The sequence below is a fragment of the Stenotrophomonas sp. STEN030 genome (assembly GCF_056759995.1).
On the sequence record NZ_JBRREB010000022.1, the window covers coordinates 1 to 57,671 of the forward strand.

A 57,671-nucleotide genomic window follows, 5' to 3' on the forward strand; every position below is an offset into this window, starting at 1 on the left:
CCCCCCCCGAGCATGGCTCGGCACTACATGTACGGAGTCCGGGTAAAGCCTCTGCCGAGCATGGCGCGGCACTACCGGTCCGGAGGGCTGGGAAAGCCTCAGCCGAGCATGGCTCGGCACTACATGTGAAGCTCATGCCGAGCATGGCTCGGCACTACAGTTACGGCTGATCAATAACTGCCGTCGAAGGCAAAGATCGGCTTGCGCTGCTGCCACAGGCCCTTGGTGAAGTCCGGGAACTCCAGGGTCTGGAAGCTGTTGGCAATCGACTGCTCGGACAGCGGGGTGATCGCACTCCAGGTCACCGCATCGTAGATGTCGATCGGCATCGGCGCCTTGGCCTTCAGTGCTTCCACGAACGCGTGGATCACGAACCAGTCCATGCCGCCGTGACCAGCGCTGGCAGCGGTATCAGCATGCTGCTTCCACAGCGGGTGCTCGTACTGGTCCTGGTAGGTCTTGAACTCTTCCCACTGGTGCGGTGGGCTGCGGCCTTCGATATGGATGCCGTGGTTGACGTCCATCCACAGGCCCTTGGTGCCTTGCACACGGAAGCCCATCGAGTACGGGCGCGGCAGGGAAGTGTCGTGCTGCAGCAGGATGGTCTCGCCGTTCTCGCAGGCCAGCGTGGTGGTGACGATGTCGCCGAGCTTGAACTTGACCTTGGTGCTGGGATGGGTGGTGCCACCACTCTTGGCCACGGTGTAGTCATGCAGACCGCGCGCCTTGCTGGCGAAGGCATTGATATGGGTGAAGCGATTGCCGCGATTGATGCCGGTATACATCGCGCACGGGCCGATGCCGTGGCTGGGGTACAACTCGCCATTGCGCTGCACCGAATGCTCGGTGCGCCAGCGTGCTTCCGACCAGCCCTTGGCGCCGAACTCCACGCCACTGTCGTAGGGATGCTCAGGCGTACCGTCGTTGAACTTCACCCCACGCAGGTCGTGCTGGTAACCGCCCTGCAGGTGCACCAGTTCGCCGAACAGGCCCTGGCGCACCATCTGCAGCGCAGCCATCACGTCACGGCGATAGCAGACGTTCTCCAGCAGCATGTACGGGGTGCCCGTGCTGAGCTGGGTGTTGAGCACATCCCAATGGTCCTGCAGGGTAATACCGGCGACCACTTCGCAGCCCACCGCGACCTTGGCCTGCATCGCGGCAATCGCCATTGGGGCATGCAGCTCCCACGGGGTGGCGATGATCACGCCGTCCAGACCACGCTGCTCCAGCAGGCGCTTCCAGGCGTTCTGGTCGCGGTCCGCGCCGTAGGCCTGCGGTGCCGGCTTGCCGGCCTTGGCCACCATGTCCATTGCGCGGCCGAGCATGATCGGCTCGATGTCGCATACGGCAACCACTTCCACGTCGTCGCGGCGCACCAGTTCCTTCAGCAATACCAGACCGCGCATGCCGGTGCCGATCACGCCCAGACGCACCTTGCGGCCACGTGCCCAGGCCGGCGTTTCCGGCAGCAGGCTGGTGGCGGCCAGGGCCGCGCTGGCCATGATGAATTCCCTACGCTTCATTGTGTTTCCTCTTTCATGGGTCGTGCCGGTGATGGCAGGTGTGCCACGACCGTGCTGACGGTGTCACTGTCTTCCCCCTCATGCAATGCATGAGGGGGAAGCGGTGCTGCGGTGGATCAGAACTTGTAGGTGGCGGTCACGCTGTAGATGCGACCAAAGTTGTTGGCATAGCCGGAGAAGTTCATCCAGTCGTTCGGATCGTAGAACGGCAGGCGGTTGAACAGGTTCTTGACGGTCACGCCGACGCTCAGCTTCTCGATAGGACGCCAGTTGACGCTCAGGTTGGCCGTCCACCATGCCGGTGCGCCGCCGCAATGGCCGGGGGCCAGGTCGAGGAAGCTGCCGGTGCAGGTCTGCGCATTGTTGTCCTGCGCGTCGATGCGGTCGTAGGCCCACTTGGTGCCGCCGACGTAGTTGACGTAGAAGCCGGTATCCCACTTGCCATACGTCCAGTTGGTGTTGAACGTAGCGCGCACCTTCGGGTTGTTGTAGTAGCCAACCAGGTTGCCGTAGTACCAGCCGTCACCGTTGTCGGAGTTGTACATGTTGCGGTTGGCGATGGTAGCTGCCACACCGATGTTCAGACGGCCCCATTCACCCAGGTCGAAGCGGCTGCGCAGATCCACGTCGAAGCCGTCGATCAGGGTGCGGCCACGGTTGCTGTACTGGCCGATCACGCTGGCGACGTTGCCGATGCTGTAGCCCGGCAAGGTGCCCGGACAGGTCACGCCGCTGGCTGGGTCGTTGCACATCGCAGCCAGGGCCGCGAGGTTGGACCGGTCGGACTCGGTGATCGGGAAGCGCGTCATCGAATCGATGTCTTCTTCCTTGCTGTAGTCCGGTGCAACGATTTCATCGCGGCGGTACACGAACCAGTAGTCCGCCGACACCGACAGCCAATCGGTCGGCTCCAGCACGACGCCCAGCGTGGCGATCTTCGCCTTCTCCGGCTTCAGGTCCTGGTTGGGCTGGGTCATGCGCGCCACGTTGCGGCTGCAATCGCTGTTCCACAGGCTGTTGCCCAGATCCTTGTCCACGACGCGGTTGGACTGCCGCAGCAGGCCAGCGATCGCATTGGTTTCCGCACAACGGACTTCATCACGGTAGCCGCCGATCTGCGCATACACGCCACCGCTGCCGGCCTCGGCCAGGCTGGGTGCGCGGAAGCCTTCCGAATAGGTACCACGCAGCATCAACTGCGGCAGCGCCTGATACTTCAGGCCGATCTTCGGCGCGGCGTTGGCGCTGAAGCCCGGGTACTTGTCCAGGCGCAGTGCCAGGTCCATTTCGAGCTTTTCAGTCAGCGGTACCACCGCTTCGGAGAACAGCGCGTAGGTGTTGCGCTTGCCGTCGAACCACGAGCCGCCCTGCTGGGTGATCAGGCCGTTGGCGGCATCCGGGTTGCCCGGAGTGTAGAAGGTTTCGCGGGTTGCATTGAAGCCGAATGCCGCGCGCACTTCGCCGGCCGGCATGTTGAACAGCGGGCCTTCGATCTTGCCGTCCAGGGTGTGCAGGCGGGTCCACGACTCGATGTCGAAGGTCGGGAAGGCTTCGCGGATCAGCGCCGCGTTGGCTTCACTGATCTCACCGAACTTGTAGGCCGGATGATCGGAAATGATGACGCGGCCGGTACCCGGATCGATGGTGTACGGACCGAAGGCTTTCTCGAAGCCCTTCAGGTTGACGTTGGTGGTCTGGTAGGTGACCGAGTGCGAACCTGCGGTGGCGAATGCGGTTTCCCAGTTCCAGTCGCCGGCGGCACCACGCAGACCTGCCACCACGCGGTAGCTGTCGTCGGTATTGCGCTGACCGAAGTGGCCACCGCCGACGTCCTGCAGCAGGTAACCCAAACCGACCACACCGCCATTCATCGCCTTCAACTCCGGGCTGGCGTGGTTGTATTCGTTGTTCGGGCCGAGCCACGGGGTCAGGAACTGGTTGACCGTATTGCCGGTATTGCGCGAGAACCAGCTCTGCGGATTACCAGTGGTGGTGCCGTAAGCACGCGGCGTACCGCCATTGGCGTGCAGATCGATGTCGGTATAGGTGACTTCGGCGAATGCCTCAATGCTGTCATTGAGCTGGTAATGACCATTGACGTAGGCAGTGACGCGCTTGGAATCCGCGCCGCCGTTGATCTGCCGGTTCATCCAGGTCTGCCAGATGCAGCGGGTGCCGCTGCTGACCTGCAGCACGTTGTTGCAGCCCGGTGCAGCCTCATCCTTGCGCACGCCGGTGACCGGATCGATGGCGTAGTAATAGCCGGGGTTGAACACGCCCGGCGCGCTGCCGGTGTCCAGCCGCAGATTCTTGATGTAGTCCGGGTTGTTGACGTAGAACTGGCCCGGGTGTTTGAGGTACCACTCGCTGTCCGGAATGCCGTCACGCTCATACAGATTGACGCTGGCATAGACGTTGTAGCCGTCCTCAGCCATGTCGCCGAAGCCGCCGGTAACGCTGGCCTGCTTTTCACCGAAGGAATCAAAGCGCGAGGCGGTGTCCCAGGTGCCGCTGACTTCCAGGCCCTGGTAGCTGCGCTTGGTGATGACGTTGATGACGCCGGCCACTGCATCGGTGCCGTATACGGCCGATGCGCCATCGGTCAGCACTTCCATGCGCTCGATGACGGCGGCAGGAATGGCATCGATGTTGACGAACTGGGTCTGGAAGCCAGCCGGCGCGCCGTAATACGACAGGCGGCGACCGTTCAACAGCACCAGCGTGCCCTGTGCGCCGAGGCCACGCAGGTTGGCCTGCGAAGCGCCATCGGAACCGGTGAACAGCGACTTGGAATCAACCTGGCCCGGCCGCGCTGCCGGCAGGTTGTCGAGCACCTGCAACAGCGTGCGCGCGCCCATGTTTTCGATGTCCTGCTTGCTGATCACCTGCACCGGCGATGCGGTTTCCACATCGGTGCGGCGGATGTTGGAACCGGTGACCTCGATGCGGGACAGCTCGGTGGTCTTGTCCTTTTCCTTTTCAGCCTTGTCCTGCGCGAACGCGGGTGCGGCGATGGCGAACAACACGCTGGCGACAGCCAGCGATAACGGGGCTTGCAAACAGCGTTTGGCACTGCGATTGGCTGGCAACATCGGGGTTCTCTCCTGGCAAGGGCACGCAAAAAACAGCAGATGGCGGGCAAAGCGATCCCATGCCACGGTTCTTGGACCGTAGCCGGGGTAATCCGGTGGAAGGAGCGGTGTTACGGGTGGGTCATGGGGCGAGGATGTCGGCGGAATCGCCCTCCTCGCCTATCAGTACGGCATTGGCCCAGTTGGCGCAGACCTGGGACGGTTGGTTACCCTGCGCGTCCAAGGTGCGCAGGCTCAGTTTGGACAGACCGCGGATGTCGAGCTCGGGCTTGACCACACCCGGTGCTTTCACAAAGCCGCTGTCATAGAGCAGGCGGTCATCGCCCCAGACCTGGAACTGCAGACCGCCGGCCTGACGGCATTGGTCGTCGACACCCAGATCGGCGCGCAGCGTTTTCCACTGGCCCTTCAAACTCATGTCGATGCGGCTTTGTGCACCGACGCCGAGGCCACGGCGGAACTGCAGGCCGTTCATGCGCATCGGCACTGCGGCGGCGAACGAACGGTCGGCGTGCACCTGGGCGGCCAATACGGCCGGCAGCGGCAACTGGGAGAGGTATAGCTGCCGCGCCGGCCGTTCGGCCGTTTGCTGCTCGAGGATGTGGAAGGTGGACAGTGCAATCGGGCCAACATCGCGCGGCTGCAGTGCATCCACCGCACGTGCGGTGCCGCCCTGCGCTGCGGTCACCATCGGATCGGCACCGCCAGCACCATCACCATCGGGGTTCTGCACGCTGAGCACGCGGAAGCGCAGCAGGCGACCGGCATGGGCCGGGAAGTCGATGCGCTGCAGTTCCTGCTTCAGCTGCAGGTGACCCGTAGCAATCGGCTTGCCCCACTCACCATTGCTGTCGGCCATGTAGATTTCGTAATCACGCACCTGACCATGCTTCCAGTGCTGGTCATTGCGCGGTGCCAGCTCAATGCCGTCGATCAGCTTGCGCTCGCCAAAGCCCACCACCCACTCATGGGCGCCGGTGCGGATGGCCTGGTTCCGCACGCTGCGGAACCACGTCGCCGGATCATCGTCGAAGGCATTTTCCAGCGGATGGCCGGGCTCTTCGGCCGGACGGTTGACCACCAGCAGACTGTCGGACGGCAGCGCGCGCCCCAGTTCCGGTGCGTTCGGGAAGACGTCATCAGCCAGCGCGGCGGCAACCGGGAAATCCAGCTGCAGTTTCAGCGGCGCGCGGATGTCCTGGCTGGCAGTGCGCACATGCAGCGTGCCCTTGCGTTCCTTGCCATCGAAGTACCAGCCTTCACTGGCCGCTTGCAGCGCAGCGGCATCAGCCAGCTTGGGCAGCGCGCGGCCATCCATCTGCACCGCAGTTGGCGCAGTGCGACTCAACACGCGCAGACCGTAACGACGCTGTGCCAGCTGACCTTGATACTCACCTTGCACCGGCGCAATCTCGACCTGCACCGGGCCACTGCCTTGCGCCGGTGCCTGTACGCGGATCTGTTGCGTGCTCGACTCGCCCTTCTGGTAACGGCGGGTGCTGCCATCATCTTCGTACAGCGTGTAGCTGGATGCACCCTGCGGGTACAGATCGAAGGTCACTTCATCCAGCGGTTTCTCGCCGTCGAACAGCATCTCCGGATACATCGGCAGGATGGCTCCAGCGCGCACGAATACCGGCAGCGTCGCCAGTTCAACCGGACGGTCGAGTTGCTTGCCTGCAGCACCGGCCTGCAGATGGCGGCCGTCCCAATAGTCGTACCAGCCGCCAGCCGGCAGATGGATATCGCGGCGCCAGCCACGACTTGCCGCCTGGCTGCGGTAAACCGGCGCAACCAGCAGATCGCTGCCGAGCAGGAACTGGTACTTGTAGGTTTCGTCCTGCGCGTGCGGGTCCTGCGGGTTGTCCCACATCAGCCCGCGCACCGGCGGCGCGCCGCTTTGTGCGGCGTCATGCACCAGCCCGTACATATACGGGGTCAGGCGCATTTTCAGCTTTAGGTAATCACGGTTGATCGAACGATAGGGCTCATCGAAGGCCCAGGGGTGCTTACGTGCGTTCGACGACCAGCCGGACATGCCCATCAGCACCGGAGTGAAGGTTTTCCACTGCAGGTCACGGGTGAAGGTCTCGGCGCTGCCGCCGAAGATCGCATCGACGTCGCCGCTCGCATAGGCCATGCCCGACAGACCGGAACCCACCAGGGTCGGCACGTGCCAGCGGATGTAGTCCCAACTGCTGCTCTGGTCACCGGTCCATGCAACCGCATAACGCTGGATGCCGGCCCAACCCATCACCGTCCACAGGAAGGGGCGCGAGTCGGAATTGTTGAGAATGCCGTCGAACGCCTGGCGGTTGGCATCCATCGCGAACTGATAGCCCTGCCCGGTCCAGGCCACATCCAGCTTCTGCACGCGGCTGCCGGCCTTGCCGACTTCCCAGGCAATCTTGTCGACGCCGTTCTCGGTCCACAGGCCGGTCTTGAAGCCGTACTTGGCCAAGCCCTGCACGGTTTCCGGCAGCTGCTTGTAGCCGCAGCCATAGCCGTCGTTGGGCAGGATCCAACCGCCCGGCATATCGTTCTCGCGGTACTTGGCGGCAACGCTGTTGACCACGTCGATGGTGGTGCCGGTGGGGCCATCGCTCCAGCCTTCGGGAACGCTGCCGGGCTTCTTGATGTTGTCGCCGTCGTTGTAGCAATCGGCATCGCCGTAGGACAGCGCCCAACGCGCGACCATGTTCGGTCGACCGGTCAGCTGGGTGTAGCGCTCCAACAGACGCTGCAGATCATTGCCGACGAAGTAATAGGCATCGAAGCGGTCTTCGCGGTGCAGCAGCGTGGCCTGGTCCGGCTGGCGCAGGTCATAGCTGCCGTCGCTCCAGGTGTTGCGCAACATGCCCCAGCCGCGTGAGCTGAGCAGCATCGGCGCCGGGCTCGGGCGGTCGCCCTCTTCCCAGCCGCCGGAATAGGAAACTTCAAGCTCGCGGCCCTTGAACTGGAAACGGCCGTTCTGCTGGCCGCCACCGTAGAAGGCTTCATCGGCCTGCGAGGACAGCACCTGCACGCTCTGCTCGGCGGCCAGATCCAACGGCTGCTGTTCCTGCCATAGCGACACCGGCTTGCCGCCATCCAGACGCTCCAGCCGCAGCTGCAGGGGCTGCCGCTGCACATGCAGAACGAGCGCCGGGGTACGCACGCGGATTTCCTGCGCGTCTTCTTCCAGCTGCGCCTGCACCTGCTGCACGGGCTGCGGCAACACGATGGGCGCGGCCTTGTCACCAGCGCCGGTCAGCTTGCCGTTGCGGCCGGCCTGCACATGCACGATGTCGTTGGCCAGCACCTCGATGCGCAGGGTGCTGCCGGTATCACTGCGTACGTCCCAGGCACGCACGCCGTCGCGGCCATCGCTGGCGGTGACGGAGCGCAGATTGCCGATGGGCTCGGCCTGTGCGGTCACTGCCGGCAACAACAAGGCCGAAAGCAGCGCCAGCAACAGCGGCGATTGACGAACGCAGTGTTCCACCTTGCCTCCAACCCGTTCAACGGGCGTTTCGAAACCGAGTGCGCCGACTCTAGGGCAGGAAATCGAAAGATGTCAACAAAATGAAAGCAAAAGATAAGTAGGATTTCTTGCAATCGAAAGATGGTGCGGAGCAGCAACTTTCACATCGCCCAGCTGAGCGTATTCATTGCTGCGAAAGGGTTTCCCGGGAAACCTTTCGCTTCAGACGATTCTCAAGAGATTAAAGCCTAATCAAATTATTTCTTTCGTTTTGCTTTCGCTATTTGACATTTCGAAAGAAAAGAAAGATGGTGCGCTGGCCAATCAGGAATCACACATGGATGCCACCCTGCTTCACGATCTGACCGCCTGGCAGCGCCTGGGCGGAGCCGATACCGCTACCGAAATCGCCCAGCAGCCCGCGCTCTGGGAAACCCTTGCCCTGGACCTGCAACAGGCCAGCACGCGCCTGCGGGCTTTCCTCGGCCAACGCCTGTCCGATCCGCGCCAACGGGTGATCTTCACCGGCGCCGGCAGCTCCGGCTTCATCGCCGAGATGGTGGCCGACACCATCAACGCGCAGTGGCCGGCCGAAGTACGCGCCGTGCACACCACCAGTCTGCTCACCCACCCAGCGCTGTACCTGCAGCGCGACCGCCCGACCCTGCTGGTGTCGTTCGGCCGCAGCGGTTCCAGCCCGGAAAGCGTGGCTGCCGTCGACCGCGTCCGCGCCGACGTCGACGATGCCCGCTTCCTCGACATCACCTGCAATGCCGAAGGCGAACTGGCCCGCCGTGGCGCCGGCCGCGACGACACCTGCATGTTGCTGATGCCGGCCGCCAGCTGCGATCGCGCCTTCGCCATGACCAGCAGCCTGAGCTGCATGCTGCTGACCGCGCTGACCGTGTTCGACAGTGCACCGTGGGCCGAACGCGTACAGCGCCTGCAGCAGGTTGCCGCACTCGCACGCCAGGGCTTGGGCAACTGGGATGCCGCGGTCGCCGCGCTCGCTGCGCAGCCGTACAACCGCGTTATCTATCTGGCCAGTGGTCCGCTGGAAGCACTGGCCCGCGAGGCAGCGCTGAAGGTATTGGAACTCACTGCCGGCCGCGTGCTGGCCCTGGCCAATACCCCGCTGGGTTTCCGCCACGGCCCCAAGTCCACGCTCAATGATGAAACGCTGGTGGTGGTACTGCGCAGCGCCGAGCCGCTGGCGCGTCGCTACGAACAGGACCTGCTGGAAGAACTGCGCGGTGATGGCGTAGCCGGCAAGGTACTGTCGATCGGCCCGCATTCGGACCTGGGAATCCACGACGACTACACCTTGTCCGTGCCTGCCCTGCCCGACAGCTGGTTGGCGCCGGTGTGGCTGCCGTTCGCGCAGCTGTACGCCCTGCAGCGCTCAGCCGCACTCGGACTGACGCCCGACAATCCGTTCCCGGACGGCACCGTCAACCGCGTGGTCAAGGGCGTCACCATCCACCATGGCTGATACCCGCGCCCCGGCCTGCTACGGCATCGACATTGGCGGTACCAAGATCGAACTGGTGGCCTGCGATGCTGCCCTGCAGGTCGCGTGGCGCAAACGCATCGCCACCCCGCAGGGCGACTACAACGGTTTTCTGCAGGCAGTGGAAACACTGGTTGCCGATGCCGATGCCGAACTCGGCCAACGCGCCGAGGCCATCGGCATCGCCCTGCCCGGCGTGCGCGAGCGGCGCAGTGGCCGCCAGCTCAGTGCCAACGTACCGGCACTGACCGGCCAATGCGTAAGTGCCGATCTGCGGGCACGCCTGCAGCGGCCGTTGCATTTCGGCAACGACCTGCAGTGCTTTGCCTTGTCCGAAGCACACGGCGGCGCGGCGGATGGTTACCCCAGCATGTTCGGCGCCATCCTCGGCACTGGCGCCGGCGGCGGTTACTGCCTGCACGGCAAGCTGGTCAGCGGCTTCAACGGCCTGGCCGGCGAATGGGGCCACTGGAGCGTGCCGGCCGATCTGCTGCAACGGCATGGTTTGCCGCTGTTGGATTGTGGCTGCGGCCTGCGCGGCTGCGTGGAGCGCTATGTCTCCGGCAGCGGCGTGGCGATGATCGAACAGCATCTTGGCGGCAACGCTGCCAACGCCAGCGAGGTCATCGCCCAGGCCGAGGCCGGTGACATTCGCGCCATGCAGGCGCTGGATATCCACCGCGACCTGCTCGGCCACAGTTTCGCCGCGCTGATTCTTGCGCTGGACCCGCACGTCATCGTGCTCGGTGGCGGCCTGTCGCAGTATGCGCCGCTCTACCAGCAGCTGCCCGCGGCCATCGCCGCACATCTGTTCACCGGCGTGGAAGTACCGCCAATCGTGCCACCGCGTTTCGGCGATGCCGGCGGTGCCCGTGGTGCCGCCCTGCTCGCCTGCCAACCCGCTTACCTGATTCCCGGAGCTTGACCATGTCACCGCTGCAATCCCTGCTTGCCTCTCATCGCCAAGGCCACAACGTCGGCCTGTACAGCGTCTGCTGCAGCAACGAACAGGTGTTGCGCGCTGCAATGCATGTGGCCGCGCAGTACGACACCGTGCTGCTGATCGAAGCCACCTCCAACCAGGTCGACCAGTTCGGTGGTTACACCGGCATGACCCCGCCGCAGTACCGCGCCTATGTGGAAGCGCTGGCCGATGAAGAAGGCTTCCCGCGCTGGCAGCTGATCCTCGGCGGCGACCATCTCGGTCCCAACGCCTGGCAGAAGCAGCCGGCCGCAGAAGCGATGGCCAATGCGCGCGTGCTGATCGAGGCCTATGTCGCCGCCGGTTTCCACAAGATTCATCTCGACTGCAGCATGTCCTGCGCCGACGACCCGACCCCGCTGCCGGACGCCACCGTCGCCGCGCGCTCAGCCGAGCTGGCAGTGATTGCCGAAGCCACCGCCAAGGCCAATGGCCTGCCGCCACCGGTCTACGTGATTGGTACAGAAGTGCCGATTCCCGGTGGCGAAGCTTCGCTGGCGGGCGGCCTTGCGGTCACCACGCCGGCCGCTGCCGCGCAGACCCTGGCCATCCATCAGCAGGCCTTCGACACACCGGAACTGCGCGATGCATGGCAGCGCGTGATTGCAATGGTGGTGCAGCCGGGCGTGGACTTCGACCACAGCAGCGTGCACGAATACGACGCCGCCGCTGCCAGCGAGCTGGCGGATTTCCTCGAACAGCAACCGCGCATCGTGTTTGAAGCGCACTCGACTGACTACCAGCGCGAGTCCGGCCTGCATGCGCTGGTGCGCGATCACTTCGCCATCCTCAAGGTCGGCCCGGCGGCGACCTTCGCCTACCGCGAAGCGCTGTTCGCGCTCGCCGCGATCGAAGCCGAACTGCTGCCCGCCGCGCAGTGCTCGAAGCTGCCACAGGTGCTGGAACAGGTGATGCTGGCCAAGCCGAAGAACTGGCAGGCGCATTACCACGGCGATGAAGCCACGCTGCGCCTGCTGCGCTCCTACGCCTTCAGTGACCGCTGCCGCTACTACTGGGGCGAGCCGGAACTGCTGCAGGCTGTGCAGACCTTGTTCTCCAACCTCGAAAAGCACACCCCGCCGCTGGTGCTGCTCAGCCAATACCTGCCTGGCCAGTACGTGGCGGTGCGCGAGGGCCAGTTGGCCGCCACGCCAGCCGCCCTGGTGCAGCATCGCGTCGGCCAGTGCCTGGGCGAATACGCGCGCGCCTGCAGCGCCAATCAGGCAGGCACGCGCAAGCAAAGCGAAAGTTTGCGCACCCAAAACCTTGCGAACGGTTAATCTCCGCTTTCAAACGCACACGAGAGCCGACCATGCGCAATACCCGTCCCCGCCGACAGCAGATCCTGCAACGCCTGATCGACCAAGGCTCAGTGCAGGTTGCCGAACTGGTTGACCAGTTCGGCGTGTCGGCGGTGACCATCCGTACCGACCTCGGCCACTTCGAGGCGCAAGGTTTGGCCACGCGCACCCATGGCGGCGCAACGCTGGTACGGATGCCGCCGCAGGAACAGGACATCCACGAGAAAGATGCGCTGAACCTGTCGCTGAAGGAATCCATCGGCATGCGCGCCGCGCAGCTGGTGCAACCCGGCGACAACATCATCATCGACTCCGGCTCCACCACCATGACCCTGGCCCGCCATCTGCGCGATCACCGCGATGTCACGGTGATGACCAATGGCTTGAACATCGCCTGGGAGCTGGCCAACGCACCGGCGGTCAACGTGCTGCTGACCGGCGGCCTGCTGCGCAAGCAGTCGCTGTCGCTGCAGGGCAGCCAGGCCGAAGCCAGCCTCACCTCCTACAGCTTCGACACCTTGTTCCTCGGCGTGGATGGTCTGGACCTGCAGTTCGGCCTGACCACCCATGACGAAGCCGAAGCCCGCCTCAATCACCGCATGGTCGAGCGCGCACGCCGCATCGTGGTGCTGACCGACGCCTCCAAATTTGGCCGGGTCAGCCTGCACCGCATCGCCCGCCTCGACCAGATCCACGCCATCATCACCGATACCGGCATCGACGAGGCAACCCGCGAAGGCTTGCAACGTCAGGGCATCGAAGTAATCACCGCCGAGCCACCGCTATGACCGATACCCGCAGCCTGTACGGCCGCATCCTCACCCCGTTGGGCTGGCGCCGCGGCCACGTCCACTTCGACCAGCAACTGCGCACGTTGGAGGTGGAAGACCATGCGGGTGATGGCGGCGATCTGCCGATCATCCTGCCCGGCTTCATCGACCTGCATGTGCATGGCGCAGCGGGCGTGGACCTGATGCAGGGCGGCGATGTCGCCCGCCGCATTGCCCACACCCATGCCCGCTACGGCACCACCACCCTGCTCGGCACCACCATGACCGCCGAGTACGCCGAGATCGAGAACGCCCTGCGCGGTGTAGCGCAGGTGATGGCGACGCCGGATGCGGATGCCGCGCAGATCATCGGCGTGCATCTGGAAGGCCCCTTCATCAGCCCGCAGCGTTTGGGCGCGCAGCCGCCGCGCACGCTGGAAGCAACACTGGAATCGGTGCAGCACCTGCATGCATTGGCACCGATCAAGGTGCTGACCATTGCCCCGGAAATCGGCCAACACACCGCCTTGATTCCAGCGTTGGCAGCGCTTGGCATCCGCGTGCAGATCGGCCATAGCGCCGGCACGTACGACGATGCGGTCGCTGCTTTGCAGGCAGGCGCGGTTGGCTTCACCCATCTGTTCAACGGCATGACCGGCGTTGATCACTACAAGCCCGGTATCGCTGCTGCCGCCTTGGCGCATGCCGAATACGCCGAACTGATTCCCGACCTGCAGCATGTGCATCGCGGCGCGATCCGCATGGCGGTGCGCGCGATCCCGCGCCTGTACGCGGTCACCGATGCGACCGCCGCCACCGGCATGCCTGATGGCGAGTACGCCTTGGGCGAACAACGCGTGCACAAGTGCATGGGCTGCGTGCGGCTCTCCACCGGCTCGCTGGCTGGCAGCGCACTGACCATGGATCAGGCGCTGCGCAATCTGGTCGATGTCGGCCTGGAACTGGCCGATGCCTCGCAACGTGTCTCCACCATCCAAGCCGATTACCTCGGCCTGGAAGACCGCGGCCGCATCGCCCCGGGCCTGCGTGCCGACATGGTAGTGCTGGACCCGCAATTGAAGTTGCAGCAGGTATGGATAGCCGGCAATCCGGTCGACCCAAACTGACCCGCTGCATGTAGTGCCGAGCCATGCTCGGCAGCCTTCCGTTCCGGTAGCCATATCACCGGAACACGCCACGCACCCGCACGGCAAACCGGGCAGGGCCCGGCACCATAAAAACCAGTCCCAGGAACGCGCCGATGACCGACACCACTTTTGCCGTGCCAGCCAGCGACGCCGCGCCGCGTTGGCCCGTGCGCTATCTCCTTTTCATCGCCGGCCTTGGCGGCCTGCTGTACGGCATCGACATCGGCATCATTGCCGGTGCCCTGCCCTATCTGGAAGCCACCGCCAGCCATGCCTGGCAGCTGAGCAGCCAACAGATGGGCTTCGTGGTCGCGGCGGTATTGCTGGGCAGTGTGTTGTCATCGCTTTTCGCCGGCATGATCGCCGACCTGATCGGCCGACGCGGCGCGATGATGCTCGCTGGCGTGCTGTTCACCGCCAGCATCCCGATCATGGCGCTGGCCTCGGGCTATACGCCGCTGCTGCTCGGACGCCTGCTGCAAGGCATCAGCGGCGGTCTGATCGGCGTGGTGGTTCCCCTCTATCTGGCCGAAGTACTGGGACCGGAACGACGCGGTCGCGGCGCGGCGATGTTCCAGCTGCTGCTGACCGTTGGTCTCGTCCTTGCTGCCCTGATTGGTTTGTATCAAGCGCATTCGGTGGATGCCGCGGCCGAGTCGGTACGCAACATGCCATTGGTGCAGCAGGCGCAGCATCTGTTCGCAGTGAAGGACCAGGCTTGGCGGACCATTTTCTGGACCTGTCTGCTGCCAGGCGTGGTGTTCTGCATCGGCCTGTTCTGGCTCAACGAATCACCGCGCTGGCTGGTACGCCGTGGCCGCATCGATGCCGCGCGTCGCGGCCTGCAGGCAACGCTGCCGCCGTCGCAGGTGGAAGCCACGCTGGCGCAGATCCAGAATCCGGTGACGGCCAAGGCCGATGGCGAGCGCGACCGGCTGTTCAGTCGCCGCTACATGGTGCCGTTCGTACTGGCCTGCCTGGTGCTTGCCTTCACCCAGGCCACCGGCATCAACTCGATCCTCGCTTACGCGGTCAACATCCTCAATCAAGCTGGTCTGCCGGGTGCAGCTGCGAACGGCGCGGATGTGGCGATCAAACTGCTCAACGTGATCATGACCTTGGTCGCCTTGTTCCTGGTGGATCGCAAAGGCCGCAAGTTCCTGCTGATGATCGGCAGTGGCGGCATCTGTCTTGCCCTGTTGGCTGCAGCGATGCTGTTCTTCAAGGCAGAACAGGGTCGCGCCGATGTGCAGCAGGTATTGCAGCACGCAGTGCAGAGCGATGGCCTGCAGTTGCAGCTGGATGCGGCGCAGTGGCATCAGCTGGCCGGCACCCGCAATCGCGATGGGCAACCCTCGCAGCTGACGGTGTCGTGGAGCTATGGCGGTTTCAGCGATGTGCGCTCGCTGCGCAGCGACAATCCCAGCGATCAGCAGTTGTTGATCGAGCGCTCCGGTACGGTGCGTGCCGACAGTGTGATCGGGCGTTTCTTCCGCAGCCTGCATCTGAATCCGTTCCCAGACCCGAGCGCCGCTGCCGATGCACCGTTGCGCATCGAGCAGGCCTGGGTCGGCGCGGTGCCGCCGGCTTCGCATGGCTGGGCGGTAGCGGCCTGCATCCTGGTATTCGTTGCGTTCTTCGCGGTGGGACCGGGCGTGTGCGTGTGGTTGGCCTTGTCGGAGTTGATGCCTAACCGCATCCGCTCGAACGGCATGAGCATCGCACTGCTGATCAACCAGTTCGTATCGACCACCATCGCGGCGGTGTTCCTGCCGACGGTCGGCCATTACGGCTACGCCAGCATGTTCCTGTTCTGGGCGGCGTGTACGTTCGCTTTCTTCCTGATTGCTGCGTTCTGGTTGCCGGAAACCAAGGGCAAGACGCTGGAGCAGATCGAGGCGCATTTCCGCTGAGTGGCGGCAGAGCTACAAGCCAAGGCAAGAATCAAAAGCCCCCTCATCCGCCCTCCGGGCACCTTCTCCCGCCGGCGGGAGAAGGGACAGCTAGGCTTTTCTTGCCATCGGATAGTTCACCGCGCAGAGCACAAGCAATGCACCAGCCCCCAGCAATGCCAGCCTTCCCTTCTCCCGCCTGCGGGAGAAGGTGCCCGGAGGGCGGTTGAGGGGGCTTCTACGCTTCTGAGCTTCTACGCTTCTGAGCTTCTACGCTTCTGAGCTTCTACGCTTCTGAGCTTTCCCAGCTTCCAGCCCTCACTTCACCCAACCCCACAAACGCAAACGGCCACCCGAAGGTGGCCGTTGCTGCAAACAGGCAGAGCCTGTTGGCGGGACTATCAGCCGGCAGCCTTGGCAGCCAGGCGAGCAGCCTTGGCCTGCTGGGCAGCAGCCAGATCTTCCTTGATGCGGGCAGCCTTGCCTTCCAGACCACGCAGGTAGTACAGCTTACCGGCGCGAACCTTACCGCGACGCTTCACTTCGACCGAGTCGATGATGGCGCTGTGGGTCTGGAACACGCGCTCGACGCCGTAGCCGTGCGAGATCTTGCGCACGGTGAAAGCGGAGTTCAGGCCAGCATTCTTGGTGCCGATGACGACGCCTTCGTATGCCTGCACGCGCTCACGGTTGCCTTCCTTGACCTTCACGTTCACCACGACGGTGTCGCCCTGGCTGAACTTCGGCAGTTCGCGGGTGATCTGGGCGGATTCGAATTCCGCGACGATGGACTTGTTCAGCTTGCTCATTGGGTTACACCGATTTGTTCGGGGTGGGCGTGTCGGATCGACAGCTTAGGCTCATACAGTCGCCGAATTGCGCTGCACGTTATTGTTTTGGCTCCTCGTCAGGCCATTCAGCCGACGGGAACTCGTAATTCTAACTTACTGATCGCCCTCGGCGCCAGTAGCTTGCTTGAACGAATCTGCAAGCGCCTGCCGGGCTTCGGCCAACAGCTTGCGGTCGGCCTTGTTCAGGCTGGCCTCGTCCAACAGGTCCGGACGCCGCAATGACGTGCGCAGCAAAGATTGCTGGCGGCGCCAGGCGGCGATAGCAGCGTGGTTGCCGGAGCGCAGCACGTCCGGCACATCGCCCAGCGGGTGGCTGGCCGGATGGCTGAAGTGCGGGCAATCGAGCAGGCCATCGCCTTCAAAACTGTCCTGAACCGCCGATTCGGCGTCGTTCAAGGCACCGTCCTGCAGACGGGTGACCGCATCGATGATCACCGCCGCACCCAGCTCACCGCCGGACAGCACGTAATCGCCGATGGAAATCTCCTCGTCCACCTCGCCCGCCAGGAAGCGCTCGTCGACGCCTTCGTAGCGGCCACAGAGCAGGATCATCCGCGGCAAGGCCGCCAGTTCGCGGACCTTGGCTTGGTCCAGCGGCCGGCCCTGCGGGCTCAGGTAGATCACCGGTGCCGGGGTCGGATCTGCCTCACGCGCAGCAGCCAAAGCCGCTCGCAAAGGCTCGATCAGCATCACCATGCCCGGGCCGCCGCCAAACGGACGGTCGTCCACCCGGCGGTAATTGCCCTCGGCATAGTCACGCGGGTTCCAGCCATGCAGTTCCAGCAGGCCCCGCTCCTGCGCACGACCGACCACGCCCAGCGCGGCCGATTGAGCGAGAAATTCAGGGAACAGGCTGATGACGTCTACACGCACGGGCTTTAGAACTCCGGATCCCAGTCGACCACGATCAGGTTGGCCTCGAAATCCACGGATTTGACGAAGTCGCCCATCACGAACGGAATCATCCGCTCACGGTCGCCGCGCGTTACCAGTACGTCGTTGGAGCCGGTACTGAACAGGTGCGAGGCAATACCCAGCTTGACGCCTTCGACGGTCTGCACATCCAGGCCTTCCAGGTCGACCCAGTAATACTCATCCGCGCTCGGCGGCGGCAAGGCGCTGCGGGCGATGTAGATCTCGGTCCCGATCATGGACTCGGCCACGTCGCGGTCGGTCACGCCCGGGAAGGTCGCCACCAGTGTCTTGCCCGAATCACGGCCACGCACGCCGGTCAGCTCGGACTCCTGCCCCGCAGGGGTACGCAGAATCCAAGGCTGGTATTTGAAAATGGCGGAACGTGGCTCGGTCCAGGACTCAAGCTTCAGTTCGCCGCGCACACCAAAAACGCCGGCAATCCTGCCCAGCAGGATCCGGCGCTCGATATCTTTCTTCATATAGCAGTCGGGCCGCGCTTGCGCGCGGCCCGCCAGAATCAGGCCGCAGCGGCCTGGGACTTGGACGCTTCCTTGTACAGGTTGCGAACCTTGTCGGTCATCTGGGCGCCGTTGGCGATCCACTTGTCGCAAGCAGCGATGTCCAGCACAACGCGCTGCTCGCCACCCTGTGCAACCGGGTTGTAGTAACCGACGCGCTCGATGTTGCGGCCGTCGCGGGCGCTACGAACGTCGGAAACGATGATGTGGTAGAACGGACGCTTCTTGGCGCCGCCGCGGGTCAGTCGAATCTTGACCATGGTGGTGTTTTCCTATGTTGCCCAGTCGCCAGGATGGCGCGGTAAGCCGGCGATTATAGCGACCACCCCGCCCCATTCCAAGCCCAGCCCTGATCGGGAACCTGAACCAGCTCCGGCGCCCATCTTCCGCCAGCTGCCGGTGCCAGCCTCGCAGCCAGTCCGGTGCCGATCCTCGGTGCTTCAGTGTGGCAGGCGTCCCTTCGCCAAGCCGCCTCTTCTGTTTCGTTCAGCGCTCCGGGCATATGATTCACATATGAATCATATATTGAATACCGGGAGCGACCGATGGGCATCGTGAACATCGACGACGAACTGCACGACAACCTGCGCAGGGCCAGCACCGTGTCTGGCCGCTCCATCAATGCGCAAGCCGGGTTCTGGATCAGGATCGGCATGCTCTGCGAACTGAACCCGCAGCTGAGTTTCCAGGAGCTGGTCGCCCGCGAACTTGCGGCAGCCGGGGTAAGCCCTGCGGGCATGCGGGTGGCGGAAGCATGATCAAGCAGCCGCACGAACTGGCATTGATGGCCGAATCCGGGCGTCTTCTGGCCTCGGTGTTCGAAGCACTGAACCAACTGCCGTTGGAGGGCTTGAGCACCCTGCAGGTAAACGACTGGGTCGAGCGCTTCATCGTCGACCAGTTACAGGCGCGCCCAGCCAGCAAAGGCCAATATGGCTTCGCCTATGTACTCAACAGCTCCATCGACACTGTTGTCTGCCACGGCGTGCCGTCGTCGAAAGACATCCTCCGCAATGGCAGCATCGTCAACCTGGATATCACCTTGGAGAAAAACGGCTATATCGCCGACTCCAGCCGGATGTTCCTGATCGGCGAGGTGAGCCATCAAGCCAAACGCCTGGTGCGCATCACCAACGAAGCCATGTGGAAAGGCATCGCTGCGGTACGCCCCGGCGCGACCCTCGGCGACATCGGTTTTGCGATCAACCGCCACGCCAAGGACGCTGGCTATTCAGTGGTGAAGGAATACTGCGGCCATGGTATTGGTCGCGAAATGCACGAAGAGCCGCAGGTGCTGCATTACGGACACCGTGGCGCCGGACTGGAACTCCAAGCCGGCATGACCTTCACCATCGAGCCGATGATCAACCAGGGCCGCGCAGCGATCGACAACCACGACGATGGCTGGACCGTGACCACACGCGATGGAAAGCTATCGGCACAGTGCGAGCATACCGTCGAGGTGACGGAGACCGGCGTGCGTGTACTGACCCTGCGCGATGAGGAACGGGCTACCGCGCAGAAGCTGCTGGGCGCAGTCGCGTAGGACAGGCTTTTGTAGGAGCGGCGTAAGCCGCGAAGCTGGCATAGCTGGAGCGCGTGACATATCCGTCAGCTGATGCTCTATCTGCTTCGCGGCTTACGCCGCTCCCACAAAAAAAGAAGGACAGGCTGCTCGCCGTCAATGTGGTCAGACAAAAAGAAGGCCCGGCAATGCCGGGCCTTCTTCTTTCACTTATCGTGATCAAACAACCGCAATCACCAGATCACAACCCGCTTGTCATCGCTACGCACCATCGCATCGCCGGCCTTGCACTGGAACGCAGTCGCATACGACGGCATGTTCGACGGTGCACCGTTGGCACGGAAGTTGGCCGGTGCGTGCGGATCGGTGTTCAGACGCACGCGCAGCTCACCATCGGTGAAGTTGCGGCGCCACACGGTGGCCCAGTTCATGAAGAAGCGCTGGTCCTGGGTATAGCCATCAACCGGCACATTGACCTTCTCGTCTTCCTTCAGCGCCATCTGCAATGCGTCGTAGGCAACGGTCAGGCCGCCGAGGTCGCCGATGTTCTCGCCCAGGGTCAACTTGCCCTTGACGTTGACGCCCGGCAGCGACTCGTAGCCGTCGAACTGCGCGACCAGCTGGTCGGTGCGACCGGTGAACGCGGTGCGATCAGCATCGGTCCACCAGTTGTCGAAATTGCCATTGGCGGCGAACTGGCTGCCCGAGTCGTCGTAGCCGTGCATCATTTCGTGGCCGATGACCGCGCCAATGCCACCGTAGTTGAGTGCCGGATCAGCCTTGGCGTCGAAGAACGGCGGCTGCAGGATCGCAGCCGGGAACACGATCTCGTTCTTGGTCGCGTTGTAATAGGCATTGACGGTCTGCGGGGTCATGCCCCACTCGGTCTTGTCCACCGGCTTGCCGATCTTGGCCAGCATGTAGCGGTAGTTGAACGCCTGCGCAGCCTGCATATTGCCCAAATAGCTGTCGCCATTGATGGTCAGGCCGGAGAAATCACGCCACTTGTCCGGGTAACCGATCTTCGGGGTGAAGCTGGCCCACTTCTCTAGTGCCTTCTTCTTGGTGTCCTCGCCCATCCACGGCAAGCCTTCCAGGCGTGCCTTCAGCGCGACCGACAGGTTCTCCACCAGGTGCTGCATGGCGACCTTTGATTCGGCCGGGAACACGGCGTCCACGTACAGCTGGCCCAGCGCTTCGCCCATCGAGCCATTCACCGAATCCAGCACGCGCTTCCAGCGCGGCTGCATTTCCTGCTGGCCGCGCAGGGTCTTGCTGAAGAAGTCGAAGTTGGCCTGCTCGAAGTTCTTGCTCAGATACGGCGCGGCGTTGTCCACGGTGTGGAAGCGCAGATAGGCCTGCCAGGTGGCAGCCGGAACGTCGCCCAGCATCTTGTCCAGTTCGCCGAAGAAGCCCGGCTGGGCCAGCGAGAACTTGTCCTTGGCCGGGATCTGCAGCGTGTCGAACAGCGCGGTCCAGCTGAAATTCGGGGTCTGCTTGTCGGCGTCGGCGGCACTGACCGGGTTGTAGCGCTTGGCCGGGTCACGGAGCTCGATGCGCGACAGCGAGGCCTTGGCCAGGCGGGTTTCGAAATCCATCACCGCCTTGGCCTGCTGCTTGGCCTGCGCGGCATCGACGCCGGACAGGGTCAGCAGCTGCTCGATGTAGGCCACATAGGCCTCGCGGATCTTGGCCTGCGATTCGTCGAAGTAGTAACCCTTCTCCGGCAAGCCCAGGCCGCTCTGGCCCACATAGGCGATGACGTTGGCCGAATCCTTGAAGTCCGGGCTGGCGTACAGCGAGAACAGGAAGCCATTGCCCTGCGCATAGGCATCACGCAGGTAACCGGTGATGGCGGCGGTGTCGTTCAGCGCGGCGATCTTGTCCAGTTCCGGTTGCAGCGGCTTGATACCGGCGGCCTCGATGGCAGCCTCGTCCGAGCCGGTCTTCCAGATGTCGCCGATCTTGGCTTCGTTGGAGCCCGCCGCAGCCTTGCCAGCAGCAGCCTGCTGCACCAGTGCGTGCTGCACTTCCAGCGAGCGCTCGCGCAGGATCTCGAAGCTGCCCCAGGTGGTCTGGTCGCCCGGCACCGGGTTGGCCTTGAGCCACTTGCTGTTGACGAAGCCATTGAGGTCGGCGCAGGCCTGCACGGCCGGGTCCAGATCGGCGGCGTTGAGCGAGATCAGCTGGGTCTTGAGCTGTGACTGGTCGAACGCAGCCTTGGCTTCAGCAGCCGGCGCGGCGGGAGCTTCGGTCTTGCCACAGGCAGCGAGCGAGGCGGCGATTGCAACCGTCAGGGACAACGGGACGAGCTTGGAAAACGACATGGACATCTCCGGCCAAACAGGGAAAGGCCGCGCAAGGCTGCGCAGCGCAACCTTGGAGGGTAAAGGATCTGTGTATATCGAGGGACCCGCCGAAGGTCACGCTTCAGCGCGTGCTTGCGGGCAGCACGGCGAAAGCTGTCAACCACCCGCCCCTGCGTTTGCCGCATCGGCCGGTTGAAAACCACGCACATGCGCTATCAGTGCACGCAGCTTGGGAGCCTGGTTGTGGCGGTTCGGGAAGTACAGGTAAAAGCCGGCAAATGCCGGCAGATACTCCTGCAGCAGGGACACCAGCGTGCCCTGCTCCACATGTGCACGGAAGCAGTGCTCCATGCCGATGGTGATGCCACCGCCGGCCAACGCCGTACGCACCATCAACTGCATGTCATTGGTGGTTATCTGCGGTGACACGGCCACCTCGAAATCGCCAGATTCATCGCCAAATTCCCAGCGGTAAGGCGCCATCTCCGGTGCGCGGCGCCAACCGATGCAGCGATGCGCCGCCAGATCCCTCGGGTGTACAGGTACACCATGGCGGGCGAGATAGGCCGGCGACGCCACAACGACCTGCCGCTGCAGACCGCCAAGCGGTACCGCGACCATGTCCTGTTCGATGACCTCCCCCAGCCGCACCCCGGCATCGAAGCCGGCGGCAACGATGTCCGACTCGTCGTCGGTGACGGTCACGTCCAGGGTGATACCCGGGTAAGCCTCGGCAAAGGACGCAATGAGCGGCCCGGATAGAAACGGTTCGGCGATCGACGTCACCGCCACCCGCAGCACCCCACGCGGCGCGCCATCCCCCGCCACTTCGTCCAAGGCCGTAACAACCGTGCCCAACGGCGCGGCAATCGTGCCGTAGAGCCGTTCCCCGGCCTCGGTCAGCGACACGTTGCGGGTGGTTCGGTGCACCAGCGCGATGCCGAGCGCGTCTTCCAGCCGTCGCATGCCCTGGCTGACTGCCGAGCGGGTCACACCCAGGCGATCAGCAGCCATTCGAAAGCTGCGGGCTTCGGCAACGGCCAGAAACAGGTTGAGCAGTTTGAGATCGGCATCCATTGGTTAGCAATGGTAACCGCCACATCCACTAAAAATGGAGTTCCCTCGACAATCGTCCAGGCCTACCTTTTCCACCTCGGCCACGGCTTGAAGGTCTGGCACACCACCAACAAAAGACGATGCAGCAACACCCCTATCTGCGCACCTGGGTAACCGCCGCCGGCCCGACACCGTCAACAGCCCTGATTGAAACACCTGAAGGAACCAAACATGCAGAACCTCAACAACAAAGTAGTACTCATCACCGGTGCCAGCAGCGGCATTGGTGAAGCCTGCGCACGCCTGCTGGCCAAAGCCGGAGCCCGCGTGGTGATGGGCGCCCGCCGCAGCGAACGGCTTGATCGGATCGTCGCCGATATCGTCGCCGACGGCGGCCAGGCGCAGTCCATCAGGCTCGACGTCACCCAGCGCGCCGAACTTGAAGCCTTCGCTAATCAAGCCATCGCCCACCATGGCCGCATCGACGTGATCATCAACAACGCCGGGGTTATGCCATTGTCACCAATGGCCTCGCTCAAGGTCGATGAATGGGACCGGATGATCGATGTGAACATCCGTGGCGTCCTGCATGGCATTGCCGCCGTGCTGCCCATCATGAAAGCCCAAGCCAGTGGCCACGTGGTGAACATCGCCTCCATCGGTGCGCATGCGGTATCGCCAACCTCGGCGGTTTACTGCGCCACCAAATACGCGGTCTGGGCCATTTCCGAAGGCTTGCGCCAAGAGAACGCCGACCTCCGCGTCACCACGATCTGCCCGGGCGTCACCGAATCGGAGCTGGCCGAGGGCATCACCGATGCACAAGGCCGCGAGGAAATGAAAGCGTTCCGCAAGGTCGCGATCAGTAGCGAGGCGATAGCCCGCGCCATCCATTTCGCCCTCTGCCAGCCGGCCGATGTCGACACCAGCGAGATCATCATCCGCCCAACCGCCAGCCCTTACTGACCAGGCAGCAATACGTTGCGGGTGCCATCAGCGCACCCGCAACAGCGAACCAACCACCGCCACGCAGGCCAACGCCCCAGCTGCAATCAGGAACGCCGCCTGCAGCGACCATTGCTGGGCGATGAAGCCAATTGCTGCTGGGCCCAGCAGCACGCCCGCATAGCCCATCGTGGTGACTGCCGGAATGGCGACACTCTCGGGCATGCTGGTCTGGCGCCCGGCCAGACTGAACATCACCGGCACGATATTGGCGCAACCAATGCCGACCAATGCGTAGCCGAGCAGGGCCACACCGAAGCTGGGCACCAGCGTGGCCAGCACAAAGCCGCCGCAGGCCAACAAGCCACCGAGCAATACCGCAACACTAGCTCCGAGCCGGTTGACCAGCCCATCACCGAGCAGACGTGTAGCAGTCATTGCGATGTTGAACGCGACAAAGCCCCAGCCGGCATGGGTCAGCTCGACACCACGCACGTCATGCAGGAACACCGCGCTCCAATCCAGCATTGAGCCTTCGGCGAGAAAGCTGATGAAACACACTGCGCCAATCACGATCACCACGCCACGCGGCAATGCGAAGCTGGCTTCGCCCTGCTCCGCGCGCTCGCCCCGCCACCAACGCGATGACAGTGCGGTAATCGCCACAACGCCCGCAGCCACCACGAAAGTCGCCAGCAAAGCACCTGCGCCAATCGACAACAGCAGCGTTACCAGTGCCGCACCGGTCAAGGCACCAATGCTGTAGAAGGCGTGGAAGCCGGACATCATCGCGCGACCGGATTCACGCTCCACCACCACAGCCTGGATGTTCATCACGCAGTCCATTGCGCCAATGCCTGCGCCAAACACCAGCAATACAACGCCGATACTCAGCGGCGTGGATGCCACGGCCAACAGCGGCAACATCAGCACCATCATCACTACGGTTGCCAGCATCACCGGCCGGCAACCATGACGCGCAGCCAGCATGCCGGCCAGCGGCATCGACAGCAGCGAGCCCAGACCGAGACACAGCAACAACACACCAAGCATTGCGTCATCAAGGCCTGCGCGGGCCTTCGCAAAAGGCACCAACGGCGCCCAGCATGCAATCGCAAAACCGGGAACGAAGAAGGCTGCGCGCGTGGCCATCTGCTCGCTGCGTTGTAAAAGTACTGGATTGGTCACTTGTTGTTCCTGGATAGTGTTCTACTGCAGGTGCATGCGTGCGAAAACATCACTGAATCAAACTTTCGCGACAGCAACCCGATGCATACGCTGTGCAATAGGTGCGAACCGCTGCTGCATTTCCGCCGGGACACGGTCACTGATCAACAGTTGATCAACCTGCTCGATACCTGCAATACGAAAACTGCCACGTGCACCGATTTTTTCGTTGCTGGCGACAATCAGCGTCGTATCGCTGACCCGCAGCATTGCCTGCTTGAATGCGCACTCTTCGGCATTGATTCCCCATATGCCCGTTTCCGGATCGACCGCACAGACGCCGGGAATGCAGACATCGGCCTGCAACTGCGTCAACTGCTGCAATGCGATGGAACCAATGGCACCGCCACTGCGCGGATCAATCCGCCCGCCGATCATCACCACTTCGGCAGCCGGAGCACCGGCCAGTGCATCGGCAACTGCGGGCGAATTGGTAACCACGGTCAGCGCGGTGCCACGCAGGGCGCGGGCGATCTCGACATTGGTGGAGCCAGCATCCATCAGTACAACCTGCCCGGGCAGCAACAGCGATGCAGCCTGCACAGCCAAGGCACTGCGCTCTGGATCATTCCGCCCTACCCGCTCAGGCAGGGCGTCGAACTGCGGCGTAGGCAACAACGCCCCGCCATACACCCGCCGGCACAACCCTTTGGCTGCCATTTCGCGCAGATCGCGACGGATGGAGTCCTCGGAGACCGCGAACGCAGCCGCCAGATCATTGGCGACCACGCGACCGTGCTTGCGGAGCTGTTCGAGGATGCGCTGCTGGCGCTCCTGCGGGAGTGCATCGGGGTCCGAGGCGGTCATGTGATGGTTTTCTGCGTTGATGGGAATCTGGCTCGGCATCGGAAGCGCCGAGGGTCGCCGCTCCGGGCGTCCCGGCCCTGGATAACGAAATCATGCATCAACACAGTCAATCGTGCAACTTCGTGCAAAAGAAGGATGAGCAAGCATGCTCGGTCAGGCGCCTGCGCCCGCTGTGGCATTGACGCCTCAATCCGGGATGAGGTCACGACCGGGTGGCAATCAGTCGATTCTGAGGCGCTACAGCAAAAGATTTACCCCGCCTCAACCCTCCCTTTCGCGTTGCGAAAGGGAGGGGGCAGAAGCCACGGCAAGTTACAGTGTGCTTGCTTCAACCACACCCGCCGCACGCACCAACTGCTCGGCTTCAGCCGCGCCCTTGCGCTCGCTGTAACGGCTGACCAGATAGTCGCTGCGTCCGCGCACCATCAACGTGAACTTCACCAGCTCTTCCATCACATCGACCACGCGGTCGTAGTACGGCGAAGGCCGCATGCGCCCTTGCTCATCAAACTCTTGCCAGGCCTTGGCTACCGAGGACTGGTTTGGAATGGTGACCATGCGCATCCAGCGGCCCAGCACCCGCAAGCTATTGACCACGTTGAACGACTGCGAGCCCCCGCAAACCTGCATCACTGCCAGGGTTCTTCCCTGCGTTGGGCGCACACTGCCATCCTCCAACGGCAACCAGTCAATCTGGTTCTTGAACACCCCTGTCAGCGTGCCGTGCCGCTCCGGCGATACCCATACCTGCCCTTCCGACCACAGCGACAACGCGCGCAGCTCCTGCACTTTCGGGTGTTCCTTGCCGCAACTGTCGAGCAGGGGCAGATCGTGGGGATCGAACAGCCGGGTTTCTGCACCCAATTGCTGCAGCACGCGCTCGGCCTCCAACGCCAGCTTGCGGCTGAACGATTGCGGCCGAAGTGAGCCATACAACAACAGGATGCGCGGCCTATGGCTGCCCGATTCGGCCCCCAGAAATTCAGCACGGGGCTCGGGCAGCAATTCCAAGTCGATGTTGGGTAAAGGGTTGGGTGTTGCTTGATTGGCGATATTCATTCGATTATTCTAGAAATATGGAAATGAAACAGGCAATAGCCGCCCTCACCGCACTCGGCCACGCCACCCGCCTGGCCGCCTTCCGCCTGCTGGTCGAAGCCGGCCCACCGGGGCGCGTGGCCGGCGATATCGCCTACGCCCTCGCCGTGCCCAATGCGACGCTGTCCTTCCACCTCAAGGAACTGGTACACGCCGGGCTGGTACAGAGCGAGAGCATCGGCCGCAATGTCTGTTACCGGGCCAACTACCCGACCATGAATGCATTGATGGCTTACCTCAGCCACAACTGCTGTGCCGGCGCATCAGACGTCAACTGTGAAGTCACACCGGGCCAGCACTGCTGCTGAGCAACCGCCGAAATCACCTCGAAACCGAGACGCACCGATGACCTGCAACGTTCTCTTCCTGTGCACCGGCAACAGTGCACGCAGCGTGCTTGCCGAAGCCACCCTGCGCGCTTGGGGCGGCAATCGCTTCGCGGCCTTCAGCGCCGGTAGCCAGCCCACCGGCACAGTCAACCCGTTCGCAATCGGGCAACTCCAATCCGAGGGCATCGCCAGCGCCGGCCTGCGCAGCAAATCCTGGGATGAGTTCACCGCCGACGATGCACCACGCATGGACTTGGTCATCACGGTCTGTGATTCGGCCGCTGTCGAAACCTGCCCAGTGGTTTTTGGAGATTTTGTCCGCGCGCATTGGGGTCTGCCAGATCCGGCAGTGGTGGAAGGCAGCGATGATGCCAAGCGTGTGGCGTTCGCGCAGGCACATCGCGTCGTCAAAACGCGTCTACTGGCATTGCTCGCCCTGCCCGCTGCAGTGTGGAATGACCGCCAACAGCTCCAATCCGCGCTCGACGGCATAGGCCTGGTGCAACCCGTTGAGGTGCAAGTTCCGTGACTGAGCAGGCGCCGCGCATGGGCCTGTTCGAACGCTACCTGACCTTGTGGGTCGCGTTGTGCATCGTCTTGGGAACCGCACTTGGGCATCAGCTTCCGGACGCGTTTGCTCACCTCGGCGACTTGGAGATAGCCAAGGTCAATCTGCCGGTGGCCGTACTAATCTGGCTGATGATCATCCCGATGCTGCTGAAAGTGGATTTCGGCGCAATGCGCCAGGTCGGCCAGCACTGGCGCGGAATCGGCGTGACCTTGTTCATCAACTGGGCGGTGAAACCTTTCTCGATGGCGGTACTTGGTGGCCTGTTCCTGCGCCACGTGTTTGTCGAATGGCTGCCTACCTCCCAGATTGATTCGTATATGGCCGGTTTGATCCTGCTGGCAGCCGCGCCGTGCACGGCAATGGTGTTTGTATGGAGCAACCTGTGCAGGGGCGATGCCAATTTCACCCTGAGCCAGGTCGCCTTGAACGACGCGATCATGGTGCTGGCGTTTGCGCCTTTGGTGGCCTTGTTGCTCGGCATATCGGCAATCAGCGTGCCCTGGGCCACACTGTTGCTCTCGGTGACGCTGTACATCCTGCTGCCGGTGGTGCTTGCGGTGCTGCTGCGGCGCTGGCTGCTGCGTAGTGGCGGGCAAGCACGTCTGAATCATGTATTGGAACGGCTTGGACCGCTGTCGTTGACGGCATTGCTGGCAACGCTGGTGCTACTGTTTGGTTTCCAGGGTCGGCAGATCATTGAACAGCCACTGGTCATCGTCATCCTCGCCGTCCCCATCCTGCTGCAGGTCTATTTCAACTCCGGCTTGGCGTACCTGCTCAATCGCAGACTAGGTGTGGCCCATTGCGTTGCCGGTCCGTCCGCGTTGATCGGCGCAAGCAACTTCTTCGAGCTGGCCGTGGCCACTGCGGTCAGCCTGTTCGGCGTGCATTCCGGCGCGGCGTTGGCGACGGTGGTTGGCGTACTTATCGAAGTGCCGGTGATGTTGTCGGTGGTGTACCTCGTCAACCGCAGCCGCCACTGGTACGAAGCCAAGCCCAGATAGACATCCAAGCGTGCATCACTTCAAATGCAAAACGCCCGGCCAGCGCCGGGCGTTTTGCATTTGTCAGGCGCCTCAACGTGCGCGCGGGTTTGGCAGGAACGCCGCGACGATACCCAGCAATGGCAGGAACGAGATCACTTTGTAGACCCAGATAATGCTGGTGTGGTCAGCCAGCACGCCCAGCACCGCCGCACCCAACCCGCCCATGCCAAACGCAAAACCGAAGAACAGGCCGGAGACCGTGCCGATGCGGCTGGGCATCAGTTCCTGCGCATACACCAGGATTGCCGAGAATGCGGACGACAACACAAAGCCGATGACCATCGTCAGGATCATGGTCCACTGCAGGTCGGCGTAAGGCAGTATCAGGGCGAACGGCGCTACACCCAGGATCGATGCCCAGATCACCGGCTTGCGGCCGATGCGGTCACCCAAGGGTCCGCCGATCAAGGTGCCGGCCGCCGATGCGGCGAGGAAGCCGAACAGGTGCAGCTGTGCACTCTGCACCGAGACATGGAATTTCTGGATCAGATAGAAGGTGTAGTAGCTGCTCAAACCAGCGATGTAGAAGTACTTGCTGAAGATCAGCACCAACAGGATGCCGATCACCCAGGCCACGGTCTTCGGCGGCAACAGATTGGCTGGCTTGGCCGCCACCTTGGGCTGCGCGGCCACGGCAAGCAGATGCTGCTGGTACCAGCGGCTCACGTAAGTCAGCAGGCCGATGCCCAGCAACGCGGCGCAGGCGAACCAGGCCACACTGCGCTGCCCGTTTGGCACGATCACCGCCGCTGCCAGCAACGGACCAATCGCAGTACCGGCATTACCGCCCAGCTGGAACACCGATTGCGACAGGCCATGGCGACCGCCAGAGGCCAGTCGCGCGATGCGCGAAGATTCCGGATGAAAGATCGCCGAGCCGATACCGACCAGCATCGCCGCCACCAACACCGTTGCGAAGTTGGGTGCGAACGCCAACAGCAACAAACCACACAAGGTGGACACCATGCCCATCGGCAGCGAATACGGTGCCGGCCGCTTGTCGGTACGCAGGCCGATCAAGGGCTGGAACAACGACGCGGTGAGCTGGTAGGTCAGCGTGATCAAGCCGACCTGGGCGAAACTCAGGTGGAACTGACCCTTGAAGATCGGATACAGCGCCAGGATCAGCGACTGCATCATGTCGTTGACCAGATGCGAACTACTGATCGCAGCAAGCACACCTACCGCGACCGGGCGACGTTGTGAGGCAGGAGCTGCAACCGTTGAAGCAGGAGATGACATGGTGTGACCGCGTAGTGGGGGCGGACGCGCATGGTAGAGTCGCCATCCACGTCCATCCTGCGCGATATGGTCATGCATCCTTTAGAAAAGGACATTCCACCTGTCCGAAAAGGCCGCCGCCAGCCGCTCCCGGTCGGCCCGGAAACAGTGGTGTACTGCAAGGCCCGCGACTACCCCACCACTACCTTGATTCCGCTGCACCACCATCCGGATCGGCACCAACTGGTCTACGCGGAAACCGGAGTATTGGTCGTCAATGCAGGCATGGGCCGCTGGGTGGTGCCAAGCACGCGCGCAATCTGGATGCCGGCCGGCATCGGCCATCAAGTGCATTGCATCGGCCTGGTGCAGATGCGCAGCCTGTACATCACCCCGGAGGCAATGCCAGACGCGCCGGAGACACCGTCGGCAGTGTCCATCACCCCTTTGCTGGCATCGCTGATCCACGCTGCGGTCGAAATACCGGCGCGTTATGCCGAAAACTCGCGTGATGGCCGGCTGATGCGGCTGATCCTGGACGAAGTACAGACCCTGCCGGTATTGCCGCTACACCTGCCCGAGCCGCGCGATGCCCGACTGCGGCAGATTGGCAGGCAATTGCAGCGACACCCCGACGATGCATCCACCCTGCAGGACTGGGCGACCCGCCTGCAGGTGGACGTTAAAACCATCCAGCGCCTGTGCGCGCGCGAACTGGGCATGACCTTCGGCCAATGGCGTCAGCAGGCACGTCTGCTGCGTGCATTGGAACGCCTGGCGGTTGGCGAGAAGGTCATCGATGTTGCATTGGCGCTGGGCTATGAAAGCCCCAGTGCCTTCGCCACCATGTTCAAACGCCGCTTCGGGCTGACGCCGAGCCAGTTCTTCCGCTGACGCCGCATGCAAACCGCTGCGGCTAACTGGCCCTCCTTCGTGCGTCGTTCTCAACCCGCTGTAGCCGTTGCCGCCTCATCAATCAAGGCTGCCACTTCCGCCGGATGCGATGCCAACGAGGCATGTCCTGCATCCAGGGTTATCACCTTGCGCGCGTTGAGGCGGGCGGACATCGCCTTCTGGTTCTCAGGCGCGATCATCCGGTCCTGGCTGGATATCTGGTACCAGCTGGGCTTGTGCCGCCAGGCCGGGTCGCTGATGTTGTCACCGAAAGTGCTGGCTAACGGCGCCTTCTGCGTCACGCCCATGACGAACCCCTCCTCCTCGGGCAGGTCCTGGCAGAAGCTTTCATGGAATTTATCTGGCTTGAGCCACAGGTAGCCATCGCTGTCTGGCGCCAGATTCGGCGCCGCGACCGGAAGATGCTGCTGGGTGATGCCACCCGGGCTTTCACCTGCATCCGGGGCGAAGGCAGCAATGAAAACCAGCGCACTTACGTTGGGCAGGTTGCCGGCCTGGCTGATTACCGCGCCGCCGTAGGAGTGCCCGGCCAGAACCACCGGCCCGTCGATCTGCGCCACCATCTTGCGGGTGCGCTCGGCATCATCGGCCAGCGATGTAAGTGGGTTCTCAACCGCACGGATGTCCTGGTAACCCAGACGTCTCAGCTCCAGTATCACCCGCGCCCAATGCGCCGCCCCGCCCCAGAAACCATGCACCAGAACCACTGCCGGCTTGCCCATGACATGTACTCCCGTTGATTGAAATAGTCAGTGACGGAGAAACGACCTCAGCGCGTTGTCTGCGATTGGCAATCACCCTGAGCCGCCATTCTGCGACTCGACCGTAAATCGGCGGTGACGGTTTCATTGCCGGATTCCACCGAAGACGACTGATCCCAATTCAGCGAGACCCCCGTGCAGGCAGTACTACTGGCGGGCATAGCAGTCCGACACCCCAACCTCCGCAGGTGCATCCATCGTGTGCTCTGCAAGCCATCACGGCACACATCGAAGAACCAGCGATCCAGTCATGGAATGGATCGTCTCCGGCCACATACCTGCCCTGCTCGCAAACGCTCAATGGATTTCGCTATGCTGCGCGGCCGCCCGCCCGGGATGGACCTGCGCGGGCTTTGCTTTTGTAGAAACCTTTACTTCATTGGATTGAAAATGGCTGCAAACGTAAAACTTGATGCTTTGAGCGAAATTGCTGGCTTCATCGGTGCAGCACTGGTGGACAGCGACAGCGGCATGGCGCTGGGAACCCTGGGTGGCGGCGCCATCAACATGGAAGTTGCCGCCGCCGGCAACGCCGACGTAGTGCGCGCCAAGCGCCGCGTGGCGAATTCGCTAGGCCTGAGCGACGTGGTGGAGGACATCCTGCTGACCCTGTCCAAGCAGTACCACCTGATTCGCCCGTTGGACGGCAGCAAGGACCTGTTCCTGTATGTCGTGCTCGACCGCACCCACGCCAATTTGGCGATGGCGCGGCACGAACTGAAGTCCTTCGAGAAGACCCTGGATTTCAAGTAAGCCGCAACGGATCACGTTACTGCACGAAAGCCCGGCGTAACGCCGGGCTTTTGCGTTGTGCAGGGACACATCTTTGACAGAGGCGGCGAGGCTTTTGTAGGAGCGGCGTAAGCCGCGAAGCAGGTAGATCGTCAGGCTCCACAAACACCTGCAACTGCAGCAATGTCAGCTTCGCGGCTCACGCCGCTCCCACAAACAATTGCGCGTCCATTGCACCCGAACCTCTGAATCAACCCGTGCCGTTCTACCGGGAACGCACACGCACATAACGCTGCCCATCAAACTCAAACCCCAGCAACTCACCCTGGACATCTCGCTGGAACTGCATGGACTCAGCCTCGTCCAAAGGCCCATCCTGCGCCGCGAACAGGTCCGGCGCAGCGGGTTTCAGCTTGCGATTTAGTGCGCCCACCTGAAGTTGCATTCCTTCGCCGCCCACGATCACCTGCGCAGTGACCGGCAACGCTACTCCACGAAAATCACCGGCATAAAGCGCGTTCGAATCCGGCCGCCACTGCCAACCCTGCCAACGCGGATCGTCATGCTGTTTCGCTTGCCGCGCTCGCATGCCTGCAAGCTGGTCGGCCACACGCTGCGGGTAGGCCTTCTGGCGGATCTGCGCCCACGATGCGGCCTCGGGATGGTCAACCAAATATTGGAAAAACTGCACCACGGTGCGCGAGGTCAGCCAACCGGTGGCATTGTCCGAGTTGGAGAACACCCCGATACCCACGCCCAGATCCGGTGAGAACGCCATCATGCTGCGCGCACCGGTATAGCTGCCGCCGTGGATGTAGAGCGTGCGGCCCTCGAAGTCACATACATTCCAACCGAAGGCATAGCCATTGCACGGCAGCTCATAGGCGTTGCGAGCCTTGGGGTCGACCTGCGCGCCGATGCGATGTGCGGCCTGCAGGGTACCTGCGCTCAATTGCGGAGACAGCGGTGCACCCAACTGCAAACGCAACCAACGGCCCATGTCGCGCGGCGAGGTCATCATGCCGCCAGCCGAATGCATCAAGGCATCGGGCTTGGGCGGCACCAGCCGCCAACGCTTCTCGGCTCCAAGCCACTGGTGATTGAAGGCCAGCTGCGCTGGATCGAAGCTTGAGGTATTGGTTGCGGTTTCGTGCAACTGCAGCGGGGTGAACAATGTTTGCTGCAACCACTCCTGCCACGACTTACCGGTGTGTTGTTGCAGGATCGCCGCGTAGATGTTGTAGCCCAGATTGTCGTAGTCGAAGCCGTCGGCGCGCTTGCTTGCGAACTGCTGCAGCAATTGCGGATACAGGGCCGGATCGGGACTGCCGATATAGGCCTCCAGCGTAGTGATCGCATCCGCGCTCAAGGGCACGCGGTGATTGAGCAGGTCTGCCAGCGTCCAGGCAGCAGGATCGACGCCGTCGGGCAGGCGCAGCTGCGGCCACTGATCAGCCAGGGTACTGCCCAGCCGCAGCACGCCTTGCTGATCCAGCACCTGCGCCAGCAGCCCCATGTACGACTTGGTCTGCGATGCGATGTACATCGGAGTTTGCATGGTCAGCGGTGCATTGGTACTTGCGTTGCGCTGGCCCCGTGTATAGCCCAGCAACTGCTGATCACGGTCGACGATCACCACAGCGTAGCCAGGCCCCAGCTCCGGAATGCCATCCAGAAATACCGCCAGCTCCCGTGCCGCCTGTTGCGGCGAGGCCGCCGCAGCCGTTGTCACGCCGCCCAGCCAGACGGGCACCAGCAATAACAGGGACAGGATGTTGCGCAGATGCATGATGCGGCTCCGTAGCTGACAACCGCCACGATGCACCAGGGCATCACCCGGGGTCTTGAACGGATTGAACCTGCTCACGTCTGCAACAGCGCGCGCAGGCGCGCCGGGGTCAGCCCGCTGTGCGTGCGGGCAATCCGGCTGAAATGGGATTGGTCGGCAAAGCCGGCCTGCTGCGCCACATCAACCAAATCCTGGCCCTTGGCCAGCAGCGGCAAGGCACGCTGCAACTGCGCGCGCGCCCGGAACACCGAGGGTGCGCAGCCCATCCAGCGCGCGAATGCCCGCGCCAGATACACCGGATGCACGCCAAGCCGGCCGGCCAGTTCGGTCAGCGGCGCGTTTTCTTCCTGCAGACGCTGGCAACACAAGGCCAACCAACGCGGCGGTGTGCCGCTCGGGCGTTCGTCGCTGGCAGCCATCCCGGCCAGCAATTCCCACAGCCGCCCATCAACGTCGGTAGCGGCCAGCTCCCCCGCAAACAACGCCGAAAGAAGTCCCCGTCCCTGCAACAGCAACGGCTGCGGCGCATGCCCACGCCATTGCCAGGCATGGCCGATGCCCAGGTTCTCGTACAGATCGAACGTGGCGGGCAGATCGATACCCAGCATCAGCGCACCGGCCGGGCCGTAGTCATTGGCATGTGCCACTCCCGCCTGCTTCACTCCCAGCGCTGGCACGGCCAGCCGCTCCTCGCCCTGCGCGGTCTGCTCGGCCAAGGTGCCTAGCAGCAGCAACGAAAGTTGGTGGCAATCGTGCGCATGTCGCTGCATGCGTTCACCGGGCGCGTACCAGCTGACCCGCGCGGCCAGGCGCTCGCCGCAGAAGACCCGGCGCCGGTTTGGGTCCTGCGCTGCATCTATCCGATGTGTGGCTGGCGGCAAGGACATGGCGTAGCGCGGGCGGCAAGGGTTGAACCAAGTCTAGCCACGCCGCACTGCGGCGCACCTGCCGTTGGTCGTGGTGCCGCATGCAGGGACCGGCGGCTGTCCGCGCACCGGTCCCAACCCTGTCGATTGATTGACTCAGCTCTTGGGCGCGGCCAGCAGGTACTTCAAACCGTGCATGAAGCCACGCGGTGCAACGCTGAGATGGTCCTCGTCATTGAGCACGTCCAGCTTCAGCTCCAATGCCTGGCCACCTCGGGCACCCAGCAGGCCGACCATGCGCTGCGCATCGACCACCATGTCGACATCGCCTCCGTGTTGCACCGCTTCGTACTCGCCCACGTACATATAGGCACGCACCGGCAGCTCAGCCGGCTTGCCTGCTGCAGCCAGGCGACGCTCCATCTCGTGCTTGTCGAACCAGTACGACGGGCTGCCGAGGATGTAACCGCTGAACAGCTGCGGGCGTTCCAGCAACACCTGCGTACCCAGCAAGGAACCGTAGGAATGGCCGAGGAACATGCGCCGGCCCTCGTCACTGCGGTAGCGCTTGGCCACGAATGGCAGTACCTGCGTTTCCAGATAGCTGATGTAGTCCCCGGCACCACCGTGTACGGCATCAGCCGGCGAGCCACTTGGGCCATTGGTGGTGGGCGTGTAGTCGCGCCGGCGGCTCTGCATGCCGCCCTCGCCCTTGGCATAGGACAGACCGACCAGAATGAAGTCCTCGATCTTGCGGCCTTCGACATTCAATCGGCGCGCCATCTGCCAGACCAGCGGGAAGGCATAGTCGGCGTCGGTGACGTACAGCACCGGATAGCGCTTGTCCGGGTTGTCCGCGTAGCCCGCTGGCAAGGCCACGAACACCTGGTAGTTGCGGCCACTGACTGGATCAGGCACTTCCCAGACTTCGCTGCCAAGCACTTCGTAAGGATTGCCTTCACCGCGCTGCGCGTTTGCCACTGCAGGCTGTGCAGCTGCCGTTTGCGCTGAGGCTTTGGGCGCCGCCTCTGGAGCACCACTGCAGGCGCTCAACGCCACCATTGCCACTACCGACATCATCCATTTGCTCAAGCAGACACTCCAGTCATCGTGATCAGTTCCCGATAATGGCATGGCACAGCCCCCAATCAGAAGACTGCCTATCCCAATTGCATGCGCACTGTGGGGTAGCTCAGCCGCCACCTTGGAAGTACGCAAGCCTTTGATTCCTTTAGGGCGACACACCGGTGTCGACTTGCTGTCGTGTTGTCGAACGCAGTTGCCCGGCAACCTGCCAGCTCGACTAACATCGGCAGGAGTGCAGCATGGAAGATGAAACAGTGAAGATCGACGGAAAGCGGATCAGGCAACTGCGCGAATCACGCGGCTGGTCGCAGGAACATCTGGCCAGCATCTGCGGTTTGAGCGCGCGCACGGTGCAACGGCTGGAAACCGAAGGCAATGCTTCGCTTGAGTCGCGCATGGCGGTTGCTGCAGCGCTGGAGGTTACCGCGGAGGATCTTCTCGACACTGGCCAATCCATCGCCAGCCAGGCCCCCAGCACCGCGGCCATTAGTCCCGCTGACCGGATGAAAATCGGCCTGTGGATCGCCAGCCTGGTCCTGGTGGCAATCATGTTCCAGCTGGTCGTCGGGCTCAGCTTGGGCAAACAGGCTGCCGAACGCGATAACCGGGTATGCCAAGCCGATCCGGCCTGCCGTCGCTGACCCGCCTGCTTCGCTGGGTGCAGAGCAATCATGCTGATTGAATGCATCGACGCTACCTGAAGCATGTACACCCACCGAAAAAACTCGGTGATGCAGTCCGCAAGCGCACAACGGCATTACGGGACCGTCCCAGAAAGAGCGCAAACCATTGATTCAACAGGCTTGGAACCGCACTGTCGGCTTGCTGTCGTGTTGCCAAATCGGCTCCACGACAAGCTGCCAGCTCGGCTAACATCGTCAGGAACGTGGCATGGAAGATGAAACAGTGAAGATCGACGGAAAGCGGATCAGGCAACTGCGCGAAGTCCGCGGCTGGTCGCAGGAACACCTGGCCAGCATCTGCGGCCTGAGCCCGCGCACGGTGCAACGGCTGGAGGCCGAAGGCAACGCCTCGCTTGAGTCGCGGATGGCGGTTGCGGCGGCGCTGGAGGTTGCGGTGGAGGATCTGCTGCATGCCGAACTTGTCGAGGGTGCCGCTATCGAGAACAGGCCTCTGGTTATCGCACCAACGGCTCCAGGAATACGGCCCGAGAACCTGGTGTTTGGCTTAGCCCTGCTGGTGATGGCGATCTTGTATGGCGCCTACAACATCGGCAAGGATATGGCGCTGCGCGACAACGCGCTCTGTGATGCAAAACCGGCCCAGTGCCAACGCTGAGGCTGGCTGCACGCTGATTGTTTCTTGTGGGAGCGGCGTCAGCCGCGAAGCAGAGACATCACCAGATGCCATCGGTGCTTGGGACTTCAGCCATGCCAGCTTCGCGGCTGACGCCGCTCCCACAAATACAAAGACCGATGCCAGCTTGCTGACATCGGTCTTTGGTTGATTCCTTGCTTAAGCAGGCAACACCGGTGCCGCCTGCAGCTGATCGCTTACTTGGCCTTGCCCTGGTTGGCTACGGCCTCAGCAGCCTTCTTGGCTGCTTCCGGGTCGCCCAGGTAACGGAACGACTTGACGGTGAGGTCGTCGTTCAATTCGAACAGCAACGGGATGCCGGTCGGGATATTGAGCTCAAGGATGGCTTCCTTGCTCACGTTGTTGAGGTACTTGTACAGCGCGCGCAGCGAGTTGCCGTGGGCGGTGACCAGCACGGTCTTGCCTTCCTTCAGCTGCGGGGCGATGGCGTCGTGCCAATACGGCAACACACGATCCAGCGTGGTCGCCAGCGACTCGGTGGCCGGCAGCGCATTGCGGTCCAAGCCGGCGTAACGACGGTCGTGGATCGGGTGGCCCGGATCGGCCAGGTCCATCGGCGGCGGCGGGATGTCATAGGAGCGACGCCATACCTTGACCTGCTCCTCGCCATGCTTGGCGGCGGTCTCGGCCTTGTCCAGGCCCTGCAGCCCACCGTAGTGACGCTCGTTCAAACGCCAGGACTTGTTGACCGGCAGCCAATCCTGACCCAGTTCAGCCAGTGCCCCTTGCAAGGTGTGGATGGCGCGCTTGAGCACCGAGGTATGGGCTACATCGAATTGCAGGCCCTCTTCCTTCATCAGCCGACCGGCGGTAGCGGCCTCCTGGCGGCCCTGCTCGGTGAGGTCCACGTCCACCCAGCCGGTGAAGCGGTTATCGAGGTTCCACTGGCTCTGGCCATGGCGCAACAGCACGAGTTTGCGGGTCACTGCGGAGGTCTCCGGATGGGGAAGTAAGACCGCGATTGTAGCCCTTCAGGTCAGCTTCCGTTCCTTGTCTGGGGCCTGAGTATGGAAGCCATGTAGTTGCAGGGGAGACTGGTTTTGTTTGCTTGGTGCTTGAGCATGAGCAAGGCAAGGGCTCACCCCTCCCCAGCCCTCCCCAGCCCTCCCCTTGCCTTTGGCAAAGGGAGGGCGAAGCAGCAGCCCTGCGCGCAACCTGGGCTTTGGCCCCCTCCCTTTCACGCAGCGAAGGGGAGGGCTGGGGAGGGGTAACGCTTTCAGCCGCCAGCTTCCAGCTCGCCCACCCTCTCCACCAAAACAACAATCCATTCCCCGCACGGCAACCCCTTCTTCGCCCGTGCCATGCCATCCTGCCCCCACATTCAAACACCCCGGAGCAGCCAGCCATGACCACCATCATCAGCCCGCGCGTCCACGACCTTGGCGGCTTCCAGGTCCGCCGTGCGGTCCCCTCGCTGCAGGCGCGCAGCGTTGGCTCATTCGTGTTCGTGGACCATATGGGTCCGGCCATCTTCAGTCCCGGCCAGGGCATCGACGTGCGCCCGCATCCGCATATCGGCCTGGCCACGGTTACCTTCCTGTGGGCCGGGCAGATCGGCCACCGCGACACGCTGGGCTCGGAGCAGATCATCCGCCCCGGCGACGTCAACTGGATGACCGCCGGCCGCGGCATCGCCCACTCCGAACGTAGCCCCGGTGAGGCACGTGAACACGCGCAGGCCCTGCACGGCATGCAGACCTGGGTGGCCCTACCCAAGAGTCACGAAGAAACCGATCCCGGCTTCTTCCATTTCTCTGCGGACCAATTGCCACAACAGCACCGCGACGGCGCCTGGCTGCGGGTGATCGCCGGCCGCGCCTATGGTGAAGAATCACCGGTCAAGGTGTTTGCCGACACCTTGAACGTCGCCATCGACCTGGAGCCTGGCGCCGAGATCGACCTCGACAACTCCCACGTAGAGCGCGCGCTCTACATCCTTGAGGGCGACGCCCAGTTGGATGGAGTGGACGTACCTACCCAGCACCTGATCATTCCCGAGCCCGGCGACCGCAGCCGTCTGCGCGCCAAGACTCCCCTCAAGGCCATGCTGATGGGCGGCGAACCGCTGGATGGCCCGCGCCACCTGTGGTGGAACTTCGTCTCCAGCTCCAAGGAGCGCATCGAGCAGGCCAAGGACGATTGGCAGAATGGTCGCTTCGGCACGATTCCCGGCGATGACAAGGAGTTCATCCCCCTACCCGGCTGAGCCCACTTTCCTCGTCATGGCACGGGCGGAATTCCCATAGCCGCCCATGGCTTGCTGTAGCTGACAACCCGCAAATCGCGCATAGGCCTAAAGCACTACAGTTGCGCGGGCAAAATAGTTAGCGAATTTGTTACTCACTTCACCCTCTTCTCCGTTATTTTCCCCACACCCGTACCGGGGAAAACATAGGGAACATCATCATGAGCATGGGAAAGCGTTTGGCTGCCGAGTTCCTCGGCACCTTCTGGTTGGTCTTGGGCGGCTGCGGCAGCGCGGTATTGGCAGCGAAGTTCGGCGGTGACGCCAATCCGCTGGGTATTGGTTTTGTTGGTGTCGCCTTGGCCTTCGGTCTGACCGTGCTGACCGGTGCCTATGCGTTCGGCCATATCTCCGGCGCGCACTTCAACCCGGCGGTGAGCATCGGCCTGTGGGCTGGCGGGCGCTTCCCGGCCAAGGACCTGCTGCCGTATATCGTTGCGCAGGTACTGGGCGGCATCGTTGCGGCCTTCATCCTGCTGCAGATCGCCAAAGGCAATGCCAGCTTCCTGATCGATGGCAGCCAGGCCGGCGCCTTCGCCAGCAATGGCTACGGCGCACTGTCGCCGGGCGGCTACACCGTCGCGGCTGCATTCCTGTGCGAAGTGGTGCTGACCGCGGTGTTCCTGGTCGTGATCATGGGCGCTACTCATGGCCGTGCCCCGGCCGGCTTCGCGCCGATCGCCATTGGCTTGGCCCTGACCCTGATCCACCTGATCAGCATCCCGGTCACCAACACCTCGGTGAACCCGGCCCGCTCTACCGCTGTGGCCCTGTTTGCCGGCCCCGGCGCGATCAGCCAGCTGTGGCTGTTCTGGGTGGCACCGATCCTGGGTGCGGCTATTGGCGGCCTGGCCTATAAGTGGATTGGCAGCGACAAGTAAGTCACCACATTGGTTTCAAGTGTTATCAGTTAGTCCGAACGGCCCCCTTGCGGGGCCGTTCTCTTTGGCAGAAAGGACACTTTGCAAGTGACGGGGTTTTTGTAATACCGTCGCAACTTGGCTGGCGCGCATGGGGATGCACGTACACAGGGAGGGATACCACCCACCAGCCAGTACTGCCTTCAGAACCATCCACACGTTTTTCGTCGCGCCGCAGGGCCGATGTTCCATGGGGGAATGCGAAGTGAAGACTGTCCGTATTTTTTTGAGCGCACTTGCGCTCGCTGCCTGCGCCAACGCTTCCGCCCAGCAGGCCGTGCAATGTCCATCGCTGCCTGCCAGTAGCGGCCTGCATTGGGAGCAACAGACCCAAAGCGATTTCATCGTCTGCAAAGCCACCACCGAAGACGGCCGAGCGGTCCTCAACATGATGTTGAGCGGGCGTGATCCGGGCCTGTCCTTGAACCGTCCCTTGCGCGCGGAAAAGGGCGCGTTCGGTGGCACCGAGATGCATTGGTACAAACTGGACATGGGCGGCCGTGACCTGCCCGGCCTGGAGTCGCGCCGCATCAGCGTGGTCAAGCTGGACAAGAACCGCTACGCGCAGATCTGGATCGACGCAGCCGACAACGCCGAGCTGGGCACACTGCAGACCCTGACCCAGACTTTGAACCTCAATCCGTCCGCATTGGCTGGCAGCAACTGAGCCACGACGGATACCGATCCGTTGCAGACAGGCCAATGATGAAGACCCGTTGATGCCGGTCCCGTCGCATTGCGCACGGGACCGGCCATCGTTCAGAAGCGGCCTTCCTGGTAGTCAACGAAGGCCTGCATCAACTCCTCACGGGTATTCATTACGAATGGCCCGTGCCGTGCCACCGGTTCGCGCAGCGGGCGCCCTGCCACCACGATCAGTCGCGCACCCTCGGCACCGGCACGCATATGCAGCATGCTGCCGCCCCCCAACACCGCCAGCTGCTGCAGCTCAACCGCGCGTGCACCCTCACCCTCACCCAGCGACGCATCGCCCTCGAACACATAGGCGAAGGCGTTGTGGCCTTCAGGCAAGCCGTAACTCCAGGCGGTGCCCGCGCTCAGCCTTATGTCCATATACACCGGGTCGGTGGCCGGCTGCTGGATCGGCCCGGTGACCGAACCCACGGTACCGGCGATTACTTTCACGCTGACACCTTCAGCCGGTGCCAGCTGCGGAATGCGCTCGGGCGCGAACTCCTGATAGCGCGGCTCGCTCATCTTGTCGCGCGCCGGCAGATTCACCCACAGCTGGAAGCCGCGCATGCGACCGGATTCCTGCTCGGGCATTTCCGAGTGGACCAGGCCGCGCCCGGCTGTCATCCATTGGACACTGCCAGGGGTAAGCAAACCCTCGTTGCCGTGGTTGTCCTTGTGCCGCATGCGCCCATCAAGCATGTAGGTCACCGTCTCGAAACCCCGGTGTGGGTGGTCGGGGAAACCGGCGAGGTAATCCTCGGCCCGGTCCGTGCCGAACTCGTCCAGCATCAGGAACGGGTCCAGCTCCGGCAACGATTGCGTACCGATGACCCGGGTCAGGCGTACACCGGCGCCATCGGAGGTGGGCATGCCGCGGATAGTGCGCACCACCCGGGCGGAATCTTGACTAGTCATCAGGAAGCTCCTTGAACGTGCAGCAGACAATGGCCCTCGCCAACCGCCAAACCAATCGCCACCGCTGCAACCATTTGTTCCAGCCAGCCTACCGCTCAAGCACAACCCGCCCCCGCAGTCATGTTCGATAAGACACGGACCTAAGACCAAAGTCGCATCCGCTTCAGCTGCCATGCACATTGACCCCCGACCTGCATGGGTAGACCCTTGCAGGCATTCCCCTGCGAGGCGACTCGATGAAAGGTTTTTCAAAAGCCGGATGGGCATTACTGTCCCTGATAGGCGCGTTCTGTCTAGGCGTCGTGGCGCTACGCCGCGGCGAACACATCAATGCCCTCTGGATCGTGGTGGCAGCGGTATCGCTGTACCTGGTCGCGTTCCGCTACTACGGCCTGTTCATCGCCAACAAGGTGCTGGGGGTTGATCCCACCCGCGCCACGCCAGCGATCATCAACAACGATGGCCTGGACTACGTGCCCACCAACAAGCACGTGTTGTTTGGCCACCACTTCGCCGCCATCGCCGGCGCCGGCCCCTTGGTTGGTCCGGTACTCGCCGCACAGATGGGCTACCTGCCCGGCACGCTCTGGCTGATTGCCGGTGTGGTGCTTGCCGGTGCGGTGCAGGATTTCATGATCCTGTTCATCTCCAGCCGCCGTAACGGTCGCTCGCTGGGCGATCTGGTGCGCGAGGAAATGGGCCAGGTGCCCGGCACCATCGCGCTGTTCGGCGTCTTCATGATCATGATCATCATCCTCGCGGTGCTGGCGATGATCGTGGTGAAGGCATTGGAGGGCAGCCCCTGGGGCATGTTCACGGTGATCGCGACAATGCCGATCGCCATGTTCATGGGCGTGTACATGCGTTACATCCGCCCCGGCAAGATCGGTGAAATCTCGATCGCAGGCCTGTTCCTGCTGATCGCAGCGATCTGGTACGGCGGCAAGGTTGCCGCTGATCCGGTGCTGGGCCCGATGTTCACCTTCACCGGCATCCAGATCACCTGGATGCTGATCGGCTACGGCTTCGTCGCGGCGGTGCTGCCGGTATGGCTGCTGCTGGCCCCGCGCGATTACCTGTCCACCTTCCTCAAGATCGGCACGATTGTCGGCTTGGCGATCGGCATCCTGATCGTGATGCCGGAGCTGAAGATGCCGGCGCTGACCCAGTTCACCGACGGCACTGGCCCGGTGTGGAAGGGCAGCATGTTCCCGTTCCTGTTCATCACCATTGCCTGTGGCGCGGTATCGGGCTTCCATGCGCTGATCAGCTCGGGCACCACGCCCAAGCTGCTGGCCAATGAAGGCCACATTGCCTACATCGGTTACGGCGGCATGCTGATGGAATCGTTCGTGGCAATCATGGCCATGGTCGCCGCCTCGATCATCGAGCCGGGCATCTACTTCGCCATGAACAGTCCCGCCGCGATCATCGGCACCGACGTGGTGCACGCTGCGCAGGTGGTCACCAACTGGGGCTTTGCGATCACCCCGGACCAGCTCACCGCAACCGCGGCAGAGATCGGTGAGAGCACCATCCTCTCGCGTGCCGGTGGCGCGCCGACCTTGGCCGTGGGTATCGCCCAGATCCTGCACGCGGTGCTGCCGGGCGAAGGCATGATGGCGTTCTGGTACCACTTCGCCATCCTGTTCGAAGCACTGTTCATCCTGACCGCAGTCGATGCCGGCACCCGTTCGGGCCGCTTCATGCTGCAGGACCTGCTCGGCAACTTCGTACCGGCCCTGCGCCGCACCGACTCGTGGGTGGCCAGCTTCATCGCCACCGGTGGCTGCGTCGCACTGTGGGGTTACTTCCTGTACCAGGGTGTGACTGATCCGCTGGGCGGCATCAACATGTTGTGGCCGCTGTTCGGCATCGCCAACCAGATGCTGGCCGGCGTGGCACTGCTGCTGTGCACCGTGGTGCTGTTCAAGATGAAGAAGGACAAATACGCCTGGGTGCCGTTGGTCCCGGCCATCTGGCTGCTGATCTGCACCACCGCAGCCGGCTTCATCAAGATCTTCTCCGACGTACCGGCAGTGGGCTTCCTTGCCCAGGCGCACAAGTACCGTGACGCCATTGCCGCCGGCGAGTTGCTGGCACCTTCCAAGAACTTCGACCAGATGCATCAGGTGATGGTGAACAACTACATCAACACCGGCCTGACCGCGCTGTTCCTGTTCGTGGTGTTCGCAGTGCTGGTGTATTCGATCAAGACCATCGCCGCTGCACGCCGCTCGTCGGTGCGCACCGACAAGGAAACGCCTTACGTGGCGCTGAAGCCGCACGAGGTTGATCTGTAATGGGCACCGAGCTGGTCCCCGTTGGCCAGTACCAGACGTTCCGCCGCACTTGGCGGCGTCTGGTACAGACCGCGCGGCTTTGCTGTGGCGTGCCGGACTACGACAACTATGTCCGGCACATGCGCGAGAAGCATCCAGACCGTGATGTCATGGATTACAAAACCTTCTTCCGCGAACGACAGGAAGCCCGCTTCGGCGGCAGCAGCGGCTTCCGCTGCTGCTGAAGCAGCGGAGACAAGCAACGAAAAAAGGCGGCGCCATTGGCGCCGCCTTTTTTCTACCTGTAGTGCCGCGCCATGCTCGGCAGAGGCCTTACCGATAACCCGGTTTGTAGCAGCGGCGTAAGCCGCGAAGCCGACCAATCATGCCATTGCAATGACAGCGTGACCTGAGGCAACACCGGCTTCGCGGCTCATGCCGCTCCCACAACACAAACCAAATCCTCAGGCGCCAGCCATCCACTTCAGCATCAAGCCGGTCATATAGGCGATCACTGTGCCGGTGGCATAACCCACCGTACCCAACAGCACACCCACTGGCGCCAAGGTCGGGTGGAATGCCGCAGCCACCACCGGTGCCGATGCCGCAGCGCCGATATTGCCCTGCGAACCAATCGCAAAGAAGAACAGCGGCGTACGCAGCATCCGCCCAACCACATACAACAGGCCGATATGCACGCCCATCCAGATCACGCCGAGCAGGAACAGCCACGGGCGGTCAGCCAATGACAGCAGGTCCATCTGCATGCCGATGCAGGCAATCAGGAAGTACAGGAACAAGGTGCCGATCTTCGATGCACCCGCCGCCTCAAGATTTCGTGCACGGGTAAAGCTCAACAGCAGGCCGGCAACGGTGGAGATCATCACCACCCACACAAATGATGAGTTCAATGAGGCCTTGCTGGCCCAGCTGACGTTCTCGCCAAACCAGTTGGCCAGCGGGACAGCCAATGCATGTGCAAGACCCACAACACCCAGGCCAACACCGACGATCACCATCAAGTCGGTCAAGCTTGGATTCCGCGCACTCTTGGCCTCGTATTCGGCAATGCGCTGTTTCATGTCATCAATGGCAGAGGTATCCGCACCATTTTTTGCATCGATGATCTGCGAGCGCCCAGCCATCCACAGCAGCATCGCCATCCACAGGCTGGCGCAAGCCACGTCCACCACGGCGAACTGACCAAACGTGGTTGCATCGACATTGAAGGTCTCGCGCATGGCGGCCATGTTGGCGCCGCCACCAATCCAGCTGCCAGCCAATGCGGCCATACCAGCCCAGGTGTCACCGGCCACGGTTTCCGGATGAATGAACTTCATCACCTGGAACGACACCGCCGCACCCAGCACGATGCCTACAGTGCCGGTGACGAACATCACCAGCAGCTTGGGACCGAGCCGGGCGATGCCTTTCAGGTCGATGGAAAGCGTAAGCAGGACCAACGCGGCCGGCAGCAACACATCGCGTGCGATCGGGTTGTAGAGCTTGGTGCTGTGGCCGTCGATCAGGCCCGTGGTGTTGTAGATGGCGGGTATGAAGTAGCACAGCAGCAGCGCCGGCACCCAGGTGAAGATCTTCTTCCAGAACGGGGTTGGGCCGCTGGCCAACCAGAAGATCAGGGCCAATGTTGCAGCGATCAGGCCGAGGCCGACGATGTCATTGGTGATGAGGGCAGTATTGGGCTCGGTCGGCATAAGGCCTGTTCCTGTCGATCGAAGAAAAAAAAACGCCACGTTGGTGACGTGGCGTCGGAGGGTGGAGCCTAGCATGGTGGCGGATGTTGGTCTTGCTTAGCGAAAGCAGCGCTACGCGCTCCCCTCTCCCCAACCCCTCTCCCGCAAGGGGGGAGGGGCTCAGTGCGCCCCGAGCGCTAGCAATATGTGCAACTGCAGCTGCGAAGCCTCTCTCCCCCTGCGGGGTGAAAGAAGCAGCTTGCGAACCACCGGTTCGCGGCTCCTTGAACGCCCTTGCGCCAGCGCAGGGGGTGGGGCCCGGAGCGAGGGTTGGGGAGAGGCGCGCAACCCGCGCCGTTTCTCACCCAGCCCCAGCCATCGCCCTCAAGGTAATTCCAACCACATAAGCCGCGCCGGTACCCACCGCATAACCCAAGGTACCCAGCAACACACCTACCGGCGCCAAGGCCGGGTGGAAGGCCGTAGCCAACACCGGCGCCGAGGCCGGGCCACCGATATTGCTCTGCGATGCAATGGCGAAATAGAAGAACGGCACCTTCAGCAGTTTGCCGACCAACCACAACAGCACGATGTGCACGCCAATCCACAGCACGCCCAGCGCGAACAGCCACGGCTTCTCCAGCAGCGCCAACAGATCCATCTGCATGCCGATGCAGGCGATCAGGAAGTACAGGAACATCGAGCCCCACTTCGACGCGCCTACGCCTTCCAGCTCGCGCGCGCGCGTGAAACTCAGGCCCAGGCCGATGAAGGTCGCCAGCATCACTACCCACACGAAGGGCTTGTCCAAGCTGACCGAGCCAGACCAGCTCACGTTTTCTGCAAACCAGCCAGACAGCGGTGCGGCCAGGCCATGCGAAAGCGCGACCACACCGAAGGCCACGCCTGCCATCACCATCAAATCGCCCAGCGCCGGAATGCGCGCATGCTGCGCCTGATAACTGGCCACACGATCACGCAGATCATCCAGCGCGCGCGTATCGGCACCACTGCGCTTGTCCATGGCCGGCGCACGCGAGGCGAAGAAGATCAGTACTGCCATCCACACATAGCCGACACCAACATCCACCACCGCGAACTGTCCGAAGGTGGTGGCATCGACTTCGAAGATTTCCTTCATCGCCAGCATGTTGGCGCCGCCGCCGATCCAGCTGCCAGCCAGCGCCGCCATGCCGCCCCATGTTGCGCCGGCCACGGTTTCCGGGTGCAGCCAGGCCATTATCTGGAAGGCGACCACTGCCCCGAGCATGATGCTCAGCACTGCAGCCACATACATCGCCAGCATCTTCCAGCCAAGGCCGAGGATGCCTTTCAGGTCGATGGACAGCGTCAACAACACCAGCGCGGCAGGCAGGAACACGTCGCGCGCGATCGGGTTGTAGAGCTTGGTGGTTTCGCCATCGATCAGGCCGACCGTGTTGTACACACCGGGAATGAAGTAGCACAGCAGCAACGCTGGCACGAAGCTGTAGAACTTTTTCAGCAGCGGATTGCTGCTGCCCGATGTCCAGAAAATAACGCCCAAGGTGGCGGCGATCAGGCCGAACACGATGATGTCATTGCTGATGAGTGCGCCTGTTGCGGCTGCCATCATCGTCTATCCCCTTGATTACCTGGTGTGGGCAAACCCCCGCCCTTGAAGAAAACCTGCAGCCACACCTCGTCAAGAACGGAGGACAGGGATAGCGCAGGACGAAGCAACAACGGCGAGTCCTTCGCCCCTCCCGGCCATGCCAGCCCGGCAGAACAACAACATTCCCAACCCGTGCCCGGGAGTCAACGCCCAGACAGTCAACAAATACCGGCGCTAGATGCTGCTCACAATGGCATTGCGCTGCCGCTGATACTCCGCCTCGCTGAGCAGGCCTTTGGCGCGGAGTTCATCCAGTTGCTCCAGGCGCTGCTGCGCATTTCCCGCGCGTCCCGGCTTACCTGCCGCGCGCATACACAACCAGACAACCAAGGCGATGCCGCCCGCAAAAAACACGAAACCGACCAACAGAACAAGTAGATGCCAGATGCTGAACATTCCCATCGACCCCGCCCTCCATGACAGCGAAGATGAGAATGTAGCGCGGCGCAGGACATGAATCGCGGCGCCGGCCAAAAAGAAAAGGCGCGCCAACGGCGCGCCTTTTCCATGACCAGTTACTCGCCGATGTGCTGTTTCAGCCAGCCATTGACGGTGTCGTGCCACTGCACGCTGTTATGCGGCTTCAACACCCAGTGATTTTCGTCCGGGAAGTACAGGAACTTGGACTCGATCCCCTGACGCTGCAGCGCGGTAAACGTGGCCAGGCCCTGCTCCACCGGGATGCGGTAATCCAGTTGGCCCTGCACCACCAACATCGGCTTCTTCCAGTTGGCGACATGGTTGACCGGGTTGAACTTCTCGTAGTTCTGCGGCACGTCGTACGGAGTACCGCCCTGCTCCCACTCGGTGAACCACAGTTCTTCAGTGGCATAGCCCATGGCACGCTGGTCGAACACACCGTCGTGGTTCACCAGGCACTTCCACGGCTCATTCCAGTTGCCGGCGATCCAGTTGACCATGAAGCCGCCGTAGCTGGCGCCCAGCGCACAGGCCTTGTCGCCGTTGAGGAAGCTGTATTTCTGCTGCGCTGCGGCCCAGCCCTTCTGCAGGTCTTCCAGCGGGCGATCGCCCCAATGCTGGCTGATCGCGTCGGTGAAGGCCTGGCCGTAACCCGTGGAGCCGTGGAAATCGATCATGACGACTGCGTAGCCCTGACCGGCATAGGTCTGCGGGTTCCAGCGGTAGCTCCAGCCATTGCCGAAGCTGCCCTGCGGACCGCCATGGATCAGGAATGCAACCGGGTACTTCTTGCCTTCCTGGTAGTTGTGCGGCTTGACCACATAGCCGTGCACGGTCTCGTCGTTCCAGCCCTTGAACGAGAACTGCTCGAAGTCACCGAAGTTCACGCCATCCAGCATTTCGCCGGCGCTCTGGGTGATGGCGCGCTGTGGTGCGCCTGCAGCGGTGCTGCTGGTGAACACCTGGTCGCCGCTCTTCAGCGAGTTGCGGGTGAAGGCCAACGCATCACCGGAGATGTCGAAGGAGGAGATGCTGCCCTCGCCCACCAGCTTGGTCGGATTGCCATCGGCGATGTTGACCGCGAACAGCGGGTGTTCGCCCATGTCCTGCGCGGTGGTGTAGATGGTCTGGCCATCGGCCGACAAAGTGATGCCATCAGCCGAACGGTCCCACTGCGCGGCGATCTCGTTGACCTTGCCGCTGGCCACGTCCATCGCCATCAGGCCGAAGCGGTCAGCTTCGAAGCCCGGGCGCTTCATCGCGCGGTAGAACAGGGTCTTGCCGTCGGCGCTGAACACCGGGCCGGCGTCCCAAGCCGGGTTGGCAGCGGTCAGGTTGACCGGGGCCTGCTTGCCGGCAGCATCGAACTTGTACAGGTCGAAGTTGGTCGACCACGGTTCCTTGCTGCCCTGCACGCGGATGCTGGCGACGACGGTCTTGCCATCCGGCGACCAGACGAAGTCTTCATTGCCGCCGAACGGCTTGGACGGCGCATCACCGGCCAGCGTGGCACTGATCGCCGAAGCGCCCTTCACCGCAGCAGCACCGGCTGCCGGCAACGGCGCGACGAACAGCGTGTTGCGACGGCCGTCGGCCCAGGTATCCCAATGGCGCACGAACATGCTGTCGTAGACCTGGCCGCTGCTCTTGTCGGCCTTTTCCTTCTCCAGGCGCTTGCTGGTGCAGGCCAGGTCCGAGCCGCAGTCCTGGAACACGCCGGTGCTGAACAGCACGCGGTCGCCCTGCGGCGAGACGCGGTAGCTGTCCACGTCGAGTGCGAAATCGGTGAGCTGGCGCGGCTCGCCACCAGCCAGCGGCATCACATACAGCTGCTGGCTGCCGTTCTTGGCGCTGAGGAAGTACACGTTCTGGCCCTCGATGGAGGCCGAATTGACATTCCAGCCAGCCGGGGTCAGCTGCTTCGGCGGCGCCATGTCGCGGGTACGCAGGTCACGAATCCACAGGCTGCTGCTGGCCTTGAGGTCGGCGTCGACGATGCGCTTGGCAAACACCACCTGCGCGCCATTGGCGCTGAGCAACGGCGCGGACGCGCGGTCCAGCTTGACCATGTCGCGGACTTCAAAACCGCGCGCACTGGCCAGTGATGGCAAGGCGGCCAACAGGCACAGCGGCAACAGGGCGTGTCGAAGCTTCATGGGCAACTCCCAGGCAAAGGCAAACCCCGATGGTAGGCGGCCAGCCTGCCCCACTGCAAAGGCTTGAAGTCATGCCCGGGCAACCGCCGGAAACAGCAAAGCCGCCCAAGGGCGGCTTTGTGTTTGATCTGGCGCTGCTTTTGCTTGAGCCCCTCTCCTGCGAAGCGGGAGAGGGGTTGGGGTGAGGGCGCCTTGGTTTTGGTTTTGGCTCGAAGCCTCCTCCCTTTGGCCGCAGGCCAAGGGGAGGGCTGGGGAGGGGTGCCCTGGCTCTAAAGCTTCAAGCCCACAGCCAAGTCAAAATCAAAAGCTACCCCCATCCGCCCCTTCGGGGCACCTTCCCCCGCAGGCGGGAGAAGGGACAGCAAAGTCACCCGCAGAGTCAGCCCTTAGGCCTTCGCCGCAGGCTCGCCCTTCTTGCCGATGCGGTACATCAGCAGGCCAACCAGGAACAGCACGAACAGGCCAACCCAGGCCGACACGCTCGCCCAAGTATCGGCAAAGCCGCCCAGCGGCAGTGCCAGCACGTCGCCCTGGCCGCTGACCACGATCGGCACCGCGATGGCGATACCCATCAAGGCTTCACCGGTGATCAGGCCAGCTGCGAACAGCACACCCGGGCGATGCACGCGGTCGCGGCCTTCTTCGTCGTCGGCACGCAGCTTGTGGAAACGCTCGACCAGGTGGGCCAGCAGGCCGCCGAGGAAGATCGGCACCATCAGTTCCAGCGGCAGGTAGATACCGATGGCAGCAGCCAGCACCGGCACGCGGAAACGCTTGCCGGTCTTCTTCAGCCACTCGTCGATGGCGATGATCACCGCGCCAACGCCGGCGCCCAGTGCGATCATGCCCCACGGCAGATCGCCACCGAACAGGCCGCGCGCAACCGAGGCCATCAGGTTGGCCTGTGGTGCTGCCAGCGAGTTCGGGTGCTCCGCGGTCGGTGCGCCGATGCCGTAAGCATGGGCCAGCAGGTTCAGCACCGGCGCCATGATCAGGGCGCAGGAGAACGCGCCGATGCCCAGCATCAGCTGCTGTTTCCACGGCGTCGCGCCGACCAGATAACCGGCCTTGAGGTCCTGCAGGTTGTCACCGCCAACGGCGGCCGCACAGCAGACCACCGCGCCGATCATGATCGCGGCCACCGCACCCAGCGGAGCACCGCCGACGCCGACCGGAATCAGGCCGTCCTTACCCAGCAGCAACACCAGCACCACCGAGGCGAACAGGATGGTGGATATGGTGATGCCCGAGACCGGGTTGTTGGACGAACCAATCAAACCAGCCAGATAAGCCGACACCGACACGAACAGGAAGCCGGCGACGATCATGATGATGGTCATCGGGATCGACACGTGCCACTGGCCGACGATGGCCTGATACAGGCCCAGCAGCGGCAAGGTGAAGGCGATCAGGGCGATCAGCATCCACTTCATCGGCAGGTCGCGTTCGGTTTCGGCCAGCGCCGGGCCACTGCTCTTGCGGGCAGCAGCAAAACCACTCTTGACGCCGTTGAACAACGACTTGCGCAGCGAGAACAGGGTCCAGACGCCGCCGATCAGCATGGCGCCGACGCCGAGGTAACGGATCTGCGAGCCCCAGATGGCGAAGGCCGCCTCAGCCGAGCCGGCATTGGCCAGCGATGCCGCCAGATCCGGGTTGCCGCCCAGGAAGAACGCCTGGTACAGCGGAATGGCGATGTGCCAGGACAGGATCGAGCCGGACACCACCACGATGCCGACGTTCAAGCCAACGATGTAACCCACGCCCAGCAGTGCCGGCGACAGGTTGGTGCCGATGAAGGCGGTGATCTTGGAACTGCCGACATAGGCCGACTGCGCCCAGGCGTCCGGGAAGATGCGCAGGCCCGAGGCCGCGGCCAACTTCACCAGACCGCCGATGGCAGCCGAGATGCCGAGGATCTTCATGCCCGGGCCCGGGTTCTCACCGGCCTTGAGCACTTCAGCTGCCGCCTTGCCTTCCGGGAAGGGAAGCGGATCCTCGACGATCATCGAACGGCGCAGCGGCACCGAGAACAGCACGCCCAGCAGGCCGCCGAGGCCGGCGATGCCCAGCACCCACCAGTACTTGAAGTCCGGCCAGTACCCCATGATCACCAGCGCCGGGATCGTGAAGATCACGCCAGCCGCAATCGACGAGCCGGCCGAGGCACCGGTCTGGACGATGTTGTTTTCAAGAATGGTGCCGCCACCGAGCAGACGCAGCACGCCCATCGAGACGACGGCGGCCGGAATGGCGGTAGCAATGGTCAAGCCTGCGAACAGGCCCAGGTAAGCATTGGCGGCAGACAGCACCACAGCCAGCACGATGGCAAGAACCACCGCGCGGAATGTGAGCTGCGCAGGCGCAGCGTTGTTCATGGAAAGCCCTTGAATGGCAAAAAAACCTTCGCCACGCTAACGCCCGCTTAACGGCAAGTCCAGCCTGAACGCAGTGCCGGTGCCCCGCAACCCTGCAATTCCACCGATCGCACGCCTTGCAGGCCACATCGGCAAAGTCGCCCGCGCCGCCCTTAAATGTTATGTTATATCTTTCCGTAAGATTTCAACGCATGCACCCTGCCTCCACCTCCCGCCTGGCCTCCATCGACCAGCTGCGCGGCACCGTGATGCTGCTGATGCTGATCGACCATGTCCGCGAGACCTTCTACCTGCAGCACCAGGTCAGCGACCCGATGGACGTGACCTCGGTTTCTCCGGCGCTATTCAGCTTCCGCCTGCTGGCCCATCTATGCGCACCTGTGTTCGTCCTGCTCACCGGCCTGTCGGCCTGGCTATATGGCCAGCGCCAGCCAGATCCGCGCCGCGCCACCGCCGCGTTCCTGCTGAAGCGCGGCTTGTTCCTGGTGGTATTGGAACTGACCCTGGTCAACTTCGCCTGGACCTTCCAGTTCCCGGCCAGCACGCTCTATCTGCAGGTGATCTGGGCCATCGGCCTGAGCATGATCGCGTTGGCCGGCCTACTGTGGCTGCCGCGCAAGCTGCTGTTGGCGCTGGCGGTGGTCATCATTGCCGGCCACAACCTGCTTGATCCGCTGCAGGCCCAGGGCAACGGCGTACTGGCAACGCTATGGAAGATCCTGCACCAACGCGACTGGATCGAATTGGGCGACAGCCTGCGGCTGCGCACCTCCTACCCGCTGCTGCCGTGGATCGGCGTGATTGCCCTGGGTTACGTGCTGGGCCCGTGGTACGCCAGCAACCGCCCGGCGCCACAGCGCCAGCGCTGGCTGCTGCTGACCGGCCTGGCGATGCTGGCCGGCTTCGTGCTGCTGCGTGCCGCCAATATCTACGGTGACCATCCCTGGCTGCGCTTCGCCGACTTCCAGCTGACGCTGATGAGCCTGCTCAACGTCACCAAGTACCCGCCTTCGCTGCTGTTCCTGCTGCTGACGCTGGGTATCGGCCTGTTGCTGCTGCGCCTGTACGAGCAGCCACGCATCGCAGCGTGGTTGCAGCCACTGGCGTGGATAGGTGCGGCGCCGATGTTCTTCTACCTGCTGCACCTGTACGTGCTGAAGCTGCTTTACCTCGCAGCGATGGCGTATTGGGGCGCAAACCACGCGCCCTACTTCGCAGTCGAATCGGTGTCGGCATTGCTGTTGATCAGCGTGGCGCTCGCGGTGCTGCTCTACCCCGCCACCCGCGCTTTTGCCCGCTTCAAGGCACGCCGTCGCGACTTGGCCTGGCTGCGTTATCTCTGAACGCGCAGCATCGGGGCAGCGGTCCTATACTCGGCCGCTGTCCCACCCGGCACCACCGATGACCGCAACCGCCTTGAGCCATCCCCGCTCCGACGACTTCCTCGGCCACCCCAAGGGCGTTTACGTCTGTTTCTTCACCGAGATGTGGGAGCGCTTCTCCTTCTACGGCATGAAGGCGCTGCTGCTGCTTTATCTCACCAAGTACCACTTGTTCGGCGACAAGGCCGGGCTGGACCTGCTCGGTGCCTACGGTGGCCTGGTCTACTGCATCCCCGTGTTTGGCGGGCTGCTGGCCGACCGCTGGCTGGGCATGCGCAAGGCGGTGGTGTTCGGCGGCATCCTGCTGGTGCTGGGACACATCGGCATGGCCTTCGAGGGCCACGAAGCGCACCGCGTAGCAGGCGAAGTGGTACGCGACGAAGCCGCGTTGTCGATCACCTATTTGTCGCTGGCGCTGATCATCATGGGCGTGGGCTTCCTCAAGCCCAACATCTCAACCATCGTCGGCAAGCTCTACCCGGAGAACGACCCGCGTCGTGACTCGGGCTTCTCGCTGTTCTACGCTGGCATCAACCTCGGCGCCCTGTTCGCCTCGCTGGTCTGCGGTTTCCTCGGTGAAGCCTATGGCTGGAAGTACGGTTTCGGCGCGGCTGGCATCGGCATGCTGGTCGGATTGGCGATGTTCCTGTGGGGGCAGAAGTATCTACAAGGTCACGCCGAGCCGGCACAGCCTTCGACGTTGCGCGAGCGCGTCCTTGGCGTGCCGCGCGAATGGCTGATCTATGGCGTCGCCGTCGTTGGCATCGTTCCGGTCGCGGCGCTGATGTGGGCGGCAGCCAACGGTGCCTTTGCCCTGGGCGGTGAAATCAGTCTGGCGCTGATGCTGATGATCGTGGTGCTGGGCGGCGTGCTGCTGTGGTTTGCCTGGTTCACCGGCACGCAATGCACCCCGGAACAACGCCAGCAGATGATCGCGCTGATGGTGCTGATCTTCATGGCTCTGGTGTTTTTCACGCTGTATGAGCAGACCTACGGCTCCTGGGTCACCTTCACCGACCGTCTGCTGACCAAGGACCTGGTGCCGTCACTGGTCATCCGCGATGGCACGCCGCTGCCGTGGTCCATCGTCTCGCTGCTGTTGGCGCCACTGGGTTTTGTAGTCGCCGCGCGACTGTCTGACCGCAACCCATCGTCGAACGCGCCGCGCCTGCTGTTCGCCGTCATCGTTGCCGCAATGCTGGTGATGCTGATCCGCGACTGCCTGGTGCTGCCGCAGACCGCCGGCTCCCTGACCTATCTGGGGGCGCTATTCCTGGTGTTGCTTGCACCCTTGTTCGCCGCACTGTGGGCGTGGCTGGACAAGCGTCGCCTCGATCCGTCCAAACCACTGAAGTCCTCGTTCGGTTTGGTATTCGGTGCGCTGTCCTTCGTGCCCTTGGCCCTGGCCGCACAGCAGGTAGGCGCAACAGGGCAGATGGCCAGCGTGTGGTGGCTGGTACTGGCTTACCTGATCCTGGAGATTGGCGAGATGTGCCTGTCGCCGGTCGGCCTGTCAGCCGTCACCCAGCTGGCGGCACCGCGCGTGGTCAGCCTGATGATGGGCACTTGGTTCCTGGCCACCGCATTCTCCGAAACCCTCGCAGCATTGTTTGGCAAGCTCGCCGCCATCGATGTACCCGAAGGCGAAGTGATGAACATCGCCGAAGCTGCGGGCCGCTACGAACACCTGTTCTGGCTGCTGATGTGGATAGGCCTGGGCTGTGCGGTAGTCGCCCTGCTTGCCTCGCCGCTGCTGAAGCGGATGATGCACGGCGTGCGTTGACCCGCCGCCCGTCTTGTAGGAGCGGCGTAAGCCGCGAAGCCGACACCGTTCGAATGCCAGAGATATCTGCAATCTGACCGACCATCAGCTTCGCGGCTTACGCCGCTCCTACAAGGCCCATCGGCTGTGACACCGGCTGCACCGCTTCACTGCTGCTGAAGCCGATCCACGACATGCCGTGAATCCCGCATCTTGTGGGAGCGGCGTAAGCCACTCCCACAATGGAATCGCTACAGCGCCACTTGCAGCTTCACTCCAGCAACCAAGGCCGCATCCACCTGCTTAACACCGCCCGGGTACTTCACGTACTGCAGGTTTGGTCGTACGGTCAGCCAATCGCTTACGTGCACTCCGTAGTAGAGCTCGGCGTCGTACTCGCTTTTCTGCAGTGGCTGATACAGAGGATTTGTGTAGTCATCCACTCCGTTTGCCGCATTCAACATGCGCTGGTGCCGAGCCACATTATTGTTGACGTGCATACGCCCAAGAGCAAAGCCAGCATCATCCTCCGGTCGCGAGTTGAACGGTCCTCGATACACCACACCAAGCTGGTGAAATCTGTCTACCACATTGGTCGCTCTGTCGTGCGTAGTGACGTTTGCAAAAAGCGTCAGACCACGCGATTCATCATCCGCCCGGCGTGTCAGCTGTTGCTGCGCAGTGAACCACACGCCGTACTTTCCATCTCTTATCCTGAAATCATTACCAGTCAACGCCTGCGGCAAGCTGTCCACATCCTGGAACACATCCGTGGACCGCGCAGTGCTGCGGTAATACCCGAACCGATACTCACCGGGTAAGCCACCAATTGCTTGGTCAGGCTTCCAAACCAGCTCGATCGGCAGCAAGGTGCCTGCGCGCCCCCGCGTACTGAGGGTGAAGCCACGCCGGGCATCCAGCAACAACGGGTTCTGTTCGTAAGCACCAACCTGCAATGCCAGTCCGCGCGTGACGTTGAATTTGACCCGCGCCGCCCATTGACTCACCGGCCAGTTGTACCAGATGCCGCCAGCCCAGTTGCCTACCTGCGACCCACACGCCACCAGATTCTGGAAGTCACAGGGAAAGCTGTTGAAGTCCTCGCCCTCACCAAATCGGCCCAGCTTCACATCCAGCAAGCCATCAAGGTACTGCTGCTTGAACCACAATTGGGTCAGCCGCCAGCTCTGGCCTCGCCCCCACACCTCCTGTACAGCACTGAGTTGACCGGTACGTGGATCGGCAATGGCTACATTGGACAGGCTACGCCCGCTGCGCTCAGTAACAGACAGCTGGAACTCGGCACTATTCCAACCCAATGCCTTGTCCAGATCCACATGCATCCCGGCGGAAAACTGTGCGCTGTAGCGGCCGAGATGATCATCGCGATAGCCACCGTCAACGATGCCGCCGAACTCACCCACATATCCGATATCGAAATCGTAGCCTGCCCCGTGCAGCCTCGAGCGCGCCCCATCCCAGTCACCCAGCATCCACACCGAACCCACCGACGCAGCGTCGGCCGACAGCGCGGCACCTGCCATCAGCAACGTAGAAGCAGCGCAGAATTTCGCCACC

Annotated in this window: 48 protein-coding genes; 23 read left to right on the top strand and 25 right to left on the bottom strand. The window is 62.9% G+C overall.

What is annotated here, in order from left to right; genetic code table 11:
* Positions 1–170: 170 nt before the first annotated feature.
* The 3 genes from ACVOLR_RS09350 to ACVOLR_RS09360 all read right to left on the bottom strand — a co-directional run bounded on the left by ACVOLR_RS09350 (position 171) and on the right by ACVOLR_RS09360 (position 8,102).
* Positions 171–1,526 carry a Gfo/Idh/MocA family protein gene (locus ACVOLR_RS09350; RefSeq protein ID WP_481536217.1) on the bottom strand — a complete coding sequence of 452 codons (1,356 nt, stop codon included), beginning with the start codon at positions 1,524–1,526 and terminating at the stop codon, positions 171–173.
* 116 nt (positions 1,527–1,642) lie between these two features.
* On the bottom strand, positions 1,643–4,618 hold the full coding sequence (locus tag ACVOLR_RS09355; protein WP_481536218.1) for a TonB-dependent receptor plug domain-containing protein: 2,976 nt from the start codon (positions 4,616–4,618) through the stop codon (positions 1,643–1,645).
* A gap of 121 nt (positions 4,619–4,739) precedes the next feature.
* Positions 4,740–8,102, bottom strand: a complete 3,363-nt coding sequence (locus tag ACVOLR_RS09360) for a TIM-barrel domain-containing protein (RefSeq protein ID WP_481536219.1) — start codon at positions 8,100–8,102, stop codon at positions 4,740–4,742.
* 316 nt (positions 8,103–8,418) lie between these two features.
* Here ACVOLR_RS09360 and ACVOLR_RS09365 point away from each other — a divergent pair, with 316 nt between their 5' ends.
* The 6 genes from ACVOLR_RS09365 to ACVOLR_RS09390 all read left to right on the top strand — a co-directional run bounded on the left by ACVOLR_RS09365 (position 8,419) and on the right by ACVOLR_RS09390 (position 15,705).
* On the top strand, positions 8,419–9,573 hold the full coding sequence (locus ACVOLR_RS09365; protein WP_481536220.1) for an SIS domain-containing protein: 1,155 nt from the start codon (positions 8,419–8,421) through the stop codon (positions 9,571–9,573).
* Positions 9,566–10,516 (top strand): ROK family protein, encoded by a 951-nt coding sequence (locus ACVOLR_RS09370; RefSeq protein ID WP_481536221.1) that lies wholly within the window; start codon positions 9,566–9,568, stop codon positions 10,514–10,516. The genes ACVOLR_RS09365 and ACVOLR_RS09370 overlap by 8 nt, the downstream gene beginning before the upstream one ends.
* 2 nt (positions 10,517–10,518) lie before the next feature.
* Positions 10,519–11,853 carry a D-tagatose-bisphosphate aldolase, class II, non-catalytic subunit gene (locus tag ACVOLR_RS09375; RefSeq protein ID WP_481536222.1) on the top strand — a complete coding sequence of 445 codons (1,335 nt, stop codon included), beginning with the start codon at positions 10,519–10,521 and terminating at the stop codon, positions 11,851–11,853.
* Positions 11,853–12,662, top strand: coding sequence for a DeoR family transcriptional regulator (locus ACVOLR_RS09380; protein WP_481536262.1), 810 nt, complete (start codon positions 11,853–11,855; stop codon positions 12,660–12,662). The genes ACVOLR_RS09375 and ACVOLR_RS09380 overlap by 1 nt, the downstream gene beginning before the upstream one ends.
* The gene (nagA, locus tag ACVOLR_RS09385; protein WP_481536223.1) at positions 12,659–13,771 is read left to right on the top strand and encodes an N-acetylglucosamine-6-phosphate deacetylase; all 1,113 of its coding nucleotides are present in this window, start codon (positions 12,659–12,661) and stop codon (positions 13,769–13,771) included. Before ACVOLR_RS09380 ends, nagA begins: the two co-directional genes overlap by 4 nt.
* Positions 13,772–13,905: 134 nt before the next feature.
* Entirely contained in the window at positions 13,906–15,705 is a 1,800-nt protein-coding gene (locus tag ACVOLR_RS09390; protein WP_481536224.1) for an MFS transporter, read from the top strand.
* 380 nt (positions 15,706–16,085) lie between these two features.
* Here the strand turns inward: ACVOLR_RS09390 and rplS are convergent, their stop codons facing one another.
* From rplS to rpsP, 4 genes are all read right to left on the bottom strand, one after another.
* Positions 16,086–16,493, bottom strand: coding sequence for a 50S ribosomal protein L19 (gene rplS / locus ACVOLR_RS09395; RefSeq protein WP_481513194.1), 408 nt, complete (start codon positions 16,491–16,493; stop codon positions 16,086–16,088).
* Positions 16,494–16,628: 135 nt separating this feature from the next.
* Positions 16,629–17,408 (bottom strand): tRNA (guanosine(37)-N1)-methyltransferase TrmD, encoded by a 780-nt coding sequence (trmD, locus tag ACVOLR_RS09400; RefSeq protein ID WP_481536225.1) that lies wholly within the window; start codon positions 17,406–17,408, stop codon positions 16,629–16,631.
* A gap of 5 nt (positions 17,409–17,413) precedes the next feature.
* The gene (gene rimM, locus ACVOLR_RS09405; RefSeq protein WP_481536226.1) at positions 17,414–17,929 is read right to left on the bottom strand and encodes a ribosome maturation factor RimM; all 516 of its coding nucleotides are present in this window, start codon (positions 17,927–17,929) and stop codon (positions 17,414–17,416) included.
* A 38-nt stretch (positions 17,930–17,967) separates the two neighbouring features.
* Positions 17,968–18,228 (bottom strand): 30S ribosomal protein S16, encoded by a 261-nt coding sequence (gene rpsP, locus ACVOLR_RS09410; protein ID WP_282273428.1) that lies wholly within the window; start codon positions 18,226–18,228, stop codon positions 17,968–17,970.
* Positions 18,229–18,513: 285 nt separating this feature from the next.
* Here rpsP and ACVOLR_RS09415 point away from each other — a divergent pair, with 285 nt between their 5' ends.
* Positions 18,514–18,726, top strand: coding sequence for a ParD-like family protein (locus ACVOLR_RS09415; RefSeq protein WP_481536227.1), 213 nt, complete (start codon positions 18,514–18,516; stop codon positions 18,724–18,726).
* Positions 18,723–19,514: a type I methionyl aminopeptidase gene (gene map / locus ACVOLR_RS09420; protein ID WP_481536228.1), complete on the top strand. Its 792-nt coding sequence runs from the start codon at positions 18,723–18,725 to the stop codon at positions 19,512–19,514. Before ACVOLR_RS09415 ends, map begins: the two co-directional genes overlap by 4 nt.
* Positions 19,515–19,726: 212 nt before the next feature.
* Here the strand turns inward: map and ACVOLR_RS09425 are convergent, their stop codons facing one another.
* Positions 19,727–21,820 (bottom strand): M13 family metallopeptidase, encoded by a 2,094-nt coding sequence (locus ACVOLR_RS09425; RefSeq protein WP_481536229.1) that lies wholly within the window; start codon positions 21,818–21,820, stop codon positions 19,727–19,729.
* 138 nt (positions 21,821–21,958) lie between these two features.
* On the bottom strand, positions 21,959–22,879 hold the full coding sequence (locus ACVOLR_RS09430) for a LysR family transcriptional regulator (RefSeq protein ID WP_481536230.1): 921 nt from the start codon (positions 22,877–22,879) through the stop codon (positions 21,959–21,961).
* 210 nt (positions 22,880–23,089) lie between these two features.
* On the opposite strand from ACVOLR_RS09430, the gene ACVOLR_RS09435 reads away from it, so the two are divergent.
* A complete protein-coding gene (locus ACVOLR_RS09435; protein ID WP_481536231.1) occupies positions 23,090–23,824 on the top strand; it encodes an SDR family oxidoreductase in 735 nt (244 codons plus the stop codon).
* A gap of 27 nt (positions 23,825–23,851) precedes the next feature.
* Here the strand turns inward: ACVOLR_RS09435 and ACVOLR_RS09440 are convergent, their stop codons facing one another.
* From ACVOLR_RS09440 to arsH, 3 genes are all read right to left on the bottom strand, one after another.
* Complete coding sequence (locus ACVOLR_RS09440; RefSeq protein ID WP_481536263.1) at positions 23,852–24,955, bottom strand: MFS transporter; 1,104 nt, start codon at positions 24,953–24,955, stop codon at positions 23,852–23,854.
* Between the two features lie 93 nt (positions 24,956–25,048).
* Positions 25,049–25,837 (bottom strand): DeoR/GlpR family DNA-binding transcription regulator, encoded by a 789-nt coding sequence (locus ACVOLR_RS09445; RefSeq protein WP_481536232.1) that lies wholly within the window; start codon positions 25,835–25,837, stop codon positions 25,049–25,051.
* 312 nt (positions 25,838–26,149) lie between these two features.
* Positions 26,150–26,896 (bottom strand): arsenical resistance protein ArsH, encoded by a 747-nt coding sequence (arsH, locus tag ACVOLR_RS09450; RefSeq protein ID WP_481536233.1) that lies wholly within the window; start codon positions 26,894–26,896, stop codon positions 26,150–26,152.
* Positions 26,897–26,913: 17 nt separating this feature from the next.
* Between arsH and ACVOLR_RS09455 the strand changes: the two genes are divergently transcribed.
* Genes ACVOLR_RS09455 through arsB form a run of 3 tightly spaced genes read left to right on the top strand, consistent with a single transcriptional unit; the run spans position 26,914 to position 28,839 of the window.
* Positions 26,914–27,243 (top strand): ArsR/SmtB family transcription factor, encoded by a 330-nt coding sequence (locus ACVOLR_RS09455; protein ID WP_481536234.1) that lies wholly within the window; start codon positions 26,914–26,916, stop codon positions 27,241–27,243.
* 37 nt (positions 27,244–27,280) lie between these two features.
* Positions 27,281–27,793 (top strand): arsenate reductase ArsC, encoded by a 513-nt coding sequence (locus ACVOLR_RS09460; RefSeq protein ID WP_481536235.1) that lies wholly within the window; start codon positions 27,281–27,283, stop codon positions 27,791–27,793.
* 17 nt (positions 27,794–27,810) lie between these two features.
* Positions 27,811–28,839: an ACR3 family arsenite efflux transporter gene (gene arsB, locus ACVOLR_RS09465; RefSeq protein ID WP_481536264.1), complete on the top strand. Its 1,029-nt coding sequence runs from the start codon at positions 27,811–27,813 to the stop codon at positions 28,837–28,839.
* A gap of 72 nt (positions 28,840–28,911) precedes the next feature.
* On the opposite strand, the gene ACVOLR_RS09470 is transcribed toward arsB, so the two are convergent.
* Positions 28,912–30,123, bottom strand: coding sequence for an MFS transporter (locus ACVOLR_RS09470; RefSeq protein WP_481536236.1), 1,212 nt, complete (start codon positions 30,121–30,123; stop codon positions 28,912–28,914).
* A 72-nt stretch (positions 30,124–30,195) separates the two neighbouring features.
* On the opposite strand from ACVOLR_RS09470, the gene ACVOLR_RS09475 reads away from it, so the two are divergent.
* Entirely contained in the window at positions 30,196–30,996 is an 801-nt protein-coding gene (locus tag ACVOLR_RS09475) for an AraC family transcriptional regulator (protein ID WP_481536237.1), read from the top strand.
* A gap of 50 nt (positions 30,997–31,046) precedes the next feature.
* Here the strand turns inward: ACVOLR_RS09475 and ACVOLR_RS09480 are convergent, their stop codons facing one another.
* A complete protein-coding gene (locus ACVOLR_RS09480; protein WP_481536238.1) occupies positions 31,047–31,739 on the bottom strand; it encodes an alpha/beta hydrolase in 693 nt (230 codons plus the stop codon).
* A 429-nt stretch (positions 31,740–32,168) separates the two neighbouring features.
* Here ACVOLR_RS09480 and ACVOLR_RS09485 point away from each other — a divergent pair, with 429 nt between their 5' ends.
* Positions 32,169–32,531: a roadblock/LC7 domain-containing protein gene (locus ACVOLR_RS09485; protein ID WP_481513213.1), complete on the top strand. Its 363-nt coding sequence runs from the start codon at positions 32,169–32,171 to the stop codon at positions 32,529–32,531.
* A gap of 244 nt (positions 32,532–32,775) precedes the next feature.
* Here the strand turns inward: ACVOLR_RS09485 and ACVOLR_RS09490 are convergent, their stop codons facing one another.
* The 3 genes from ACVOLR_RS09490 to ACVOLR_RS09500 all read right to left on the bottom strand — a co-directional run bounded on the left by ACVOLR_RS09490 (position 32,776) and on the right by ACVOLR_RS09500 (position 36,227).
* Positions 32,776–34,299 (bottom strand): serine hydrolase domain-containing protein, encoded by a 1,524-nt coding sequence (locus tag ACVOLR_RS09490; RefSeq protein WP_481536239.1) that lies wholly within the window; start codon positions 34,297–34,299, stop codon positions 32,776–32,778.
* A 74-nt stretch (positions 34,300–34,373) separates the two neighbouring features.
* Complete coding sequence (locus tag ACVOLR_RS09495; RefSeq protein WP_481536240.1) at positions 34,374–35,186, bottom strand: helix-turn-helix transcriptional regulator; 813 nt, start codon at positions 35,184–35,186, stop codon at positions 34,374–34,376.
* A 135-nt stretch (positions 35,187–35,321) separates the two neighbouring features.
* Entirely contained in the window at positions 35,322–36,227 is a 906-nt protein-coding gene (locus ACVOLR_RS09500) for an alpha/beta hydrolase (protein WP_481536265.1), read from the bottom strand.
* Positions 36,228–36,490: 263 nt separating this feature from the next.
* Between ACVOLR_RS09500 and ACVOLR_RS09505 the strand changes: the two genes are divergently transcribed.
* Together ACVOLR_RS09505 and ACVOLR_RS09510 are read left to right on the top strand one after the other, a co-directional pair.
* The gene (locus tag ACVOLR_RS09505) at positions 36,491–36,892 is read left to right on the top strand and encodes a helix-turn-helix domain-containing protein (RefSeq protein WP_481536241.1); all 402 of its coding nucleotides are present in this window, start codon (positions 36,491–36,493) and stop codon (positions 36,890–36,892) included.
* 250 nt (positions 36,893–37,142) lie between these two features.
* Complete coding sequence (locus tag ACVOLR_RS09510; protein WP_481536242.1) at positions 37,143–37,550, top strand: helix-turn-helix domain-containing protein; 408 nt, start codon at positions 37,143–37,145, stop codon at positions 37,548–37,550.
* 215 nt (positions 37,551–37,765) lie between these two features.
* Here the strand turns inward: ACVOLR_RS09510 and gpmA are convergent, their stop codons facing one another.
* Entirely contained in the window at positions 37,766–38,515 is a 750-nt protein-coding gene (gpmA, locus tag ACVOLR_RS09515; RefSeq protein ID WP_303749256.1) for a 2,3-diphosphoglycerate-dependent phosphoglycerate mutase, read from the bottom strand.
* Positions 38,516–38,934: 419 nt separating this feature from the next.
* On the opposite strand from gpmA, the gene ACVOLR_RS09520 reads away from it, so the two are divergent.
* The 3 genes from ACVOLR_RS09520 to ACVOLR_RS09530 all read left to right on the top strand — a co-directional run bounded on the left by ACVOLR_RS09520 (position 38,935) and on the right by ACVOLR_RS09530 (position 41,421).
* Entirely contained in the window at positions 38,935–39,795 is an 861-nt protein-coding gene (locus tag ACVOLR_RS09520) for a pirin family protein (protein ID WP_481536243.1), read from the top strand.
* A 200-nt stretch (positions 39,796–39,995) separates the two neighbouring features.
* Entirely contained in the window at positions 39,996–40,715 is a 720-nt protein-coding gene (gene aqpZ, locus ACVOLR_RS09525; RefSeq protein WP_481510554.1) for an aquaporin Z, read from the top strand.
* Positions 40,716–40,959: 244 nt separating this feature from the next.
* A complete protein-coding gene (locus tag ACVOLR_RS09530; protein ID WP_481536244.1) occupies positions 40,960–41,421 on the top strand; it encodes a hypothetical protein in 462 nt (153 codons plus the stop codon).
* A gap of 92 nt (positions 41,422–41,513) precedes the next feature.
* Here the strand turns inward: ACVOLR_RS09530 and ACVOLR_RS09535 are convergent, their stop codons facing one another.
* Positions 41,514–42,365: a pirin family protein gene (locus ACVOLR_RS09535; protein WP_481536245.1), complete on the bottom strand. Its 852-nt coding sequence runs from the start codon at positions 42,363–42,365 to the stop codon at positions 41,514–41,516.
* A gap of 236 nt (positions 42,366–42,601) precedes the next feature.
* On the opposite strand from ACVOLR_RS09535, the gene ACVOLR_RS09540 reads away from it, so the two are divergent.
* Together ACVOLR_RS09540 and ACVOLR_RS09545 are read left to right on the top strand one after the other, a co-directional pair.
* Positions 42,602–44,668: a carbon starvation CstA family protein gene (locus tag ACVOLR_RS09540; protein WP_481517553.1), complete on the top strand. Its 2,067-nt coding sequence runs from the start codon at positions 42,602–42,604 to the stop codon at positions 44,666–44,668.
* Positions 44,668–44,892 carry a YbdD/YjiX family protein gene (locus ACVOLR_RS09545; RefSeq protein WP_481536246.1) on the top strand — a complete coding sequence of 75 codons (225 nt, stop codon included), beginning with the start codon at positions 44,668–44,670 and terminating at the stop codon, positions 44,890–44,892. Before ACVOLR_RS09540 ends, ACVOLR_RS09545 begins: the two co-directional genes overlap by 1 nt.
* 219 nt (positions 44,893–45,111) lie before the next feature.
* Here ACVOLR_RS09545 and ACVOLR_RS09550 read toward each other — a convergent pair whose 3' ends face one another.
* From ACVOLR_RS09550 to ACVOLR_RS09570, 5 genes are all read right to left on the bottom strand, one after another.
* Positions 45,112–46,362: a DUF819 family protein gene (locus tag ACVOLR_RS09550; RefSeq protein ID WP_481536247.1), complete on the bottom strand. Its 1,251-nt coding sequence runs from the start codon at positions 46,360–46,362 to the stop codon at positions 45,112–45,114.
* Between the two features lie 340 nt (positions 46,363–46,702).
* Positions 46,703–47,953 carry a DUF819 family protein gene (locus ACVOLR_RS09555; RefSeq protein ID WP_303749988.1) on the bottom strand — a complete coding sequence of 417 codons (1,251 nt, stop codon included), beginning with the start codon at positions 47,951–47,953 and terminating at the stop codon, positions 46,703–46,705.
* A 216-nt stretch (positions 47,954–48,169) separates the two neighbouring features.
* Positions 48,170–48,487, bottom strand: a complete 318-nt coding sequence (locus tag ACVOLR_RS09560; protein ID WP_481536248.1) for an SHOCT domain-containing protein — start codon at positions 48,485–48,487, stop codon at positions 48,170–48,172.
* A 23-nt stretch (positions 48,488–48,510) separates the two neighbouring features.
* On the bottom strand, positions 48,511–50,571 hold the full coding sequence (locus ACVOLR_RS09565; protein WP_481536249.1) for a S9 family peptidase: 2,061 nt from the start codon (positions 50,569–50,571) through the stop codon (positions 48,511–48,513).
* Between the two features lie 386 nt (positions 50,572–50,957).
* Positions 50,958–52,949, bottom strand: a complete 1,992-nt coding sequence (locus tag ACVOLR_RS09570) for an OPT family oligopeptide transporter (protein ID WP_481536250.1) — start codon at positions 52,947–52,949, stop codon at positions 50,958–50,960.
* 191 nt (positions 52,950–53,140) lie between these two features.
* On the opposite strand from ACVOLR_RS09570, the gene ACVOLR_RS09575 reads away from it, so the two are divergent.
* Both ACVOLR_RS09575 and ACVOLR_RS09580 read left to right on the top strand, forming a co-directional pair.
* A complete protein-coding gene (locus ACVOLR_RS09575) occupies positions 53,141–54,292 on the top strand; it encodes an acetyltransferase domain-containing protein (RefSeq protein ID WP_481536251.1) in 1,152 nt (383 codons plus the stop codon).
* Positions 54,293–54,350: 58 nt separating this feature from the next.
* The gene (locus ACVOLR_RS09580) at positions 54,351–56,114 is read left to right on the top strand and encodes a peptide MFS transporter (protein ID WP_481536252.1); all 1,764 of its coding nucleotides are present in this window, start codon (positions 54,351–54,353) and stop codon (positions 56,112–56,114) included.
* Between the two features lie 230 nt (positions 56,115–56,344).
* Here the strand turns inward: ACVOLR_RS09580 and ACVOLR_RS09585 are convergent, their stop codons facing one another.
* On the bottom strand, positions 56,345–57,670 hold the full coding sequence (locus ACVOLR_RS09585; RefSeq protein ID WP_481536253.1) for a carbohydrate porin: 1,326 nt from the start codon (positions 57,668–57,670) through the stop codon (positions 56,345–56,347).
* Position 57,671 lies beyond the last annotated feature (1 nt).

What these genes read in the sequence shown, in the direction of transcription:
- ACVOLR_RS09350 (WP_481536217.1), bottom strand. Translation starts at nt 1,526, where the DNA reads ATGAAGCGTAGGGAATTCATCATGGCCAGCGCGGCCCTGGCCGCCACC.
- ACVOLR_RS09355 (WP_481536218.1), bottom strand. Translation starts at nt 4,618, where the DNA reads ATGTTGCCAGCCAATCGCAGTGCCAAACGCTGTTTGCAAGCCCCGTTA.
- ACVOLR_RS09365 (WP_481536220.1), top strand. Translation starts at nt 8,419, where the DNA reads ATGGATGCCACCCTGCTTCACGATCTGACCGCCTGGCAGCGCCTGGGC.
- ACVOLR_RS09370 (WP_481536221.1), top strand. Translation starts at nt 9,566, where the DNA reads ATGGCTGATACCCGCGCCCCGGCCTGCTACGGCATCGACATTGGCGGT.
- ACVOLR_RS09375 (WP_481536222.1), top strand. Translation starts at nt 10,519, where the DNA reads ATGTCACCGCTGCAATCCCTGCTTGCCTCTCATCGCCAAGGCCACAAC.
- nagA (WP_481536223.1), top strand. Translation starts at nt 12,659, where the DNA reads ATGACCGATACCCGCAGCCTGTACGGCCGCATCCTCACCCCGTTGGGC.
- ACVOLR_RS09390 (WP_481536224.1), top strand. Translation starts at nt 13,906, where the DNA reads ATGACCGACACCACTTTTGCCGTGCCAGCCAGCGACGCCGCGCCGCGT.
- rplS (WP_481513194.1), bottom strand. Translation starts at nt 16,493, where the DNA reads ATGAGCAAGCTGAACAAGTCCATCGTCGCGGAATTCGAATCCGCCCAG.
- rimM (WP_481536226.1), bottom strand. Translation starts at nt 17,929, where the DNA reads ATGAAGAAAGATATCGAGCGCCGGATCCTGCTGGGCAGGATTGCCGGC.
- rpsP (WP_282273428.1), bottom strand. Translation starts at nt 18,228, where the DNA reads ATGGTCAAGATTCGACTGACCCGCGGCGGCGCCAAGAAGCGTCCGTTC.
- ACVOLR_RS09415 (WP_481536227.1), top strand. Translation starts at nt 18,514, where the DNA reads ATGGGCATCGTGAACATCGACGACGAACTGCACGACAACCTGCGCAGG.
- map (WP_481536228.1), top strand. Translation starts at nt 18,723, where the DNA reads ATGATCAAGCAGCCGCACGAACTGGCATTGATGGCCGAATCCGGGCGT.
- ACVOLR_RS09425 (WP_481536229.1), bottom strand. Translation starts at nt 21,820, where the DNA reads ATGTCGTTTTCCAAGCTCGTCCCGTTGTCCCTGACGGTTGCAATCGCC.
- ACVOLR_RS09430 (WP_481536230.1), bottom strand. Translation starts at nt 22,879, where the DNA reads ATGGATGCCGATCTCAAACTGCTCAACCTGTTTCTGGCCGTTGCCGAA.
- ACVOLR_RS09435 (WP_481536231.1), top strand. Translation starts at nt 23,090, where the DNA reads ATGCAGAACCTCAACAACAAAGTAGTACTCATCACCGGTGCCAGCAGC.
- ACVOLR_RS09440 (WP_481536263.1), bottom strand. Translation starts at nt 24,955, where the DNA reads ATGGCCACGCGCGCAGCCTTCTTCGTTCCCGGTTTTGCGATTGCATGC.
- ACVOLR_RS09445 (WP_481536232.1), bottom strand. Translation starts at nt 25,837, where the DNA reads ATGACCGCCTCGGACCCCGATGCACTCCCGCAGGAGCGCCAGCAGCGC.
- arsH (WP_481536233.1), bottom strand. Translation starts at nt 26,896, where the DNA reads ATGAATATCGCCAATCAAGCAACACCCAACCCTTTACCCAACATCGAC.
- ACVOLR_RS09455 (WP_481536234.1), top strand. Translation starts at nt 26,914, where the DNA reads ATGGAAATGAAACAGGCAATAGCCGCCCTCACCGCACTCGGCCACGCC.
- ACVOLR_RS09460 (WP_481536235.1), top strand. Translation starts at nt 27,281, where the DNA reads ATGACCTGCAACGTTCTCTTCCTGTGCACCGGCAACAGTGCACGCAGC.
- arsB (WP_481536264.1), top strand. Translation starts at nt 27,811, where the DNA reads ATGGGCCTGTTCGAACGCTACCTGACCTTGTGGGTCGCGTTGTGCATC.
- ACVOLR_RS09470 (WP_481536236.1), bottom strand. Translation starts at nt 30,123, where the DNA reads ATGTCATCTCCTGCTTCAACGGTTGCAGCTCCTGCCTCACAACGTCGC.
- ACVOLR_RS09475 (WP_481536237.1), top strand. Translation starts at nt 30,196, where the DNA reads ATGCATCCTTTAGAAAAGGACATTCCACCTGTCCGAAAAGGCCGCCGC.
- ACVOLR_RS09480 (WP_481536238.1), bottom strand. Translation starts at nt 31,739, where the DNA reads ATGGGCAAGCCGGCAGTGGTTCTGGTGCATGGTTTCTGGGGCGGGGCG.
- ACVOLR_RS09485 (WP_481513213.1), top strand. Translation starts at nt 32,169, where the DNA reads ATGGCTGCAAACGTAAAACTTGATGCTTTGAGCGAAATTGCTGGCTTC.
- ACVOLR_RS09490 (WP_481536239.1), bottom strand. Translation starts at nt 34,299, where the DNA reads ATGCATCTGCGCAACATCCTGTCCCTGTTATTGCTGGTGCCCGTCTGG.
- ACVOLR_RS09495 (WP_481536240.1), bottom strand. Translation starts at nt 35,186, where the DNA reads ATGTCCTTGCCGCCAGCCACACATCGGATAGATGCAGCGCAGGACCCA.
- ACVOLR_RS09500 (WP_481536265.1), bottom strand. Translation starts at nt 36,227, where the DNA reads ATGGTGGCGTTGAGCGCCTGCAGTGGTGCTCCAGAGGCGGCGCCCAAA.
- ACVOLR_RS09505 (WP_481536241.1), top strand. Translation starts at nt 36,491, where the DNA reads ATGGAAGATGAAACAGTGAAGATCGACGGAAAGCGGATCAGGCAACTG.
- ACVOLR_RS09510 (WP_481536242.1), top strand. Translation starts at nt 37,143, where the DNA reads ATGGAAGATGAAACAGTGAAGATCGACGGAAAGCGGATCAGGCAACTG.
- ACVOLR_RS09520 (WP_481536243.1), top strand. Translation starts at nt 38,935, where the DNA reads ATGACCACCATCATCAGCCCGCGCGTCCACGACCTTGGCGGCTTCCAG.
- aqpZ (WP_481510554.1), top strand. Translation starts at nt 39,996, where the DNA reads ATGAGCATGGGAAAGCGTTTGGCTGCCGAGTTCCTCGGCACCTTCTGG.
- ACVOLR_RS09535 (WP_481536245.1), bottom strand. Translation starts at nt 42,365, where the DNA reads ATGACTAGTCAAGATTCCGCCCGGGTGGTGCGCACTATCCGCGGCATG.
- ACVOLR_RS09540 (WP_481517553.1), top strand. Translation starts at nt 42,602, where the DNA reads ATGAAAGGTTTTTCAAAAGCCGGATGGGCATTACTGTCCCTGATAGGC.
- ACVOLR_RS09545 (WP_481536246.1), top strand. Translation starts at nt 44,668, where the DNA reads ATGGGCACCGAGCTGGTCCCCGTTGGCCAGTACCAGACGTTCCGCCGC.
- ACVOLR_RS09550 (WP_481536247.1), bottom strand. Translation starts at nt 46,362, where the DNA reads ATGCCGACCGAGCCCAATACTGCCCTCATCACCAATGACATCGTCGGC.
- ACVOLR_RS09555 (WP_303749988.1), bottom strand. Translation starts at nt 47,953, where the DNA reads ATGGCAGCCGCAACAGGCGCACTCATCAGCAATGACATCATCGTGTTC.
- ACVOLR_RS09565 (WP_481536249.1), bottom strand. Translation starts at nt 50,571, where the DNA reads ATGAAGCTTCGACACGCCCTGTTGCCGCTGTGCCTGTTGGCCGCCTTG.
- ACVOLR_RS09570 (WP_481536250.1), bottom strand. Translation starts at nt 52,949, where the DNA reads ATGAACAACGCTGCGCCTGCGCAGCTCACATTCCGCGCGGTGGTTCTT.
- ACVOLR_RS09575 (WP_481536251.1), top strand. Translation starts at nt 53,141, where the DNA reads ATGCACCCTGCCTCCACCTCCCGCCTGGCCTCCATCGACCAGCTGCGC.
- ACVOLR_RS09580 (WP_481536252.1), top strand. Translation starts at nt 54,351, where the DNA reads ATGACCGCAACCGCCTTGAGCCATCCCCGCTCCGACGACTTCCTCGGC.